The following is a 51,119-nucleotide window of genomic DNA, read 5'->3' as shown; positions in this document are numbered from 1 at the left end:
GAAAGACGACTGCTCCGCGCGATTGGTCTGATCGGAAGCGGACGGCCCCGCGTCGTTCCCGCGCGACTGCCCGGGGACCAACGGCCCTGTTAGAGCCTTGCCGCTACTGACGCCTCCGGCGGGAAGGTCGGCGTGCTTGCGAAAGCCGATCCCCTGAACGCGGCGAGTCTTCTGCTCGCCGCCTTTTTGGTGGGCTACCGCCTGGAACGCGGTTCCAGGCTACTTGAGCCCGAGACCCTCGCTCCTGACAGTGAACCCACGCCACCCCCTTGATCCGGACGCCGAATGACCGCTCTTCACGGCCTCCGGTCGTTGGACCTCGGGAGCTCCCGCTCCAACCGCTCCCGCCGCAGCAAGCTCGCAAGGCCTTGCGCCCTTCCCAAGCGACGGAACCGAGGGGGAGGGTAACACACCCGGATATGCGGGCGCGTTCAGAGCGTCTCAAACGCAAGCGACGTTGTTTTTGCTAGCGAAATCCGGGCGTCGTTGGATGATTGAGAAAAACCGCGTGTCTCCCTCTCCCAGAGGGAGAGGGCTTGAGGTTCGGAGAGCGCAGCGATCCGCCAACCGAAAGGGTGAGGGGCTACTGCGCGAGCCGGTGAGGGCATAACCCCTCACCCTTTCGCGCAAGGACGACGGCTTCGCCGCCGTGCGCTCAAGCCCTCTCCCTCTGGGAGAGGGAATTCCCATGGCCCTGTCGATCCCGCCCCTGCCCGCGCGTCTCTCTGGCAACGCGACCTTCCGCGTTGCTCGAACCTCGGAGACCGCCATGACCCGCCTAACCCTGCTGTCCGCCCCCGTCGCCTTCGTCGTCGCCCTGCTGGGCACGGCCACGCCGGCGTCGGCCGAACAGTTCGCCCTGTTCGTCTATGAGACGCCCGCCGACTTCGCCGCCCGCAATGATCCGGCGAAGGCCGAGGCCTATTGGGGCGGGTTCGCCGCCCTGGGCGAAGAGATGCGCGCGGCGGGCATCGTGCGGGGCGGCGGTCCGCTGGGCGAACCGGCGCTGGGCAGCACCGTGTCGGTGCGTGATGGGCGCACGATTTCGGCCGCCGTCGAGGGTGGCGCGGAGGCGCTGAGCGGATGGTTCGTCATCGACGTGGCCGACCGCGCCGAGGCCGAGGCCTGGGCCGCGCACGTGCCGGCGGCCTCCACCGCACGCATCGAAGTCCGGCCGGTGCTCGACATTCCGATGTCGAACATGATGGCGCGCTGACCGGAGCGACCCGGCGGACAGGCCGTCCGCCGGGTCAGCCGTCGCGAAGCGCCTTCAGCACCGCCGGGATGATCCCCGGCAGATCCTCCGCGATCAGACCTGGCCCGAACCGCTCGGCGGCGTCTGCATGCATCCAGACGGCGGCGCTGGCGGCCTCGAAGGTCGGCATGCCCTGGGCGGCGAGACCGCCGATAAGGCCCGCAAGCACATCACCGCTGCCCGCCGTCGCCAGCCAGGGCGAGCCGTTCGGGTTGATCCGGGTGCGGCCGTCCGGGGCTGCGATGATCGTCTCGGCGCCCTTGAGCACGATGTGGGCGCCGGCCAGACGGGCGGCCGTGGCGGCGGCGGCCTCCCGTCCCTTCGCCAGTAGACCGGGGAAGACGCGCTCGAACTCGCCCTCGTGCGGCGTGAGCACGTCGTCGCGGTCGAGGCTGGCGAACAGGTCGACGCCCCTCCCCTTGAAAATCGTCAGGGCGTCGGCGTCCACGACCAGCGCCGCGCCAGTGCGCGCGAGCGCGGCGAGGTTCTGCACCGTCGCCTCGTTCAAACCGGCCGCCGGGCCGATGACGACGGCGTCCATCGCCTCGGCCAAGCCTTCCAGGCTCTCCGGCGAGGTGAAGACCTCAACCATGACGGCCTCCATCGCCCCGGCGACGATCGAAGCGGCGGCGGGCGGGCACAGCACCTTGACCAGCCCCGCCCCGACCCGCAGACCCGCGCGCGCCGCCAGCCGGGCCGCGCCGGTGTTCAGCGGGCCGCCCGACACCACGCCCAGACGTCCGCGCGAATGCTTGTGGCTGGCCGCGTCCGGCCACGGCAGGCGATCGCGCCACAGGGACGGGTCGTTGGTCTCGGCCATCAGGTCCTCCGCGCCCGGAACGTCTGAAATCGTGATCCGCCCCTTGCCATATTGTGCGATGCGGTGTCCTTTGCTTTCCCGAGCGTGCGCACCGGCGATGGGCCGGACCCGCGCGGCCTCGGGGCGCCCATGAAGAAGATCGAAGCCGTCATCAAGCCGTTCAAGCTGGACGACGTCAAAGAGGCGCTCCAGGACATCGGCGTGCAGGGCATGACGGTGCTTGAGGCCAAGGGATACGGCCGCCAGAAGGGCCATTCCGAGCTGTATCGCGGCGCGGAATACGTCATCGACTTCCTGCCCAAGATCAAGATCGAGGTGGTGGTCGCCGACGACCTGGCCCCCGCCGTGGTCGAGGCCATCCAGACCGCCGCCCGCACCGGCAAGATCGGCGACGGAAAGATCTTCGTCTCGACCGTCGACGATGTCATCCGCATCCGCACCGGCGAGACCGGCGCGCAGGCGGTGTAACCGAGTTCAGTCAGCCTTCCTCCCCAGAAGAAACGCGAAAAGGATCATCACTCATGAGCGCCAAGAAAATCCTGCAGGAGATCAAGGACAAGGACGTGAAATACGTCGACGTCCGGTTCACCGACACGCGGGGCAAGCTGCAGCACGTCACCTTCGACGTGGACCTGGTCGACGAGGACTTCCTGGAAGAAGGCACCATGTTCGACGGCTCGTCCATCGCCGGCTGGAAGGCGATCAATGAGTCCGACATGTTGCTGAAGCCGGACCTGACCACGGCCTACATCGACCCCTTCTATCAGCAGACGACGCTGTTCCTGTTCTGCGACGTGATGAACCCGGACACGGGCGAGCCCTACAACCGCGACAGCCGGTCGATGGCCAAGAAGGCGCTGGCCTATGTCCAGTCCTCGGGCGTGGGCGACGCGGTCTATTTCGGGCCGGAAGCGGAGTTCTTCATCTTCGACGACGTGCGCTGGAACACCGCCCCGCACGACACCGGCTATTCCTATGACTCGACCGAGCTGCCGGCCAACACGGGCGCGGAATACACCGAGGGCAACATGGGCCACCGCCCGGGGCCCAAGGGCGGCTATTTCCCGGTCAACCCGGTCGACTCGGGTCAGGACCTGCGCGGCGAGATGCTGGGCGTCATGCGCGACCTGGGCCTGCAGCCCGAAAAGCACCACCACGAGGTGGCGCCGGCGCAGCACGAGCTGGGGCTGAAGTTCTCGGACCTGCTGACCATGGCCGACCGGCTGCAGCTCTATAAGTACGTCATCCACAATGTGGCGGCGGCCTACGGCAAGACAGCGACCTTCATGGCCAAGCCGATGTTCGCCGACAACGGCTCGGGCATGCACGTCCACCAGTCGATCTGGCGCGACGGCAAGCCCCTGTTCGCGGGCGACAAGTACGCGGGCCTGTCGGACTATTGCCTGTGGTACATCGGCGGGATCATCAAGCACGCCAAGGCCATCAACGCCTTCGCCAACTCTACCACCAACTCCTACAAGCGTCTGGTGCCGGGCTATGAGGCGCCGGTGAAGCTGGCCTATTCGTCGCGCAACCGCTCGGCCTCGATCCGGATTCCGTGGGTGTCGTCGCCCAAGGCCAAGCGCATCGAGGCGCGCTTCCCCGATCCGATGGGCAACCCCTATCTGACGTTCGTGGCCCTGCTGATGGCGGGTCTGGACGGCATCGAGAACCGCATCGATCCGGGCGCTCCGGCCGACAAGAACCTGTACGACCTGCCGCCCGAAGAGCGCGGCAACATCCCCGAGGTCTGCGGCAGCCTGAAGGAGGCGCTGGAGGCCCTGGACAAGGACCGCGCCTTCCTCAAGAAGGGCGGCGTCATGGATGACGACTTCATCGACAGCTACATCGAGCTGAAGATGGAAGAGGTAATGCGCCTGCAGCTGCACCCGCACCCGGTCGAGTTCGACATGTACTACAGCTGCTGATCCGGCGACGGATCGCGATGGAGGGGCCGGGCGGCGACGCCCGGCCCTTTCCTTTTGGGCAGGGCTCCGGCAGCTAAGGCGGATGGACGCCGACCGTTTCCGATCCCTGGCCGAGACCGCGCCGGCCGACCTGCGTCAGAAGCTGGTGACCCTGCCGGGGATCATCGCCGAGTGGGTGAGACCACACGGCGGTCTGGCCGGGCGCAAGATCATGGATTTCGGCTGCGGGCTGGGGGAACTGGCGGCGGGGCTGGCGTTCGCCGAGCCGTCGGCACGGGTGATCGGGGTCGAGGTCACGGATCAGCCGTCGGGGCTGCCGGGCGTTCTGGAGCGGGTCGGGCTGGCGCCGCCGCCGAACCTGTCGTTCCGCGAGGTGGCGCTGGGCGAGGTCGGGGACGAGGACGGGTTTGACCTGATCGTCAGCTGGTCGGTGTTCGAGCACATTCAGAGAAACCAGTTCGACGCGGTGATGGCGCGGCTGAAGACGCGGCTGAAGCCGGGCGGCTTGCTGTTCATGCAGGTGTCGCCGCTGTTCTTCAGCCCGGAGGGGTCGCATTTCTGGGCGCTGGGGTACACGGACTGGCAGCACCTGACCCGAGAGCTGAGCGAGGTGCGCGAGGATCTGGACGCCTCGGCGCTGAACGCGCGGCAGCGGGAACTGCACTGGAAGCTGTTCCTGCGGCTGAACCGGTTCACGGCGCCGGATTTCGAGCGGCGGCTGACGGCGGCGGGATACAGCGTGCTGCGCCGCCAGATCGATCGGACGGATCGGGAGCCGCCGGCGGAGCTGCTGACCGCTTACGATCGTGAGGCCTTGCAGACCGAGCAGATCGTGCTGCTGCTGCGGCGCGATTAGGCGGGCAGGCCCTCGGCCTCGTCCTCGCGCTTGCGGCGCAATTCGATGAGGCGGACGCACCAGATGGAGATCTCGTAGAGGATCACCAGGGGCACGGCGAGCATCAGCTGGCTGATGGGGTCGGGCGGCGTCACGATGGCGGCAAGCACCACGACGGCGACGATGGCGTAGCGGCGGCCCTCGCTCATCAGCTTGGAGGAGATAAGACCGGCCATGCCCAACAGGGTCATGACCACCGGCAGCTGGAAGCAGAGGCCGAAGGCGAGGACCAGGGCGGTGACCAGGTTCAGATACTCCGACACCTTGGGCAGGAGGGCGACGGCGACGCTCTCGGAGCTGATCTGCTGGCTCAGGGAGAAGAACATCACGAACGGCAGCATGACGTAGTAGACGAGCGCCGCCCCCAGCACGAACAACAGGGGCGAGGCGATCAGGAAGGGCAGGAAGGCCCCCTTCTCGTTGCGATAGAGGCCGGGCGCCACGAAGCGCCAGAGCTGGAACGCCAGCACGGGGAAGGCCAGAAAGACGGCGCCGAGCCCGGCGAGCTTCATCTTGGTGAAGAGGATTTCCAGCGGCGCCGTATAGATCAGCTGGGCCCCCTCACCCGTCACCGCGGGCGTGGGGACAAGGCCCGCCGTCGCCTGGATCAGCAGAATGGGCGAGACGTTGTGGCCATCACCGGCGGCGTGGAGCGCATTGGCCGCCACGAACGGCTTGACCAGGAAGACGTAGATCGGCCCGGCGAAGAAGAAGCAGACGATAAAGGCGACGGCGAACGCCGCCACGCACCAGATCAGTCGGCCGCGCAGCTCGATCAGGTGATCCATCAGAGGCGCGCGCGACGCCTCGATCTCGGCCTCGTCGCGGTCGATCGTCACGAGACGGCCCTGGGCTTGCGGGGCGCGCGGGGACGTGGCGCGGCGACGGGTTCAGCCTTGGCCGTGGCTCTGCTTCCCGCAGGCGACTTGGTCGCGACCTTGGCGGAGGTCTTTGCGGCGGGAGGCGTGGACTCAGCCTTCGCCGTGCGGGGCTTCCGGGGCTTGGGTGCGGCTGCGGCGGGCGTCGCCTCCGTCGCGGCCGCCGACGGCATCGCCGCGACCGGCGCGGCGTAGTCGGCGGGCAGCGGCGTCATGGCGGACTCGGGGAACTCGGGGCTGTTCAGCGTCACGGGCGGCGGCGGCGCGATCGCGGGCTTGTCGAGCTCGGACTTGATGTCCTTGAAGGCGGCGTCCGCCTCAGCGCCGAGACGGACCAGGCCCTGGCCGGCGACAGTCTGGCCGCTGCGGAGCGCCTCGACCTCTTTCCTCAGTTCGTCGAGCTCGGACTGGCGGGCCATTTCGTCGAAGCTGGAGCGGAATTCATTGGCCATGCGCCGCATCTGCGCGACCCATTTGCCCAGCTGGCGCAGCATGGCGGGCAGGCGTTCGGGGCCGACGACGATCAGGGCGACGACGGCGATGATGAGGTATTCGAGACCCCCGATCCCGGGGCCGAGGCCGCCCATGCGTCAGGCTCTTTCCGCCCTGGGGCTCAGCGCTTCAGCTCGTCCTTTTCCGCCTCGGTGCGGGGCAGGCTGGAGACGCCCTCGGCCGGGCCGTCCTTGCCGTCGTCCTTGAGGCCGTCGCGGAAGGCGCGGATGCCCTTGGCGGCGTCGCCCATCAGGCCGGACAGCTTGCCCCGCCCGCCGAACAGCAACGCCACCACGACGATGACGATGGCCCAGTGCCAGATGCTCATTGCGCCCACGGCGAACTCTCCTCGAACAGGCCGGATCGGCCCGCATCAAACCTGACGACCCTATAGTCCACCGGATGGCGACGCGCCAAGGGAAGCTGTAAGCCCGCGCAAATGAGTCACGTCATCATCCACACCGACGGCGCCTGTCGCGGCAATCCGGGGCCCGGAGGCTGGGGGGCGATCCTGCAGTCGGGCGGCAAGGCCAAGGAACTGCATGGCGGCGAGCGGCTGACGACGAACAACCGCATGGAGCTGACGGCGGCGATCATGGCGCTGGAGGCGCTGAACCGGCCCTGCCGCGTCGATCTGCACACCGACAGCAAATATGTGATGGACGGCATCACCGGCTGGATTCACGGCTGGAAGGCGCGGGGCTGGAAGACGGCGGACAAGAAGCCGGTCAAGAACGACGACCTGTGGAAGCGGCTCGACGCCGCCCGGGCGCGGCATGACGTCAAGTGGCACTGGGTCAAGGGTCACGCCGGCCATGAACTGAACGAGCGAGCCGATGCCCTGGCCAACCTGGGGGTCGATGAGGTGCTGGCGAGCGATTGAGTGACGGGCGGAGGGATTGCCAACCCGTCCGGCATGAGGTCTGGTCGAACGGTGATTGATGGCAACGCTGTTCCCCCTCCGCCGCCTGAAACAGAGGGCAAGACCCAGCGGGTCTCCATCGAGGGAACCCTCGCTTCGCTGTCAGCGATCTCGGCCCTGATCGTGGCCGCGGCCTCCATGTTCACGGCGGTGCAGGCCCTCGACGTCTCTCGAACCGCCGCGCGCCAGAAGATCTTCGAGAGCCAGCTCGCGGTCTGTATGCAGTTCAGCGAACTGACCGCTCAGGCTGCGGATGAAGGGGCGAAGACATCCGGGCTTATCGAAGGTCAGCTGGACGACGCGGCCTGGGAAGAGCTGAACACCCGCTGGGAAGCTGGCGCGGTCCTGTCGACGGCGATCTATCGCCAGTACCTGCAGATGACGATGATCTTCCCCGACGAGGTCAGCGACCTCGCCTATGTCGCGACCGAGAAACGAACGGAAATCGCGAACCGCCAGGTTGACGCCATGGAGGCGGAGGCGCTGACGCCGGAAATCCGGGCGGACCTGGAACGCCTGTCCAACGAGGAGGCCGACGCCCTGAACGCTGCAGCTGCCGCCTGCCGGGACCATGTCTCGGCGACGGCCGGCATCTGACGACGACGATCAGGTCGCGCGCTTCACCCGGAGCGACGGCCCGTTCAGGCTCTCGACGATCACGCTGTCTCCAGCCTCTGCGGCAACGCCGTCCATCTCGGCGGCCCATTCCGCGCCCGAGACGAACACGCGACCCCGCCCATCCACGAAGGTCTCGACAACGCGCGCACGCTGACCGATCAGCCGAGCCTCGCGATCGTTGACGTCGGGCTTGTCGTCAGGGTTCACGCGCTGGATCAGGCGGCGCGAAAACAGGGTCGCCACGACCGTCAGGATGGCGAACAGCCCCACCTCGCCAGCGAAGCCCAGATCGAGGCCGAGCGCCGTTAGGACAGCGACGACGCCGGCCGCAACCGCCGGCCACAAGAGCCACTCGGTGGACAGGGCCGCCTCTACCGCCAGCAGCAGCACCCCGATAGCGAGCCAGATCCAGAAGGGCTGGCTGGCGTAGATGTCGAGAACCGCGTCCATCGTCCGTCCTCCTCAGGTCGTGGGGACCGCGCTGCCGCGCGGACGCGGCGCGGGCGGCGGTGGAGCAGGCCGCGAGGGCGGCGACTGCTGGTCCCTGGCCAGACCGACCAGTTCGCCGATGCCGGCGATGGTGCCGACCAGGCCGCCCATCTCGGCAGGCACGATCACGGTCTTCTGGGTGGGGTTGCGGGCCAGTTCGGCGAAGGCGTCCACGTAGCGCTGGGCCACGAAGTAGTTGATGGCGTTGACGTCGCCGCGGGCGATGGCTTCGGAGACCATGGCGGTGGCCTTGGCCTCGGCCTCGGCTTCGCGCTCGCGGGCCTCGGCGTCGCGGAAAGCGGCCTCGCGGCGGCCTTCGGCCTCAAGGATGGCGGCCTGCTTGGCCCCCTCGGCGCGGGCGATGGCGGCCTGCTTCTCGCCGTCGGCCTCGGTGATGACGGCGCGACGCTCGCGCTCGGCCTTCATCTGACGGGCCATGGCGTTGGTGATGTCGGCCGGCGGCGTCAGGTCCTTGATCTCGATGCGGTTGACCTTGACACCCCACGGCTCGGTGGCCGCGTCGATGGTGTTGAGCAGCCGCGAGTTGATGGCGTCGCGCTGGAACAGCACCTCGTCCAGATCCATAGAGCCGACCACGGTGCGCAGATTGGTCGAGCACAGCTGGGTGATGGCGTATTCCAGGTTCTCGACCCGGTAGGCGGCGTTGGCGGCGTCCATCACCTGGATGAAGACGATGGCGTCGACCTTCACCATGGCGTTGTCCTTGGTGATGACCTCTTGCTGAGGCACATCGAGGACCTGCTCCATCATGTTCATGCGTCGGCCGATGCGCTCGACGAAGGGCGTCAGCAGGCTGATGCCGGGCTTGAGCGTGCGGGTGTACTTGCCGAACCGTTCGACGGTCATCTCTTTGCCCTGGGGCACGATCTTGACCAGGCTGAACAGGAACACGATGGCGAAGATCACCAGCGCGAGCACGAAATAGGTCATGGAATTCCTCCTGCCTGACAACGGTAGCGGGAGCGGGGGGTCCGCGCCACAGAAACCGGACACGGGCAGCCGATCCTCGAAACGAAAACGGCCGTCCCGGGTCGGGACGGCCGTCGGGCCCAGGGACCGCGTCAGTCAGTCGCAGACTACTCGCTGACGACGAGGTCCGAACCGTCGAGTTCGCAGAAGTCCACCTCGGCGATCTGGATGGAGTCGCCATCCTCAAAATCGGCACGGATGTCATAGACGCATTCGTCCAGACCATCGTCGATCGAGATGTTGAACGTCTCGCCCGGGGCCAGAACGTCGTCGCCGAAGATGTCTTCTTCCCACTCATCCGTCGACGGCAGGGAGATGTAGAGGTGAGTGAGCGTGTACTCGGTGTCGTTCGTCAGCGTGAAGTTGATCGGATCGGTCTGGGCTCCGGCCGACGACGCCAGCATGGCCATGCCGAGAACGGATGCAGTAATGAACTGTTTAATCAAGGTCTTTCCCCCATGCCCGATGCAGGATTGCGGTGGGCAAGCGTGCGTCGTTAGGCCAGATTCGGCCGGTCTCCAAGCTGACCAAAGCTGACCGCGCGCTGGATGACGCGGCGGGTCTCGGACCACCGCACCCGCCTGAGGGCCTCGTCGGCCGGAACGAACGCGGCTTCGGCAGCATCATCGCCAGCGATCGGCTCCCCACTCACCCATTCGGCGACGAAATCGATCAGGACGTAGTGACGTCCCGCGTCAGGAAAGATGCCATCGACCACATCGATCAGGCCGAGCAGGCGTGCCTCGACGCCCGTCTCCTCGCGTAGCTCCCTGATGGCGGCGGCACGCACAGTCTCGCCGGGCTCGACACGTCCGCCGGGCAGGCTCCATTCCCCAAGGCGCGGCGGGGCAGCCCGGCGGATCAGCAGTACCTCGTCTGCCCGAAGACAGACGACGCCTACAGCAGGAACAGGCGCGGGCAGCGATTCGCTCATTGCATGCAGACTAGTCGCTTTGGACTGGCGCGGATGGCGAGGCTTTGAGAAAAACGGTGATGGCCTCCCCTCCCCCCTCCGCCATCGCAGAACTGCAAGCCGCGCTCGGTCCCTTCGGCTGGACCGAAGACCCGGTCGAGATCGCGCCGTGGCTGACGGAATGGCGCAACAAATGGCAGGGGCATACGCCGCTGATGCTGAAGCCGGGCTCGACGGCCGAGGTGGCGCAGGCCGTGTCGATCTGCGCCCGGCATGGCGTCGCCATCGTGCCTCAAGGTGGGGACACCGGGCTGGTCGGGGGGCAGATTCCCTATGGCGAGGTGCTGCTTTCGACGCGGCGGCTGCGCGTCGTGCGGGACGTGACGCCGCTGGACGACGCCATGACGGTCGAGGCGGGCGTGACCTTGCTGGAGGCGCAGCAGGCGGCGGCGGCGGCGGGACGGTTCTTTCCGCTCAGCCTGGCGGCCGAGGGGACGGCGACGATCGGAGGCGTGATCTCGACCAACGCAGGCGGCACGGCGGTGCTGCGCTATGGCATGATGCGCGACCTCGTTTTGGGCATCGAGGCGGTCATGCCAGACGGACAGGTGTTCAACGGCCTCAAGCGGCTGAGGAAGGACAACACCGGCTATGACCTGAAGCAGCTGCTCATCGGGGCGGAGGGGACGCTGGGCGTCGTCACGGCGGCGACGTTAAAGCTGTTCCCGATCATGCGAAGCCGGGCGACGGCGGTCGTGGGGCTGGAGACGGCTCACGCCGCGATCCAGCTGCTGGCCAACGCCAAGGCCGAGACCGGCGGAGGCGTCGAGGCGTTCGAGTTGATGAAGCGGATCGGCGTGGAGTTCGCCATCCGCCATGTGCCGGGCGTGCGCGAGCCGCTGGAGACGGCGCAGCCCTGGTATGTCCTGATCGAGCTGACGTCAGGCGAGCCCGGCGCGGCGGAGGCCGGGATGGAGCGCATCCTGGCCTCGGCGTTCGAGGACGGGCTGATCACGGACGCCGCCATCGCCCAGAACGAGACGCAGGCGCGGGATTTCTGGAAGCTGCGCGAGGAGCAGTCGGCGGCGCAGAAGCCCGAGGGCGGCGGCTGGAAGCACGACGTGTCGGTGCCCGTCAGTCGCATCGCCGACTTCCTGGATGAGGCCACGGCGGCGGTGGAACGGTTCGAGCCCGGCGCGCGGGTCAGCGCCTTCGGCCACGTCGGCGACGGCAATATGCACTACGACATCCTGTGCCCGCCGAGTGGGGACCTGAAGGCGTTCCTGGGTCGCTGGGAGGCGGGATCGCAGGTCGTACACGACATCGTGGCGAAGTACGATGGGTCGATCTCGGCCGAACACGGGCTGGGTCGGCTGAAGACCGAGGAGGCGCGACGCTACAAGTCTGCGCTGGAGATCGAGACGATGCGGGCGATCCGGGGGGCGATCGATCCGAAGCGGATCATGAACCCGGCGGTGCTGTTCTAGATCGTCGCGCCCGGGTTCAAACCGTCGTCGAAGCGGCCTAGAGGACGCTCCGGAACGCGAAGGAGCCTCCCGCCTTGCTGATCGTCCTGTCTCCGGCCAAGCGGCTGGACTTTTCCGAGCCGCCGGTCGCGGTCGAGGCCACCCTGCCCCGCCTGACCGATGACACGGCCAGTCTGGCGAAGACGGCCAAGCGCCAGACCAAGGCCGATCTGCGCCGCCTGATGGGCATCTCGGACGATCTGGCGCGGCTGAATCGGGAGCGGTTTCAGGCCTTCGATCCGGAGGCGACCGACGGGACGCCCGCCGCCTTCGCCTTCGCGGGCGATGTCTATCAGGGGCTGGATGCGCGGACGCTGGATGCGGATGCGCTGAAGTTCGCGCAGGACCGGGTGCGAATCCTGTCGGGGCTGTATGGCGTGCTGCGGCCGCTGGATCGCATCCAGCCCTATCGGCTGGAGATGGGAACGCGGCTGAAGACGCGGCGGGGATCGAGCCTCTATGACTTCTGGGGCGACCGGCTGTCCAAGCAGCTGAACGCCGACGCCGAGGGACATGCCGATCCGACGCTGGTGAACCTGGCCAGCCAGGAATACTTCGGCGCGGTCGATGCCAGGGCGCTGAAGATCCCCGTGGTCACCTGCCACTTCCGCGAGGCGAAGGACGGCGAGAGCCGGATCATTTCGTTCTTCGCCAAGAAGGCGCGAGGTACGATGGCCCGCTTCGTGATCAAGCAACGGATCGACCGGGCCGAGGACCTGAAGGCGTTCGATCGCGACGGCTATGGCTTCGACAAGGCGGCGTCGACCGAGACGGACTGGATATTCATCCGGTCGGGAAATTCCTGAGCGCCTGTCGCCTTCGCAACCTCGAACGGCTAGGGTCGCATGAACCCTGACCCCGGCGCTTTGTTTGGCGTCGGCAAGAAACGAAGCGGACGACAGACCCATGTTCCAGTGGCCCGGCAAGAAGGACGGCGGCGAGACCGAGCGGCCCGTCTATCGTGATCCCAATGACCTGAAGGGCCAGGTGGCGGTCATCTCGGGCTCGACGTCAGGCATCGGCCTCGCTTTGGCGCGGGCGGTGGCGGCGCGGGGCGGCGACGTGGTGCTGAACGGTCTGGGCGATCCCTCGGAGATCGAGCGGACCCGCGCGGAGCTGGAGGCCAGTTGCGGCGTAAGGGTGCGCTATCATGCAGCGAACATGCTGAAGGGCGACGAAGTGGCCGACATGGTCGCCTACGCCAAGCACCAGCTGGGGCGGCTGGACATCCTAGTGAACAACGCCGGCGTCCAGCACGTCGAGGCGGTTGAGCGGTTCCCGTCCGAGAAGTGGGAGCAGATCATCGCCATCAACCTGTCCTCGACCTTCTACGCCACGCGAGCGGCGATCCCGATCATGAAGGCGCAGGGGCGCGGCCGGATCGTCAACATCGCCTCGGCGCACGGCCTGGTCGCCAGCCCGTTCAAGTCGGCCTATGTCGCGGCCAAGCATGGGGTAATCGGCTTCACCAAGACGGTCGCTCTGGAGGTCGCGCGCGACGGCATCACCTGCAACGCCATCTGCCCCGGCTATGTCGAGACGCCGCTCGTTCAGGCCCAGATCGCCGACCAGGCCAAGGCGCGCGGCATCTCCAAGGAAAAGGTCATCACCGACGTGATCCTGGAGGCCCAGCCGACGAAGCAATTCGTGACCACGGACCAGCTGGCGGGGATCTTCCTCTATCTGGTGTCGGACCTGGGGGCCTCGGCCAACGGGGCCAGCTTCTCCATCGACGGCGGCTGGACCGCGCAGTAGCGACGAAGGCGAGCCGCCATGGCGCTGTTCAAGCGAAAGCCGAGAGCAGAGGCCGGGGCGGCTCCGGAGACGCCGACCGGACGCAGACCCATCTGCCTGGCGCTGCAAGGCGGCGGGGCGCATGGGGCGTTTCAGTGGGGGGTGCTGGATCGGCTGCTGGAGGCCGATGCGCTCGACATCCGGGCGGTGACGGCGTCGTCGGCGGGGGCGATGAACGGGGCGGCGCTGGTGTCGGGGCTGGCCAAGGGTGGGCCGGAAGGCGGCCGGGCGGCGCTGGACAAGCTGTGGCGCGAGACCAATCAGTCGGGCGGCAAGAACGTGTTCGGCGACTCATCGATCTGGTCCAATGCGCTGACGCCCGGCTGGCTGAAGGACACGGCGTTCTGGCGGGCCGGTGAGACGCTGGCGCTGTCGATGTCGCCGTATGAATTCAATCCGTTCAACCTCAATCCTCTCAAGCGCGTTCTGGACGCCGCGATCGATTTCGAGGCGGTGCGGACCTCCGAGATCAAGCTGTTCGTGGCGGCGACGGCGGTTCGCCACGCCAAGTCGCGAGTGTTCCGGTCCGAGGAAATCACCGATCAGGTGCTGCTCGCCTCGGCCTGCCTGCCGCACCTGTTCCAGGCGGTGGAGATCGAGGGCGAACCCTATTGGGACGGCGGCTATCTGGCCAATCCGCCGCTGTGGCCGCTGTTCTACGAGGATACGCCCGACGACATCCTGCTGATCACGCTCAACGCCTTCGAACGGGCCGAGGCGCCCCGGGCGGCGGGCGACATCGTCGACCGGCTGAACGAGGTGGTCTTCAACGCGCCGCTGGTGGCCGAGCTGCGCGCCGTCGCCTTCGTGCAGGAGCTGATCCAGGAGGGCCGGCTGATGCCGTCAGAGCGCGACCGCTACCGCAACATCCTGATGCACGCCATCGAGGCCGACGGCTGGCTGGGCGACCTGTCGCTGGGGTCCAAGTTCAACACCGAATGGACCTTCCTGAACGACCTGAAGGCGCGCGGGCGGGCAGCGGCGGACGAGTGGCTGGGGAGCTGCGCGGACAGCGTCGGTCGGACGTCGAGCGTGGATTTGCAGGCGCGATTTGGGTGAGGTCGCGGCGATCGGCCCCGTTAACTTTCCACAGCGCGACTCGGCCCAGCCTCAGTAACCGTTTGGGCGTTCTGACTTTGCATGTTCCCCTTGCCGTCTGAGGAATCACGCATGGCCGTTCTGAAGAAGGATATCTCCGCCTTTGAGCGGATGCGGGCTGACCTGGAGGAGAAGCACGCCAACGAGTGGGTCGTCTTCCATGACGGCGTTTTGGCGGGCGTGTTCACCGCCTTCGAAGACGCGGCGACGATGGCGATCGAGACGTTCGACGACGGGCCATACTTGATCCGGCAGGTCGGCGCGGAACAGGTTTCCCTGCCGGGCGGGATGATCTTCACCCCGGCTCACTATCTCGGCTAAGGCCGGCTTCAAGCGCGGCACAAATGGAGAGACAGCAGCGGACCTTTTGGTCAGGCTGGGGCCCACTTTTCTGGTCGAGATCGGACTCAAATCGAAGGGGGCACCCGGAGCCGCGCCCGACTTGCCGCACAAGAAGCTGCGGGCCCTGATCGATACGGGGGCTGGCGGCGAATGCATCGATGACGAGCTGGCCCGCAAGCTCGGGCTGCCCATCACCGACGAGGGCGAGATCAGCGGAGTGGGCGGGAAGCATCGCGCCTACATCTACACGGCGCGCCTCTGGGTTCCCGACCTGGGGCGGCTGCTGTTCCAGCCCTTCACCGGGGTCAAGTTGCTGGAGGCCGAGTCCTGGCACTCGATCATCCTCGGGCGCAGCTTCCTGCGGCAGCACCGGCTCACCTACGACGGCAAGACCGGTGAGGTGCAGATCGATTGATGTCCGCCGCTCTGGCTGCCTCGACAATTGCTTGGGGGAGCTATGGAGACCGTGGGTCGGACGCCAAGTTAGCTGTTGTTGCGCCGGACCATTTCGGACCAGAACTCGATTTCGCGAATGTTCAGTGGCCAACGCTCCGCGGCCCAACCCCTCTCTTCCCGATTGAAGTAGTCGAGAAGATCCGCGCCGTAGTGGATGATGTCCGACTGGTAGACCGAGAAGACCGGATTTCCGGCCTCACTAGGGCTTGCGGGAATGTATCGGTGGCCAAGAATGGGGATCAGCGTCGGCGCCCGGTGAACGACGCCTTTTAGGACTTCGGCTCGTTCTACGGCTCCATTCGGTCGATCTCCCCACTCTGACCACCAGAGCCCATTCTGCTCTACGTCGAACAGCAGACCTTCGAACGGCCAAGCCAACTGGGCACGAACCATCTGGTCGTCATTCCAGTCGGTGCCGCCGACCGGACGGCGATCAAGCAGCAGTTCGATCAGGTCGGGCGGAAACGACAACTCGAAGCGGGATTGAGCTCGTTCGAGCTCGGCCGCTGAATACCCTGCCGTCCAAGTGAGCGAAGCCATAATCCGAGCCTTCCGTTCCAGCGACTGTCCACGTTCGCAAGCGCCAGACGCCGTGACTACCCCACAAACCCCGCCGCGCGCCTCAGCCGGTCATTGATCGCCTCGCCCAGCCCCTCTTCCGGCACCGCCGCGACCACGATCCCGACCGGCTCCTCCCGATCCGCCTCGCGCAGCATGCGGAACAGATTCGCCGCCGCCTCGCGCAGATCGCCGGTCGGGCTGAGGCTCCAGCGCGTCTCACCCACACCTGGCCCGAAGCCCAGCAGGATTTCGCCGTCTCGGGCGGTCTCGGCGTTCAGGCGCAGGGGGGCGCGGGGGGCGTAGTGGCGGGTCAGGCGGCCGGGGGAGCGGTGGCCCTCAAGGCTCTCGGTCAGGGGGCCGACGACGGCCTCGATCTCGGCGCGGGTGACCGAGCCGGGGCGGAGCAGGGAGACCCCGCCGCCCAGCACCGAGACGACGGTGCTCTCCAGCCCCACGGCGCAGGGGCCGCCATCCAGGCTGGCGGAGGCGAAGGTTCCGGTCTCCTCCATCGCGTCCGCGTATGTCGTCGGGCTGGGGCGGCCTGAGCGATTGGCGGAGGGGGCGACGACGGGGCCGCCGAAGGCCGCGAGCACCGCGCGGGCGCGGGCGTGGCCGGGCACGCGGACGGCGACGCTGTCCAGACCCGCGCGGGCGAGGTCCGACACGCCCGCGCGATGGGGCGCGACGATCGTCAGGGGGCCGGGCCAGAAGGCCTCGGCCAGGCGTCGGGCGGCGTCGTCGAACACCGCGATGCGCTCGGCGGCGACGGCGTCCTCGACGTGGGCAATCAGGGGGTTGAAGCGGGGTCTGCCCTTGGCCTCGAAGATCCTGGCCACGGCCTGGGCATTGGCGGCGTCGGCGGCGAGGCCATAGACGGTCTCGGTCGGAAGGATCAGCAGGTCGCCCGAACGCAGGGCGGCAACGGCGGCGCTCAGCTCGCCGGACGGGTCGCCAGGACGACGTCCACCCTCACCTGCCGTGCCAGTATGCCGTTCCAAGGTCCGCGCGTCCCGATGCCAAAGGCCGCCCGATCCAGCGAGAAGCCGCCCGTCATCTGCGCCGTCCGCCCGTCGCTGCGCAAGGTCACGGGGAAGCTGACGGGTCGGGTCACGCCCTTCATGGTGATGTCGGCCTGGGCCTGGAACCGCTGGGCGCCAGTTGGCTCCAGCGATCGGAGCCGAAACACGATCCGCGGATGGCGGGCAGTGTCGAGGAAGGACGGGCCCAGCGCGGTGCGGGTCAGGGCCCCGTCGTCCATGCGCAGGGATGCGGCCTCGACCGCGATGGAGACCTCTGTCTCTTCCGGCGCTTGCGGGTCGAAGCGGATGTCGCCGGTCCAGCGCTCGAAACGCCCGGACCGCTGACCCAGCGGCGAGCCGACGCGCATGGCGATAGAGGATTCGGACGGCACGACGGCCCAGGGCTGGACGTCCGCTCGCGCCGCGAGCCCGAGCGTCAGGCCGACGCCGATCAGGATCGCTGCGACGGCCCGGAACATCACGGACGCCGGGGGATCAGCGGGATCATCCGGTGCAGCACATTGTCCCGGTCGACGAAATGATGCTTGAGCGCGCCGAGCACATGCAGCGCCAGGAGGACGTAGAGCACCTTCACCCCCGCCTCGTGCGCGTCCATGAACTGGCCGGCCAGCTCGCGGCTCTGCGGCAGGGGCAGCAGCGGCCAGTTAAACAGGCCGAAAAAGTCGATGTCGCGCCCGGCCGCGCTGGACGCCGCCCAGCCGCCCAGCGGCAGGCCGATCAGAAGGACGTAGAAGCCGACGTGGGTCGCCCGCGCGCCGATCCTCTGCCAGCCCGGCGTGCCCGGCGGCAGCGGAAGCGCCGGGTTCATCAGACGCCAGCCGATTCGGGCCAGGGTCACGACCAGGATCGTCAGGCCGAGCGCCTTGTGCGCGCTGATGAAGGTGCGAGTGCCCTCATTGGCCTCGTGCGCCGTGATCAGAAGGACCTGGGCCAGCACGGCCGCCGCGATGCCCCAGTGGAACAGGAGCGAGACCGTGGAATAGCGGTTGCGCGGTTCGGCCATGATGCACCCCGTGTCGAAAGCGACCGCGACAGCTTGGCCCAGAAGCCGTGCCGGGCCAAGCCTTGCCTGCCGTCACGGCATGGCGGCAGAAAGGGGCAACGACACCCAAGGACCGTCCATGACCTATCGCGCGCCCGTCCGTGACATCGCCTTCTCCCTCACCGCCGTCGCCGGGATCGACGCGCTCGTCGCCACCGGGGCCTTCCCCGACTACGACGCCGACGTCATGGGCGCGGTGCTGGAGGCTGCCGGGTCGTTTTCCGAAGAGGTGCTGGCGCCGCTGAACCGGCCGGGCGATCTGGCCGGCGCGACCTATGCCAACGGCGCGGTGACGGCCGCGCCGGGATTCGCCGACGCCTATCGCCAGTTCGCCGAGGGCGGCTGGACGGGGCTGGCGGCGCCGGCGCACTCAGGCGGTCAGGGCCTGCCCAAGGCGCTGGAACTGGCGGCATACGAGACGGTGCATTCGGCGAACATGGCGTTCGGCCTGTGTCCCATGCTTTCGCTGGCGGCCATCGAGGCGCTGGAGGCGCACGGGACGGAGCATCAGAAGGCCGCCTATCTGCCACGTCTGGTGTCGGGCGAATGGACCGGAGCCATGTGCCTGACCGAGCCGCAGGCCGGATCGGACCTCGGCGCGCTGACGGCCATCGCCGTGCCGAACGGCGACGGGACCTACAGCCTGACGGGGCAGAAGATCTACATCACCTGGGGCGATCACGACGCCACGGACAACATCGTCCACATGGTGCTGGCCCGGCTGCCCGACGCCCCGCCGGGGCCCAAGGGCATCAGCCTGTTCCTGGCCAACAAGTATGAGGTGAAGGCGGACGGCTCGCTGGGCGACCGCAACAGCTTCCGGCCCGTCGGCATCGAGCACAAGCTGGGCATCCACGCCTCTCCGACCTGCGTCATGGCCTATGAGGGGGCCCGGGCCGAGCTGGTCGGGCGGCCGAACGAAGGCCTGTCGCACATGTTCGTGATGATGAACGCGGCGAGACTGGCCGTTGGCGTCGAAGGCGTGGGCATCGCCGAGCGGGCCTATCAGCACGCCCTGGCCTATGCGCTGGAGCGGCGTCAGGGGCGCTCGGTGTGGACCGGCGAGGCGGGCGCGCCGATCTTCGACCATCCGGACGTGCGCCGGACCCTGTCGGTCATGAAGGCGAAGATCGAGGCGGCGCGGGCCATCTGCCTGTCCTGCGGCGTCGCGGCGGATCTGGCGAAGCATGCCGGGACCGAGGAGGAGCGCCGGCTGTGGAAGGGGCGCGAGGACCTGCTGACCCCCATCGCCAAGGCCTGGTCGACCGACATCGGCGTCGAGGTGGCCTCGCAGGGCGTGCAGATTCACGGCGGCATGGGCTTCGTTGAGGAGACCGGCGCGGCCCAGTTCTATCGCGACGCCCGCATCGCCCCGATCTACGAGGGCACCAATGGCATCCAGGCGATGGACCTGGTGGGGCGCAAGCTGAGCCAGGACGGCGGGGCGTCGGCGCGGGCCATCATCGCCGAGATGGCGGCGACGCTGAAGGAGCTGACGGCGCTGTATTCCGGCAAGCCGGTGGAGCGGTTCTCCGCCGCGATCGAGGCGGCGCAGGACGCGACGCTGTGGCTGCTGGACCGGAAGGCCGATGCGGACGCGGCGGCCGACGTGCTTGCGGCGGCGGACCCCTATCTGCGGCTGATGGGCGATGTGATCGGCGGCTGGATGCTGGCCAAGGGGGCGCTGGCGGCCAAGGCGAAGCTGGCGGCGGGGGATGGTGACCCGGCGTGGCTGGAAGGCAAGATCGCGCTGTACGAGGTCTATGCGGCGAACGTGCTGGGTCACGCCTCGAGCCGGCTGGCGGCCGTGGGCCAGGGTGGGGCGCTGCTGCAACGAATGACGAAGGAAGCGCTGGGGGCGGCGTGAGCTTTCCCTCTCCCAGAGGGAGAGGGCTTGAGCGCCCGAGAGCCGTCAGGCGATCGGCCTTGCGCGAAAGGGTGAGGGGTTAGGGTGCCAGCCGGTGAGGGCTGATCCCCTCACCCTTTCGGCTTGCGGATCGCTGCGCTCTCCGAGCCTCAAGCCCTCTCCCTATGGGAGAGGGTCAAGGCTTTGAATCGCCTCCCGGATGAACGCCGCGTGCGTCACTACGCCGATGTCGAGCTGATCCTCCCCGATGCGCACCTCCTGGCTGAGCAGGCCGGCGATGAAGGCGGTGTCGGGCTCGGTCGTGCCGGGGCGCTTCCTTGCGCTAGGCGTCCAGAACACCGGGCCGCCGGAGTTGCCGGGAAAGACGGTGAAGTCGAGCAGGAAGGTCGGGAAGGCCTCGACCGGCGACAGGGGATAGCTGGCGATCCGGCCGACGCGCAGGATGGGAAACCCAGCCCGGTTCGCCGACAGGCCGCGTGGAAAGCCGAGCGACAGCAACTCGTCGCCCGGCCCGACCTGCCAGGCATAGAAGGCGTTCTCGTCCGCCAGCCAGCCTAGCGGGATCGCGGCGCGGGCGAAGGCTTCCGGAGCCTGGATTTCCATGACGGCCACGTCACGGTCGGGATGGCGCGTCCACAGCGGCTCGCCGGCGTCGTCGCGGATGGTCAGGGGCTCGGGGTCGAAGCGCCAGCTTCCGTCCGGCAGCGCCGTGCGCCAGCCAATGCGGGCCTCCGGGTCCTCCATGCGCTCCAGGACGTGAGCGGCGGTGACCAGCACGATGCGCGGGCTGCCGTCTGGGCGCTCGGCCTGGATCAGGAAGCCGGTGCCAACTGTGCGGGTGTCGGGACCGGACGGCTGGTCGAGCTGCACCGTCGCCTCGATCAGGCCGACGGTCAGGTCCCAGACCGGAGGCGGGACCGGAGGCGGGGCGTCGGCGGGCGGAACCTGGATCATGCGAGCTCGGGCAGACGAAGCGTTTGACGACCCCTATCCGGTCGCACACCTTGCCCATTCAGCCTAGAGGGATGCTTGGCATGAACCGCCGCGAATTCGTCGCTTCCACCGCCGCCTCGGCGTGCGCGGCCGCCGCCTCCCCCGCCCTCGCCCGCCCTGGAGCCCAGATGTCGCCTGTCCCGCCCGTCGCCAAGAAGATCCCGGTCACCCTCGAGCAGCTGGGGCGCACCCGGACCGACGACTATCAGTGGATGAAGGACGACAACTGGCAGGCCGTCCTGCGCGACCCGACCTTGATCAAGGCGGACGTCAAGGAGCACCTGGAGGCCGAGAACGCCTATCGCGAGGCCATGATGGCCGCGACCCTGCCGCTGCAGGAGCAGATGTTCCAGGAGATGCGGGGCCGGATCAAGGAAGACGACAGCTCCGTGCCCAGAGCCGATGGGCCGTGGGAGTATTTCGTCGAGTACCGGACCGGTGATCAGCATCCGCGCTACATGCGGGTCGAGCGGCAGGGAACGTTCGTCGTCGACGGCGAGACCGTGACGAAGAATTTCATCGCCGCCCCGACGCCGCAGCTGCTTCTGGACGCCAACGTCCTGGCCGAGGGCAAGGCCTATTCCGAGGTCTCGGCCGCCGAGCACAGCCCGGATCACACCCTGTTCGCCTATGCCGAGGACGCCCAGGGGTCGGAAGTCCATCAGATCTACGTCCGCGATTTGCGCACCGGCGAACTGCTGCCCGATCCGATCCAGTCGGCGAACGGCAACTTCGCCTTTTCGCCGGACAGCCATTGGATCTTCTGGACCAACAGGAACGAGAACGGCCGGCCGGACAAGATCTTCCGCCGGCCGTCGCGCGGCGGCGAGACCACCCTCGTCTACGAGGAAGAAGACGAGGGCATGTTCCTCGGCATCGAGCGCAGCTCGGACGACCGGTTCATCCTGATCGGAATCCAGAACCAGGAGACGTCGGAGGTCCGCTACATCCCCGGCGACGCCCCGACCTCGGAGCCGCGCGTGCTGGCCGAACGGATCGTGGCCCAGCGCTATGACGCGGATCACTGGGGCGACCGCTGGGTGATCCGAACGAACGCCGACGACGCCATCGACTTCAAGATCGTGGAGGCCCCGACCGCCTCGCCGGGACGCGACGGCTGGACCGACCTGGTGCCGCACACGCCGGGCCGCTTCATCGAGGGCGTGGCCCTGGTGAAGGACTTCCTCGCCCGTCAGGAGCGCGCCGACGCCAATACGAAGATCGTCATCCGCGACCGCGCCGGCGCCGAGCACGAGATCGCGGTCGACGAGCCCGCATATGCCCTGTCACTGGCGGGGGCGTCGGAGTTCGAGACGACGACCATGCGCTATGGCTACAATTCGCCGTCCACGCCGACCTCGACCTACGACTACGATCTGGCGACGCGCGAGCGGGTGCTAAGAAAGGTGCAGGAGGTGCCTTCGGGGCATGATCCGGCCGACTATGTGGTGGAGCGGCTGAACGCCCCGGCCGAGGACGGTCAGCTGGTGCCGGTGACAGTGCTCCGTCGACGGACCACGCCGGTCGACGGATCGGCGCCGCTGCTGCTCTATGGCTACGGCTCCTACGGCATCCCGATGGCGGCCAGCTTCTCGACCGGGCGGCTGTCGCTGGTGGATCGGGGCTGGATCTACGCCATCGCCCATATCCGGGGCGGGTCGGACAAGGGCTGGGGCTGGTTCCTGGACGGGAGGAAGTTCAAGAAGAAGAACACCTTCACCGACTTCACGGCCGCCGCCGATCACCTGATCGCGCGCGACTACGCCCGTGCCGGGAACATCGTGGCGCAAGGGGGGTCGGCAGGGGGCCTGCTGATGGGGGCGGTGACCAACATGCGGCCGGAGCTCTGGGCCGGAGTGATCGGCCAGGTGCCGTTCGTGGACGTGATCAACACCATGTCGGACGTCTCCCTGCCCCTGACGCCGCCCGAGTGGCCCGAGTGGGGCAATCCGCTCGAGGACCCCGAGGCCTACGACTACATGATGAGCTACAGCCCCTATGATCAGGTCTCGGCCAAGGCCTATCCGGCGATCCTGGCGACCGGGGGGCTGTCCGATCCGCGCGTGACCTACTGGGAGCCGCAGAAGTGGGTGGCCAAGCTGAGGCCCGCCACGACCTCGGGCAATCCGGTTCTGCTCAAGATCAACATGGAGGCGGGCCATGGCGGCGCGTCCGGCCGGTTCGACTACCTGAAGGAAGTCGCACACGACTACGCCTTCGCGGTCTGGGCCATAGAACGGGGCTGGGAACGGGAGTGATCCGCGACGCCGCTGCTTCCGATCTGCCCGCCATCACGGCGCTGTATGGGCGCGAGGTGCTGGGTGGGACGGCCACGTTCGAACTGGACCCCCCGTCGCCAGCGGAGATGACGGCGCGGTTCGAGGCGGTGGCCGCCAAGGGCCTGCCGTGGCTGGTGGCGGACCTCGACGGCGCATTCGCGGGCTATGCCTACGCCTCGCCGTTTCGACCGCGTCCGGCCTATCGCTATGGCGTGGAGGTCTCGATCTATGTCGAGGAGGCGGCGCGGGGCCAAGGGGTCGCACGCGCCTTGCTGACGGCGCTGATCGAGCGGGTTCGCACGATGGGTCTGCGCCACCTGATCGCGGCGATCAGCGACAGTGCGACGAGCGCCGCGTCGATCGCCCTGCATGAGAGGATGGGTTTCAAGGCGGCCGGACGCTATGCCCAGGTCGGCTGGAAGTTCGATCGCTGGCTGGACGTCCATCTGATGCAGCTCGACCTCGATCCGGCCGGCGGGCCGCCGGCGTCGCCGGGTCTTCAGCTGGGCGGCGGACTGGCCTGAGGTTCAGTGCGGGGCAATGTCGGCAGGCGGCGTGGTGAGCCACGGGGCCAGGCGGAAACGGCGGGGAGGCTGACCCACCGTCCGGTGCAGGATGAACTGCTGGGCGAAGGCGACGACGGCCTTGATGGTCTGGGCGTCGAAGGGCTTGCACACCGCGCCAAGCGCGCCGGCGAAACCTTCCGGAATCTGCTCCGGATTGGCGGTCAGGAAGACCACCGCCGTTCCATGGTCAGCGACCAAGCGCTGGGCGATCTGGGGCCCTGTCATCCCGTCCAGCAGATTGACGTCGACGAGAGCCAGGGCGGGACGCTCGCGCTCAGCCACGGCGAAGGCCCCGGCCCGGTCCATGGCGCTGCCTACCACGTCGCAGCCGAGGTCGTTCAGGACGAGCTCGAGCTCCATCGCCAGAATGGCCTGATCCTCGACGATCATCACACGAAGATCGGACAGTTCCTGAACCAACAAAGCGCATCCCCCGGCCCGATCAACGTTACTGTGTCGGTTACCGAACACAGGCAACGCGCGCTTGGTGATTTGGTTCGCGCGCCGTAAGTGAAAAGCCTGTCATCTAGCGGCGTGGGGGCCGAATGACCGCGGACGCGGACTTGCGCATCGCCGAACTCGAACGTCGCCTGATCGGTGGCTATGAGCTGTTGCAGGCGCTCGTCGGCATCCGGCTGCGAAGCGTCGCGGACCCGGAGAGCCGCCGCCATCTGACCTGGCTGAGCGATGTGGTCGCCGCCATGGGGCTGATGACGCGACGGTCGACCGCGGGCGGGCCGGTAGATTTCTCGGCCTATCTGGATGATGCCGCAGGGTTCTGGCGCCGGGCCTGCGAGGACCGGGCGATCCGGATCGACATTCGGGCGGGAGCCGCCGACCTGCCCGAAGGCCATGCCCTGCCGCTGGCCATCATCCTGCACGAGCTGATGTCCAACGCCGTGCGTCACGGTTTTCCGGACGGGCGGCGCGGGTCGATCGCGGTGGCCTATTCGCGGGCCAGCGACGGCGTCAGCCTGGTCGTTCGCGATTCCGGCGTCGGCGCGGCGGACCTGGCCAAGGGGGATGGACTGGCGCTGGTCGAGGGGTTGGTCGACCATCTGGGAGGCGCGATGAGCGTCGAGACCGCGCCGGGGTCGGGTGTCGGCGTTCGCATCCGTCTGCCGATCCGCAGCGACAAACCGCACTGAGCCGACTGCGGAGCCCCCTCGCGGCCCGTGCTCATCGATGTCGGGGAGTGAGGCGGTGGCTGGGGAACTAGGACTCGAACCTAGAATGACGGTACCAAAAACCGGAGTGTTACCATTACACCATTCCCCAGCAGGACCGGCGTAGCCCGGACCTGTCGGGCCGGGAGGGCGGTCAGATACGCCATGCCCCGTAGCGATGCAACACCCGCTTTCGGGACAATTTCCGCCGCCGCCAGAACGGCGCTTGCGGCCCCGGAACCCCGTCGCTATAAGCCCGCCTCCAAGTCGGAGTGTGGCTCAGTCTGGTAGAGCACTGCGTTCGGGACGCAGGGGTCGCAGGTTCGAATCCTGCCACTCCGACCATCTTTCCCGAGATCGAAAAGCGGACCCCGCCTCAGTCATAGAGACCGGGGCGGTAGCGATCCTCAAGCTGTTCGACCCACGGGCCATTGCGGTCGTCATCGAGCCGGTGAAGCGTCAGACCGCCGCCCAAAAGCCGTCCTTCGATGTAGAGCAGTCGCGCCAGCGGCTGGCTGCCGTTGTCGTAGAGAACGATGTCGCCCTGGTCGTTACCGTAGTAGCGGATGGTGTCGAACCGGCGCGGACAATTGGTGCGCGCCACGCCCCGCATACCGAAAATCCCGCCCCTGTCGCGCAGGGTGAGGACGCAGTCGGACGCGTCCTGGCTGCCGTCGTCCAGCTGCCACTCCCCGAAGACCTCGGCCGTCTCGCGGACGGGGTTGGCGCGGTTCGCAAGCGCGATAGCTTCGGCCGACGGCGCGGGACGGGAGGCGTTGGCGATGGCACCCGCCAGCGCGCCAACGGCGGCGTTGGCGTCGAAGCTCATCGAGGAACTGCGCGACCGGGTTGTGGTCGTGGTCCTGTTGCCTTCCCGCTCCACCGTCGTGGTCGTTGTCGTGTTGGTACTGGATTGGGCCAGCGCGGGGCCGGCAAGAGCGATTGCGCCCAGCGCGATCGCAGCGGCAAAACGAGCGAACATCAACTCCTCCAAAGCAATACCCTCGACGGTAGCGTTGCGATGGGCAGCGATCAATGTTCCGCGGCGATGCGCCCCAGTCGCGCTCCGACCTGCTCGATCAGGCGGTCGCCGAGCAGCCGCCGACGGGCCAGCAGCTCGGGCGAACCCACGTCGTAGTCGGCCATCAGGCGGCGGACGAAAGACCCATCGCGCACCTCGCCCAGCACATCGTCCATCGCGTCACGCGAGGCCTCGCCGATCACGCGCGGGCCGGTCAGGTAGGCGCCGTATTCGGCGGTGTTCGAGATCTTGGCGAAGGCTCCGGCGACGCCGCGCTCGAACATCAGGTCGGTGACCAGCTTGACCTCGTAGAAGCATTCGAACCAGGCGACCTCGGGCGGATAGCCGGCCTCGACCAGCTTCATGAAGGCCGCGTCGATCAGCTCCGCCACGCCGCCGCACAGGACCACCTGCTCGCCGAACAGGTCGCTCTCGCACTCGGCGGCGAAGGTGGTTTCCAGGATGCCCTTGCGGCCGCAGCCGAGCGCGGCGGCGTAGGACAGGCCCAGCGCATGGGCGGCGCCGGTCGCGTCCTGATGCACGCCGAACAGGCAGAAGACCCCCTCCCCGGCCTCATACAGGTCGCGGATGCGGGGGCCGATCCCCTTGGGCGAGGCGAGGATGACGTCGAGGTCGGGGCGGGGCTGGACCAGGCCGAAGCGGACCGACAGGCCGTGGGCGAAGATCAGCGCAGCACCCGGCCGGATCTTCGGCTCGATCTCGCGGGTCCAGAGGTCACGGTGGGCCTCGTCCGAGACCATGACGGCGACCACGTCGGCCTGCGCTGTCGCCTCGCCGGCGGTCAGGGCGACGAAGCCGTCGGCCTGGGCCTTCGCGCGGGTCGGCGAGCCGGGCTTCAGGCCGACGACGATGTCCGTCACGCCGGAATCCCGCAGGTTCAGGGCATGGGTGCGGCCCTGGCTGCCGTAACCGATGACGGCGACGCGCCTGCCCCGAATGATCGACAGGTCGCAGTCCTTCTCCTTGAAGACAGGCAGGGGGGCGGGCGTTAGGGTCTGGCTCATGACCGCCCTTCTAGCGCCATCGGACGTCGTCGGCTTCTGGAAAGGGGCCGGGCCCAACCGCTGGTACAAAAAGTCGGACGCCTTCGACGCCGAGGTGCGCGAGGCGTTGGGCGAGGCGCATTTCGCTGCGGCCCGGCGCGAGCTGGACGGCTGGATGGCGACGGCGGAGGGGGCGCTGGCCCTGCTGATCCTGCTGGATCAGGTTCCGAGGAACATCTTCCGGGGCTCGGCCCACCAGTTCGCGACAGATCCACTGGCGCTGCTCTTCTGCAAGGGCGGGATCGCGGCCGGTTATCCGGCGGCGTTCGAGCCCGAGCTGCGGCAGTTCCTGCTGATGCCGTTGATGCACTCCGAACGCCTGGCCGATCAGGACGCCCTGCTGCCCCTGGTCGCCGACATGCCTGAGACGCTGAAATTCGCCCACATCCACAGGGACATCATCGTGCGGTTCGGGCGGTTCCCGCATCGGAATGCGCCGCTGGGGCGAGAGACGACGGTCGAGGAGCAGGCTTTCCTGGATAGCGGCGGGTTCGGCGGCTGAGCCTTTCTGTGGGCAACCGAATCACGCCGCTGCCATTGTCGCGAATCACCGGCACACTGACGGAATGAACGCCATGGCCGCCCTCGCCGATCTTAAGGACCGCACCGGAGCGCAAGCCGGCGCGCCCGCCGATCATCCCGAGTGGCAGTATCTGAACCTGCTGCGCGACATCCTGGAGACCGGCGCAAGGCGGGACGACCGGACCGGCACGGGGACGCTGGGCGTGTTCGGTCGCCAGATGCGGTTCGACCTGTCCAAGGGCTTTCCGCTGCTGACGACCAAAAAGCTGCATCTGCGCTCCATCATCGTGGAGCTGCTGTGGTTCCTGCGCGGCGAGACCAACATCCGCTGGCTCAAGGAGAACGGCGTCAGCATCTGGGACGAATGGGCCGACGTCGAGGGCGAGCTGGGGCCGGTCTACGGCAAGCAGTGGCGGTCATGGGCCGCGCCGAACGGCCAGTCGATCGATCAGATCGAGCGCCTGATCGAGGGGCTGAAGACCAATCCGAACAGCCGCCGCCACATCGTCTCGGCCTGGAACCCGGCCGACATCGAGGACATGGCGCTGCCGCCTTGTCATTGCCTGTTCCAGTTCTTCGTCGCGGACGGCAAGCTGAGCTGCCAGCTGTATCAGCGATCGGCGGACGTTTTCCTGGGCGTGCCGTTCAACATCGCGTCGTATGCGCTACTGACGCACATGGTGGCCGAGGTGACGGGGTATGAGCCGGGAGAGTTCATCCACACCTTCGGCGACGCCCACCTGTATCTGAACCATGTCGAGCAGGCGGAACTCCAGCTGACCCGCCAGCCCCTGCCGCTGCCGACCATGACGATCGCGCCGCGCACCGATCTGTTCGCCTTCGAGCGCGAGGACTTCGTGCTGGACGGGTATCAGGCATGGCCCCATATAAAAGCAGTCGTCTCGATCTAGGGAGAACGCCATGGCCGCAGGCAAGCATGTTGTTCCTCGTCCCCACGGCGAGTGGGCCGTCCGTAACAGTGGGGCGGCCAAGGCGACGCGCGTGTTCGATACGCAGGCGGAGGCCATCAAGTTCGGGCGCAGCGCGGCGCGCAAGGAAGGCGTCGAGTTCTACGTTCACCGGAAGGACGGGACGATCCGCGAGCGTGACAGCTATCGCAGCGACCCGTTCCCGCCGAAGGGCTGAGGCCGATCGGCCTTGGCCTTCGAGACTAACGTATTCATCAACTGTCCCTTTGACCGGGACTACCTTTCGCTGCTTCGTCCCATCGTCTTCTGCGTCTACCGGCTGGGCTTTCAACCGCGGATCGCCTCGGAGCGACTGGATGGAGGCGAGCCTCGCATCGAGAAAATCATCGAACTGATTGAGGGGTCGAAGTACGCCATCCACGACCTCTCACGAATCAAGGCTCGGAAAGCGGGCGAGCTCTTTCGCCTCAACATGCCGCTGGAACTGGGGCTCGACATCGGTTGCAAGCGATTCAAGGGCGATGACGCTGGACCTTGGCGCGCCAAAAAGTGCCTCATCCTTGAAACGGAGCGATACCGCTATCAGGCCGCGCTCTCGGACCTGTCCAACTCTGACATCGCGGCCCACGGCGACGACCCGCTGGAGGCGTTCACGGCTGTCCGGGATTGGCTCGAACAGGAGGCTCGACTGAACGCCGACGGCCCCGCGCGTTTGTGGGACCAGTTCACGGACTTCATGGCCGACAACGACGAGGCGCTGTTGGCACGCGGCTTCTCGCGGCGGAACATCGACGATCTGCCGCTTTCGAGTCTCATGCGAAGCATGGAAGCCTGGGTGGAGACGCATCGCTGATGACCCTCCCCCACATCGCCATCGTCGTCGCGCGGGGGAAGAATGGCGTGATCGGCCGGGACGGCGATCTGCCGTGGCGGCTGCGCTCAGACCTACAGCGGTTCAAGGCGATCACTCTGGGCAAGCCCTGCATCATGGGGCGAAAGACCTGGGAGAGCCTGCCGCTCAAGCCCCTGCCCGGCCGGCTGAACCTGGTGCTGTCCAGGGACGAGTCGTTCGAGCCGAAGGGGGCAGTGCCGGTCACCCGGTTCGATGAAGCCATTGAGATCGCGCGCGAGCAGGCGGTCGAGGATGGCGCGGATGAGGTCTGCGTCATCGGGGGCGTGGCCCTGTTCGAGCTGGCCCTGCCGCGCGCCAAACGGCTCTACCTCACCGAGGTCGAGGCGGAGCCGGAGGGCGACGCCTGGTTTCCGGCCTTCGACGAAAGCCTGTTTGTCGAGACGGCCAACGAACGACATGATGCGGGCGAGAAGGATGAGCACGCCTTCGTCTTCCGCATTCTGGACCGCCGCTGAGAGCAGGAGCCCTCCCCCATGCTGACCTCCACCACCAATGACATCACCGGCCATCGCGTCGTGCGCCATATCGGTGTTGTCCGAGGCGTGACCGTGCGGTCGCGCAACGTCGTGTCCGACGCCATCGGCGGGGTCCAGTCGATGCTGGGCGGACGCGTGGGGGCCTATGTAAAATTGGCCGAAGTGGGCCGGCAGGAGGCGTTCGATCTGCTGCTCGAGCACGCTCGGGCGGCCGGGGGCAACGCAGTGCTGGCGATCCGCTACGAGTCCAATGAGATCATGCCTGGCGTCACCGAAGTGCTGGCCTACGGAACCGCTGTGGTGGTCGAAGGGGCCTGAGGCATCGTCTCGGGAGGCATCGCATCGGTGCCGCACAGCCGGTCCCAGAAGCGGAAGTAGAGCCCGAAGTTCGTCTTCATATGTGTGTGATGGCGGCTGTGGTGGGTCGCGGTGATCAGCTGTGACCCGATGCGGCCGCGCACCCAACGCTGGGGCCACATCTCCCAGCCGCAGTGGTTCATGACGGCGGTGGCGGTCATGACGGCCAGCAGCACCGCCAGCATCCAGATGTTCAGCGGGATCACAAAGGCCAGAAGCGGCAGGAGCCAGGCCGTGAGAGCCGCCTCGGCCGGGTCGAAGGCGAAACTGGCGAAGGGGCTGGGGTCGCGGGCGCGGTGATGGGCGGCGTGGGCCCAGCTGAATAGCCGCCGGTCATGCAGCAGGCGGTGCGTCCAGTAGTAGTGGGTGTCCTGGATGATCAGCAGCGCAAAGAAGCTGACCGGCAGCCACCACAGGGGCCACGCCGTCGGATCGACGTAGATCATCGTGCCGCCCGCCTTCCACGCCTCCAGGGCGATGGCCGTGGGGAAGGCGTAGATCGGCGTCGACAGCAGCGAAAACCTGATCTCGTGCAGCATCAGCCGACGCGACGGCCGCTCGCGGTTCAGCCGGGTGCCGACGCCGGACGCCCTGCCCCAGACGGCCCACCAGACGGCCCCCGCGATCAGCAGATAACGCGCCCCGATGATGAGGCTGAGCCAAAGCGTGGAAACCAGGACGCCCGCGACGGTCATGGAGTCAGACTAGGTCGCTTCCCGGGCGCTGGCGAGCGTCAGGTCTGCGACCAAAGGTCGAGCCGGGCGGCGATCGCGGCGGCGAAGCCGTCAAAGCGGGCCGAGATGTCGCCCTCCGCGATCGGCGCGCCGGCATCGGCGGCTTGGCGAACCGAGGCATCAAGCGGAAGGTCGCCCAGATGGGGGACGCCGAGACGGCCAGCCTCGGCCTTCGCCCCTCCCCGGCCGAAGACATCGCCCGACATGTTCTCGATCAGGCCAAGCGTGGGGACATTCACACGCTGGAACAGGGTGTGGGCGCGACGGGCGTCGGCCAGCGCCACCTCCTGCGGCGTCGAGACGATGACCGCGCCGTCCAGCGGCGTCTTCTGGATCAGGGTCAGCTGCACGTCGCCTGTGCCGGGCGGGAGGTCGACGACGAGAATGTCGAGCGGCAACTCGGCCGTACCCCATCGGGTCTGGGTCAACATCTGGGTCAGGGCCTGGGACGCCATGGGGCCGCGCCAGACCATGGCGTCCTCGGCCCTGGTCAGGAGGCCCACCGACATGGCCTTCAGGCCGTGGGCGGTGTGCGGCTCCATCAGGCCGTCGCGGTAGTCGGGCTTGCCGGACAGGCCCAGCATGGTCGGCAGGCTGGGGCCGTGGACGTCGGCGTCGAGGATGCCGGTGGAGAGGCCCGCGCGGGCGAAGGCGGCGGCGAGGTTGACCGACACCGTGGACTTGCCCACCCCGCCCTTGCCGCTGGCCACGGCCAGCACGCGGCGGACGTGGGCGGGGCGATCGGTCGGGACCGGGGCGCGGGGGCGGGTCTGGTCGACGGCCTCCTTGGTCAGAGACGCCTTGCGGGCGGGGGGGGCTGCCTCGGCGGTCAGGATGACGGACACGCGCTCCATGCCCGGCATGGCCTTCAGCGCGGCCTCGGCGGCGTCGCGGACGGGGGCGTAGGCGGAGACGGCGGCGGCGGGAACCTCAATGACGAAACCCGCGCGGTCGGTGGCCACTGTCAGGCCCTTGGCGACACCGGCCTCGATCAGCCCCTGGCCCGTGGCGGGATCGGGGATGGCGTTCAGGACGGCTTCGACGGCGGCGCGGTCGATCAAGGTGGGCTCCGGCGGGGTTGCGAGGCGTGGTTGCGGGTTCGGGACGCGCGTTCTATCCGCAGACCCAGCCGCAAGCGAGCGTTCCGTGCCCCGCACCGCCCCCATCACCCTGATCGCCGGACCGACCGCCTCGGGCAAGTCGCGGCGCGCGCTGGAGATGGCCGAGGCGACGGGCGCGGCCATCCTCAATGCCGACAGCCAGCAGCTTTATGCCGACCTGCGCATCCTGTCGGCGCGGCCGTCGGCGGAGGACGAGGCACGGGTTCCACATCACCTGTATGGCGTCGCCGACGCGGCCGAGGCCTGGTCGGTCGGGCGCTGGACGCGGGCGGTGATGCCGCTGCTGGCCGAGCTGAAGGCGATGGGGCGACCGGCGTTGTTGGTCGGCGGGACGGGGCTGTATTTCTCAGCTCTGACAAAGGGGTTGGCAGACATTCCGGAGGTGCCGCCCGAGGCGCGCGAGGAGGCGCTGGCGCTCTACGACACCGAGGGGGAGACGGCCTTCCGGCTGCGTCTGGCGACCTTCGACCCGCCCGCCGAGGCCGCCATTGAGAGCGGCGACCGCCAGCGCCTGACCCGCGCCTATGCCGTGGCGCGGGCGACGGGACGATCCCTGTCGGACTGGCGCGCCGCGACCCGGCCTCTGCTGGCGCCGGGAAGCTATGACCGGCTGGTGATCGAGCCGGAGCGGGCCGCGCTCTATGCCGCCTGCGACGCGCGGGTGGACGCCATGATCGTAGCGGGCGCGCTGGAGGAGGTGCGGGCTCTGATGGCGCGAGGGCTGGACCCTGCCCTTCCCGCCATGAAGGCCGTTGGGGTGCGCGAGCTGGCGGCCTACCTGGCGGGCGAGACGACCCTGGCGGACGCCACGGCGGCGATGAAGCAGGCCACGCGGAACTATGCCAAGCGGCAGCTGACGTGGTTCAGGAACCAGTGCGGGGATTGGCCTCGCAGCTGAGACCTGGCTGGCATTGGCAACGATCCTGGTGAGTCGTTACCCCGACCAGCGCGTCCAGATGACGTCGTAGCGGCGGTTCTGATGTTCGGTGGCGAGGCGGTTCTGGGCGTTGGTCGCCTGGGTGCGGTCGGGCTCGGACCAGCACAGGGCACCGGGGCTGGAGCCGGTGGGACCCCACCGGGCGGTCACATGGGCCCGGAACGCCAGCTGGTAGTCCATCGAGCGCTCATAGTCGCCGCCGAACACCGCCGAGTGAAACACCCGGTTGTTCGTCAGGTCCTGGAGGATGCAGTAGAGCTGGTCCGGCGTCTGGGCCAAGCCGGGCGGAGGGACGGGAGCGGCGTCCAAAGGGCCTGCAGCGATCAGGCACAGAGCCACAAGGCCGTATCGCATTTTCGATCGCCTCATGATCAATCGCCCAGAGTTCCTGACAAACCGCGTCCTTGTCGGCGAATGCAACCTTGTTCGAATATCAGAGGCATGCAAGCCTTTCCGCGCTTTCAGCGATTTAGGGTGCGTCCAATGAGGCTCATGAGCGCGATCTTGGCGGGCGGCATCGTCACTGCGGCGTCGGCAGAGGCCGCTCAGGCTCAGGACGAAGCCATCTGGGTCTCGTGCGCCGTTCCGGCCGGCGAGCAATATCAGGGGCCTCACCTCGCAGGCACCTTTCGGATCGGCGACAATACTTTCAGACAGCTCGACCCATCAACGGTATCGCTGCGTGAAGACTACTGCGTTTCCACCGACGTCGTGATTTCGGAGTGTCGTTTATCCGAGGACGAGTTCGTGATGGTGCGCCGCGTCGTACACCCCAACTTGGCCGGCCAGGTCTACGAAGACCGCATAGATCGACGAACGGGACGAGCCTCCTCATATGACATCTGGCAAGGTGTCCGGCGCGGGCCTCTTGTGACGGTGTGCCGAGGCGTTGCCGATCCCCGGCCATCGAACCAGTTCTGACGGCGGCATCATCATGCGAACCCTGACGACCAGAGCTCTGATTTCTATCCAGGCGGTAATCGGCTGTGTTGCTCTGGCTGGGGCCGCTCAGGCTCAGAACGCAGCCATCTGGATACAGTGCGAGCGTGTTCCGGCTTCGGCGACTGGCCGCTTCACGGGTGCCTTCGAGGGCGTCTGGCAGATCGGTGAAGGCTTGATGCGGCGCTACGATCCGTCGACGCGCATGCTGGAGACCAACGGCTGTGACGGTGGGGCCCGATGCACGCTGACGGCAGACGAGTTCACCCATGACTACAGTCCGGGTCTGTACCGGCTGCAGGGGCGGATCGACCGCCGGACCGGGCAGGCCCAGATGAGCCTGAACCATTTCGACAGTCCCGAGGTGTCCGGCAGCAACGACAGCATCTGCCGCGGGACGACCGATCCCCGTCCGGCGGCCCGGTTCTGATCGGTGATCGCTAGCGCAGCATCCAGCTCAGCAGCAGGAGCACGAACAATCCCGCGCTGACCGCCTGCCAGAAACGCACCGGCTCGCGCTCCATCAGGGACAGGTCGCGGCGGGGTGGGACGGCGGCGGCGCTGCCGGCTTCGAGGACGTGGATCAGTTCCTCGACGCTGTCGAAGCGGTCGGCGGGGTCGACCGACAGGGCGCGCAGGATCGCGGCCTCCAGCCAGGCGGGCATGTCGGGGCGGTGCTGGGTCGGGCGGGTCGGGCGGTCGAAACGGATGCGGCTGAACTCCGTCTCCTGGCCGGAGGGATAGTCGCCGGTGAAGAGGCGGTAGAGGGTGACGCCCAGGGCGTACTGGTCGGTCAGGGCGTCGCCGAGGTTGCCCGCGAACATCTCCGGCGCCTTGTAGCCGGGCGTGCCGGGGGCCTCGGCTTCGGCGAACTCCTCCACGCGCGGCAGGCGGGCGACGCCGAGATCGATCAGTTTCAGGCCGCCGTCCGCTTCCAGGATGACGTTGTCCGGCTTGATGTCGCGGTGGGCGACGCCGAGGCGATGCAACGCCGCCACGCCCTTTGACAGGCGGATCGCGATGTCGAGACCCGGCGCGATATCAAACGGTTCATCAGCGATCTTCGCATGAAGCGTGCGGCCGACGTAGAGCGGCTGGGCGATGTAGAGGCCGCTCTGGCGGCCGGGTTCGAGGCTCAGGGTCTTGCCGACGAAGGGGCTGTCGATACGGCGGCCGATGAAGCTCTCGCGCAGAAAAGCCCCGCGCGCGCCGCGCTCGGACGTCAGAGCGGGCTTGGGGAACTTGAGCACGAGGCGGTCGCCGCCCTCCCCGTCCCGGGCGGCGAAGACGCGGGTGTATCTGCCGTCGGACAGCAGGCGTTCCAGCACGAATCCGTCGATGCGGTCGCCGACGCTCGGGACCGGCAGGATCGGCAGGCCGGCGGCCTCGGCCCAGATGGCGTCCTGATCGACCGCGCCCGGCCGGATGACGTCGATGACGATGGCGGTGGCGTTGTCGCGGGTCTCCGCCTCCCCCGCCGCCGCGACGATGGCCTGGGCGTCGGCCTCGGGCGAGGCGCGGCGAGCGAGCAGGCGGCTCAGCTCGGCTTCGGGCACGACGCCGTGGACGCCGTCGGTGGTCAGAAGCAGCCGGTCGTGCGCCTTCAGCGTCACCGCGCGGGTGTCGAGCCTCAGGTCCGGTTCGATGCCAACCGCGCGATACAGGACGTGGCTGAGGCCGGGCTGGGCCAGGACGTGGTCCTCGGTCAGCGACGTCAGCACCCCGTCGCGGAAGTGCCAGGCGCGGCTGTCGCCGACGTGAAGCACCGTCGCTTCTCGTCCGCGCAGGACCAGCGCGGTGAAGGTGGTCGCCGCCCCCGCCATGTTCGGATCGGACCGACCCTTGGCATGGAGCCAGCGATTGTAGCCGGACAGGGCCGCGACGCCCGCCGCAGCCACGCCCTTCAGCGGATTCTGGTCGACGTAGGCGTCGATGAAAGTCCGACACGCGAGCTCCGAGGCGATGCGCCCGGCCTTGGACCCGCTGACCCCGTCGGCGACCAGGGCCACCATGCCGTGCAGCGCCTGTTCGGACGGCGGGCCGATGTGGACAGCGCCGAAATCCTGATTGTCCGCCCGCGGCCCCTGCGCCGTGGCGAACCCCGCCGCGATCTGAAGCCGTGCGTCCGCGCCCATCGTGGATCCCCCTGCGTGCAAGGAGACGTCGTTTCGTAACTTGGAAGCAAGAGCCTTGGCACCTATATTGGTCCCGCCGGGGCTTCGGTCCCGGCTATGGCGATAAACGCGCTTGTAATAAGCGGACCGGACCCGGGTGCGATTCCCGGCGGCTCCACCAATCTCTTCCGCGTTATCGGCGGAACTCTGCGGGGCCGACTAGCATCGACGGACGTGTAAAGAGGTTGCTTTCGCCCGTCCTGGCCCACCGTATCGGGCCTTTAAACTACCTGCGAACGATAACTTCGCTGAAGAAGTCCGCCTCGCCGCGTAATGCGGTTCGGTTGATTTCGAACACTTAAGCCCTGGGGGTTCAGATCCCCAGGCGGGGCCCGCCGGCGCCTGGCAACAGAAGCCGGCACTTTCCCTCATTCCCATCTTTCGCCCGCCGCGCGTGGCCGCTATCAGTCGCCTCCAGTGAGGGTTCCATGGCCGACGACGCCCAGCCGATCGACGAGATGCAGTACGAGAAGCTCGCGCAGGACGCCCTGCGCGGAGTGATCCGCGCCGCGCTCGAACGCGCCGCCAGCCCGCAAGGCATTCCGGGTGCCCACCATTTCTATATCACCTTCAAGACCCGGGCCCCTGGCGTATCGGTGCCGCCCGACGTGGTGGCCAAGTATCCCGACGAGATGACAGTCGTCCTCCAGCACCAGTACTGGGACCTGGCGGTCGAGCACGACCTGTTTTCGGTGATGCTTAAGTTCGGCGGCATGCCCAAGGTGCTGACCGTGCCCTACGTCGCCGTCACGCGGTTCTACGATCCGAGCGTGCAGTTCCTGCTGCAGTTTGAGGCCCCCGAGATCGCGCCCCAGACCGTGGCGGAACTGCCCGCGCCGCCGAAGCGGACCGAGCCCGCGCCGTCGGGCGAAGAGGGCCCCAAGGTCGTCTCACTGGACCAGTTCCGCAAGAAGTAGGCTTCACGGCCACACAGGGCGCGCTAACCTCCGGTCACCGGTTTCGGAGACGCCCGTGGTCAGAGCCCTCGTCATCGTTCTCGTCTGGTTGGCGGCAGGGTCCGCGCACGCCCAGAGCCGTTTCGACGGCTGGGCCTCGGCCATCATCGCCGCGGACTGGCGCACCAGCGCGGGCGAACCGATCCAGGCTTTCGACAACGCGCGACGTGACCTGACGTCCGGGTTCCTGGCCGCGGGGTTCAGCCGCGCGGACATGGTCGATGTGACGCTGAGGCCCGACGCGCAGCCGGTCACAACCGCCCAGGAGGCCATCTACCGGATCGCCGAGGCGACGGCGCGGGCGCCGAGCGGATGCCTGATCTACATCACCTCGCACGGCGTGCCGCGGGAGATCGTCTTCGGCCCCGACGTCCGGCTGACGCCACCGACCCTGGCTGGCCTTCTGAGGAACTGGTGCGGCGAGAGACCGACAGTGCTGGTGCTATCGGCCTGTTTCTCGGGCTCCTTCATCGACGGGCTGGCGGGTCCCAACCGGATGATCCTGACGGCGGCGCGGCATGATCGCGCGTCATTCGGGTGCAGCGAGGATGCGGTCTATCCCTATTTCGACGGCTGCGTGATCGAGGCGTTGCCCACGGCGACGGACTTCATCGCGCTGGGCAACGCCGTGCGGTCCTGCGTCAAGGATCGGGAGGAGGCGGAGGGGTTGAGCCCGGCGTCGGAGCCGCAGGTTTTCATCGGGGCCAACATGCAACTGCTGGTGCCGACGCTACAGTTCAGCCGCCCGTCATCCTGACACCAAGGTGGCAGCAGCCTCGCGCCATCATCGACGCCCATCGACAAGGAGAGCACGATGCTGACCGGAGCCTGCCACTGCGGCGCGATCCGCTATGAAACCGCCGATGAGGCGATCCATCACGCCCTGTGTCACTGCATTGATTGCCGAAAGGCCGCCGGAGCGCCCGCCGTCGCCTGGGCTTTGGCTCCCGCTGATCAGGTCAGGATCACAGGCGAGCCGGTCTGGTACGCCTCGTCCGAGCATGGGCGGCGGGGGTTCTGCGGGGTTTGCGGGACGGGGCTGTTCTACACCAACGAGGTCATCTTCCCGGGCCAGATCGACGTGCAGAGCGCCACTCTGGACAGTCCCGACGCCATACCTCTGCAGGGCCAGATCCAGACGGCGGAACGCATCGGCTGGATGGGTCATCTGGATCGTTTGCCGGCGTTCGAACGCTATCCGGGTCCGTCCGAGGCGCCCTGACGCGGGAAGGCGCGGATGGTGATGCGTTCGCGCTCGCCCTCGCGCCGCTCGACGAGAAGCCGCGCCACCTGGGCGTCGTCGTGAAACAGATAGCCCTTGATGGCGTCCAGCAGGGCCTTGGCCAGGTTGTCGAGGTCCATCCAGGGCGGCTCGCCGACATGCTCCATGACGATCTCGACCACGAAGTCGCCATAGGACGGCCGCGCCCCGCGCCACTCCTTGCGGAAGAATTCGTAGATCAGCGGCTTGTAGTATTTCGCCTGCGTCGTCAGGCCGTCGATCATGACGACGACGGAGGCCCCCTCCTCCCGCGCGCGGACCTTGCCGGAGACGATCCAGTCTGAGGTCACGCGCGTCCGCCTTGCCCGGTCATGGCTCCGTGCTACACGCCTGCGCATCTTCCCGCCACGCCTTCGCGAGTCCTGACGACCATGACCGACGTCCGCACCGAGACCGACACCTTCGGCCCCATCGAGGTCGCCGCCGACCGCTACTGGGGCGCACAGGCGCAGCGCTCACTGGGCAACTTCAAGATCGGCTGGGAGAAGCAGCCCCTGCCGATCGTGCGGGCGCTGGGCATCGTCAAACGCGCGGCGGCCGAGACCAACATGGCGCTGGGCCGGCTGGACCCCGCCATCGGCAAGGCCATCGTCCAGGCGGCCGATGAGGTCATCGAAGGCAAGCTGAACGACCACTTCCCCTTGGTCGTCTGGCAGACGGGCTCGGGCACCCAGTCGAACATGAACGCCAATGAGGTGATCTCGAACCGGGCGATCGAGCTGCTGGGCGGCGAGATGGGATCGAAGCAGCCGGTCCACCCCAACGACCACGTCAACATGAGCCAGTCGTCCAACGACACCTATCCGACCGCCATGCACGTGGCCTGCGCCGAGGAAGTCGTGCACCGCCTGCTGCCGGCGCTGGCCAAGCTTCGGAACGCGCTGAACGACAAGGCCGAGGCGTGGAAGGGCATCATCAAGATCGGCCGCACCCACACCCAGGACGCCACGCCCCTGACGCTGGGCCAGGAGTTCTCCGGCTACGTTCAGCAGGTGACCAAGGGCATTGAACGTATTGAACAAACCCTGCCCGACCTGATGCAGCTGGCCCAGGGCGGAACCGCGGTCGGGACGGGCCTGAACGCGCCGATCGGCTTCGCCGAGGGCGTGGCCGAGAAGATCGCCCAGATCACCGGCCTGAACTTCACCACGGCGCCGAACAAGTTCGAGGCGCTGGCCGCCCACGACGCCATGGTCATGAGCCACGGGGCGATCAACACGGTGGCCGCGTCGCTGTTCAAGATCGCCAACGACATCCGTTTCCTGGGCTCGGGGCCCCGCTCGGGCCTGGGCGAGCTGGCCCTGCCGGAGAACGAGCCCGGGTCGTCGATCATGCCGGGCAAGGTCAATCCGACCCAGTGCGAGGCCTTGACCCAGGTCTGCGTCCAGGTGTTCGGCAACCACGCGGCGATCACCTTCGCCGGATCGCAGGGGCATTTCGAGCTGAACGTCTTCAACCCGGTGATGGCCTACAACTTCCTGCAGTCGGTGCGCCTGATGGCCGACGCGGCGGTCAGCTTCACCGACAACTGCGTCGTGGGCATCGAGCCGCGGATCGACAACATCCAGCGCGGCCTGAACAACTCCCTGATGCTGGTGACCGCGTTGAACGGCAAGCTGGGCTACGACGCCTGCGCCAAGATCGCCAAGACGGCGCACAAGAACGGCACGACCCTGCGCCAGGAAGCCGTCGGCGGCGGCTATCTGACCGACGCGGAATTCGACGAGGCGGTGCGCCCGGAGAAGATGATCTCCCCGGGGTGACGGATCAGGACCGGAAGAAGGCCAGCAGGTCGGCGTGGATGACCTCCGCATGGGTCGTGCACATGCCGTGGGGCAGGCCGGGATAGGTCTTCAGCGTTCCATGCTTGACCAGGCCGATCGCCAGGCGGGCGGAGTTGTCGATGGGGACGATCTGGTCGTCCTCGCCGTGCAGAATCAGGATCGGCACATCGATCGCCTTCAGGTCCTCGGTGAAGTCCGTCTCCGAGAACGCCTTGATGCAGTCGTAGTGGGACTTGGCCGACCCGGCCATGCCCTGACGCCACCAGTTGTCGATCGTCGCCTGGATGACCGTCGCGCCCGGACGGTTGAAGCCGTAGAACGGACCCGAGGCCACCTCGCGATAGAACGCCGCGCGGTTGGCGGCCAGAGCCGTGCGAAACCCGTCGAACACCTCGAGCGGCAGGCCGTTCGGATAGGCCTCGGTCCTGAGCATGATCGGAGGCACGGCGCCGATGATCACGGCCTTGGCGACCCGGCCGGCCCCGTGGCGGGCGACATAGCGGGTGACCTCGCCGCCGCCGGTTGAATGGCCGACATGGATAGCGTCGCGCAGGTCGAGCCGGGCCGCCAGATCGGCGACGTCGGCGGCGTAGGTGTCCATCTCATTGCCGTCGAAGGTCTCGCCCGACCGGCCGTGGCCGCGACGGTCATGGGCGATGACGCGATAGCCCTGGGCCAGGAAGAACAGCATCTGGGCGTCCCAGTCGTCGCCGCTCAGGGGCCAGCCGTGGTGGAACACGACTGGCTGGCCGGAGCCCCAGTCGCGGTAGAACATCTGGGTGCCGTCTCTCAGGGTCGCATAGGGCATGGCCGCCTCCTGCTCCGCTGTGACGCCCGGTGCCGAGGATCGGAACCATCGCGCGGCGGAAAAGACAGACTACCAGCGCCGCGCCACGCTTCAGTGACAGCCGCCGAGAGACGTCAGGGCTTGTCGCGGATCGTTGCGCCGACGGGGGCGAGCGCCAACTTGGCGAGCTCCAGGTCCTTCAGGGCGAAGGGGATGCCGATGATGGAGATGAACTCCGCCACCGCGATCAGCAGGTGCGACAGGGCGATGTACCAGCCGGCGAAGACGAACCAGATGACGTTCAGACCGATGCCGAAACAGCCGATCCCCTGCCCCTCGGCCTCGCCGGCCCACACGACCTCGCGACCGAACGGCCAGAAGGAGTAGCTGGCGATCCGCCATGCGGCTTTGGTCCAGGGCAGGCCGACGATGGTGATGGCCAGGATCGCGCCACCCAGAAGCCACAGCAGGCCACTGATCCAGCCGCCGAAGATGAACCACAGGATGTTGAGGATCAGGCGGATCAAGGCTTTCGTCTCCCCGTCGGCCGAACGCCGACCGTCTCAAGATAAGAGAAAGCCCCGCCGTTCGCAGCGGGGCTTTCCGTGAATTCGCAGTAAGCCGATGGCTAGTGCTTCTCGGTCCAGCGCGACTTGGCCTCGTCGGCGGTCAGGGTCAGGCGCACCTTGTCGTCATCGACATAGTCGACCCAGCTGACCGGGATCATGTGGTGCTTGAAGCCGGCGGCGAGATCGAGCTTGGCCAGTTCGATCTGGTCGCCGAGCACATGATCGACGCGGCCGACATGATGTCCGTCCGAGCCGATGACTTCCTGGTGTTCCTGGATGAGGGTGGGGTCTACCATGAGGCGTCTCCTGTGCGTTCGGGGAGACAGGGAAACGCCGGGACCGACCGGCGGTTGCGAGGTCGAGATGGGCGAGATCATCAACCTGAACCGCGCGCGCAAGGCTCGTGACAAAGCCGAGGCCAGGGCGACAGCCGCCGCCAACCGCGCCGCCCACGGGCGTACCAAGGGCGAAAAAACGGCCGCCGACGCAGAGCGCGCGCGCATCCAGCAGCTGCTGGACCAGTCCAAGCGCGAGGACTGACATGGCCGGCTCGTCCGATCCGCGCCGCCACAGCCTGATCGCCCTGATCGCCCTGCGGCGCGCCAAGGCCATCCGGGAGCGCGAGCAGCGCGAGGCCGCGAAGACCGGGTCCGAGCCGAAGCCGAAGAAGAAAAGCTGGTTCGGCTAGTCCGCCCGAGGGGCGCGCGTCAGGAGCACCTGCCCTGCCAGCACGAGCGCCAGGCCGACCGCCGCCGCCCAGCCAAAGCGGGCGTCCTCGAACACGGCCGAGACCAGCATGGCGATGGGCGGAGTGAGGGCCGAGATGTAGCTGGCCAGAGCATAGCCCCGCGCCTTGGCCACGGCGAAATAGGTGACGAAGGCGATGACCGAGCCGAACACCGCCAGATACAGCAGCGAGATGACATAGCCGGGGCTGGGGTCGATGGTGAAGTGCGCGCCGGTGGCCAGGCCGAACAGGGCCAGCATGGCCGTGCCGTAGGCCATGGCCCAGGCGGTCTGGGGCAGGATGGCCGAGCCCGCCTGCTGGCCGCGCCAGGAGAAATAGTTGCCGACGGCGGAGCTGAGCACCGCGAGCAGCGCCAGGCCGATACCGATCAGGGCCTGCCGATCCAGCCCGTCGCCCAGGGCTTCTCCGCCCGAGAGAACGGCGACACCGACGATGCCGAGCGTCGCCCCGATCCAGGCCGCGCGATGCGCCTTCTGGCCGACGACGAGGCGAAACAGCACCAGGTTCAGAAAGGCCAGGCTGGCGAAAACGACGGCGACGATGGCCGAGGTGACGTTCTCCTCCGCCGCGTAGGTGAAGGAGTAGCTGACCGCGAAGACAAACGCCCCCTGCCCCACCGCCGCGAGGTGTTGAGCGCGGGTCAGGGCCAAGGACCGGCTCGTTACGGCGCATCCGGCGAAGATCAGAAGCGCCGCGAGGCCGAACCGCCAGGTCAGGGATGCGGCGGGATCGACGCTGCCCAGTTGCCAGGTGATGGCGTACCAGGTCGTGCCCCAGATGACGGCGCAGACGATCACGCCCGCGACGGCGAGCGTCCCTGCGGACGGTCTTACGAATGACGGAAGCGACACGGAACGACCACGGGGAGGAGAACAGACGACCCCGCTTGCGCCGATCCTTGGCACGTTGCAATCGCGCCAACCCTGGTTGCCGACAAAAATCAGGCGCGGAGTTTCAGAGCCGCCTTATCCGCCTCGGGCACGGCGGCGTAGATCGTCGGCGGCCGGATTCCCAGCCGCGCCCGCGCCGTCTCCAACGGTTCGGCGAACAGGGCCTCGTAATCGAGCGCCGGCAGCCATTGGGCGGCGCGGCCATTCTGCCACGCCTGCCAGACCGCGCGCCGCGCGGGGATGGAGCGGTTCTCGCGCCGGATCTCGCGGGCCGCGCCCCAGCCGATGAAGGCGAAGCCGAGATTGCGCGTCTGGCCATAGGAGAAGCTGACCACGCAGGCCTCGCCGAGGGCATCGGTGCCGTAGCCGGTCAGGACGTGCCAGATGTCGTGGATGTCGCGCAGGCGGCGGGAGTACCAAACAACCGGGTGGGGCGCGTCGATCTCGGGCGCCACCTCGCGCGCGGTCTCGGCCAGGCCGTCAGCGGTGAAGCCTCGCGCCTCGCGGAACGCCCGGTACTCGCCGCCAACGGTGCCCGGCTCGAACCGGGAGAGCCAGGCGTGGTCGTCCAGCCGTTGCGCCAGCTCCTGGCGCAGAAAGGCCTGACGTCCGCCCTCGACGGTGCGGAGCATGCGGTTGTAGCCTCGCGCGCCGGAGTCTCCCGTCAGGGCGCGCATGATCTCGAACACCTGGGCGGTGTCTTCCTTGTCGCGGATCAGGCGGTTGAAGGCCTTCAGCGCCGTGAGCGGCCGCAGCCGCTGGGGCGCGATCGGCTGGAAATCGTCGGGATAGACGGCGGCGTCCATCGTCATCGGTTACATCCGGCTGAGAGGCCGATAGTCTATCGCAACCCACGTCCACGCCAAGCGGTCATCGGAGTTCGATCTTGCTCAAGAAGCGCTCTGTCGTCCTGGCCGGCCACGCCACCTCGGTCGCGCTCGAGCCCGAGTTCTGGGCGGTGCTGGACCGGGTGGCGGCCGAGCGCGGTCTCAGCCAGGCGGGTCTGCTGGCCTGGATCGACGAGACGCGGGGGCGGCGGTCTCTGGCCTCGGCGTGTCGGCTGCTGGCGCTGTCGCATGCGGCGCAGCCCATGCCGCGCAGCCATCACTGACGCCCACGAAAAACGGCCCCGGATCGCTCCGGGGCCGTAGGTGTGCTTTTCGGAAGCGAAGACCTATCCGGCCCGCGCCTCCAGACTGGTGATCTCCTCCTTGAGCCGGAGCTTTTGTCGCTTCAGCTCCCTGACCTGCAACTCATCCACGGAGGGTCGGCCGAACTCGCGCTGAATGGTCTCATCCAGCATGCGGTGACGGTTTCCCAATTCGCGGATACGAGCTTCTATGGTCATGGCTTGCGCCTCCATGTCTAAGGGACGAGGGTAGTGAGCGCCCGGATTGACGACTTGGGGAATCACGTTTCGGTGACGCAAGACGTTGTTATCCAAACATCCGGACCCAGACTTTCCTCATCAGCAGCCTCCCCTCGAAAATGGACCAAGTTGTGAACGGAGCCGCACCGTCCCCGCGACGCCTTGTCGTCGGCATTTCCGGCGCGTCGGGCGTGGTTTACGGTGCTCGCGTGCTGGATGCGCTGAACGAACTGGGGGTCGAGAGCCACCTAGTCATCACTCGTGCCGCGCTGCTCACTTTGTCGCAGGAGACTGAACTCTCTCCGGATGATCTCACGGCAAAGGCCAGCGTGGTTCACCGGCTCAATGACGTCGGGGCGACGATCGCCTCGGGTTCGTTCCGGACGCTGGGGATGATCGTGGCCCCCTGCTCCGTGCGGACCATGAGCGAGATCGCCACCGGCGTGACCTCCACCCTGCTGACCCGCGCCGCCGACGTCGTGCTGAAGGAGCGCCGACCTCTGGTGCTGATGGTGCGCGAGACGCCGTTCCACCTGGGACACCTGCGCACCATGACGGCTCTGGCCGAGATGGGCGCGACCATCGCCCCGCCCCTGCCGGCCTTCTACGCGCGGCCGGGGTCGATCGCGGAGATGGTGGACCAGTCGGTCGGGCGGGCGCTGGACCTGTTCGGACTGGATTGGCGCTCCGTGCGGCGTTGGGAGGGGCTGAAGGGTCCGGCGGTCGCGGAATGAGCGGCTTCTGGGACTGGGCGCTGGCCGCCTATCGCCGGCCGGGCGTGTCAGAGGCCTGTCTGACGCTACAGGATACCCACGGCCAGAACGTGCCGCTGCTGCTATGGGCGGCGTGGACGGCGGCGACGGGGCGGGCGCTGGACGAGGAAGCCATTGAAGCCGCCTGCGACGCGGCGCGGGCCTGGGACGGCGCGGTGGTGGGGCCTTTGAGAGCCATTCGGCGCACCTTGAAGGGTCCGATTCCGGACATCGGAGACGCGGGCCGGGAGGCTCTGCGAGATCAGATCAAGGCCGTCGAACTGGCCGCCGAACGCGCTCTGATGGCTCATCTGGAGGCGCTGGTTCCTGAGAGCGGTGGCCCGCCGACGGCGACACTGGACGCCCTCGTGGCCGTCGCCCGCGTCTGGACCCGCGTCGTGCCGCGCCCCTCCCTGGCCGCCCTCGCCGAACGCCTTCCGGCGTGAGAGCGGCTGGAGTATAAGCCCGCCTTCGCAGGGCCCACAATGAACGACGACACGCCTTTTCTGACCGAGGAAGAGCTGGAACTGCGCGCGCAGGTCAAGCTGCTGCGCCAGGAGCACGCCGACCTGGACGCCTCGATCGAGGCCCTGTCGCACATGCCGATCCCGGATCAACTGCTGATCGCGCGGCTCAAGCGGAAGAAGCTGAACCTGCGCGACGAGATCGTGAAGCTCGAAAGCCGCATCCTGCCCGATATCATCGCCTGACGGCGCCCAGCGCTTCGCGCGTCGCATCCGCCTCGGCCAGCAGAGCCTTGCGCTTCTCCGGCCCGAAGTTCTCCAGCGTTCGATAGGGCATGGCCAGCCGGACATTGTCCCGTAGCCGCGCGCGGTTCCGCTCCAGAAAGCCCCAGTAGAGGCGATTGAAGGGACAGGCCCCCTCCCCCGCCTTGGCCTTTACGTCGTAGCGACAGCCGGCGCAGTAGTCGCTCATCCGGTCGATGTAGGCGCCTGACGCCGCATAGGGCTTGGAGCCCACGATGCCGCCGTCGGCGAAGGTCGCCATGCCCCGGGTGTTGGGCATCTCCACCCACTCATAGGCGTCGGCGTAGACGACCAGATACCAGTCATCGACCTCGTCGGGATGCACGCCCAACAGCATGGCGAGGTTGCCGGTCACCATCAGCCGCTGGATGTGGTGGGCGTAGGCGTTGCGCTTCGTCGTGGCGACCGTGTCGGCGACGCAGGCCATGTCGGTCTTGCCGGACCAGAAGAACCACGGCAGGGTCCGGTCGGCGTCGAGGAAGTTGCGCTCCCGATACTCCGGCATCTTGAGCCAGTAGATGCCTCGCACGAACTCTCGCCAACCTAGGATCTGGCGGATGAAGCCCTCGACCGCGTTCAGCGGCGCGCGCCCGGCGCGGTATTCGGCCTCGGCCCGGCGACAGACGTCCAATGGGTCGAGCAGGCCCAGGTTGATCGAGGTCGAGATCAGGCTGTGCCACATCCACGGCTCGCCGTTCGCCATGGCGTCCTGCCAGTCGCCGAAGCCCGGCAGGACGTTGGCCAGGAAATCCGCCAGCACCTCTTCCGCCTGCTCCGCCGTAGTGGGCCAACCGAACCCGTCCAGATCGCCGAAGTGGTCGGGAAACAGCCGCGCCACGTCGGAGATGGCGTCCTGCGCGACCGCGTCGGGCGTGATGCGCAGACGACCCGGCGGCCGCGTGCCCTTCGCCAGCTTCTTGCGGTTCTCGGCGTCGTAGTTCCACTGACCCCCGACCGGCTGGCCGTCGTCCAACAGGATGCCGGTGTCCTTGCGCATCTCGCGATAGAAGAACTCCATCCGCAGCTGGCTCTTGCCCGAGGCCCAACGCCGGAAGCGGTCGTGCGAACAGATGAAGCGCGTGTCCTGCCGGATATCGACCGGAACGCCAGCCACCCCGGCGAAGGCGGCCAGAGCCTCGGCCAGCCGCCACTCGCCGCACTCGGTGATCGCCACGGCCGCGAACGGCTGGTCGTCCAGGGCGCGGTGCAGCTCGCCCACGATGGAATGGGTATTGGCCGGATCGTCGATGCGGACGTAGCGCACGGTCACGCCGCGCCCCTCCAGCCGCAAGGCGAAGCTGCGCATGGCGGCGAAAATCAGGGCGATCTTCTGCTTGTGGTGGCGGACATAGGTCGCCTCGTCGCGCACCTCGGCCATCAGGACCACGTCGCGCGCCGGGTCCAGATCGTCGAGCGCGGACAGGCTGTCGGAAAGCTGGTCGCCCAGAACCAGTCTCAGCGTGCCGCCGGTCGTGCTAGGCTGGGGCATGGCATCCTTTCTGATCTCGACCGACGACCTGGCGGCCCAACTGAACGCGCCGAACCTGAAGATCGTCGACGCCAGCTGGCACCTCGACGGGCGCGACGCCCGCGTCGAGTTCGAGCAGGCGCGGATCCCGGGCGCGGTCTTCTTCGATCTCGACGCTGTCTCTGACCACACGACAGACCTGCCGCACATGCTGCCGGACGCCGCAGCCTTCGCGCAGGCCGCAGGCGCGCTGGGCATCGCCGCGAGCGACCGGATCGTCGTCTACGACAGTCAGGGCCTGTTCTCCGCTGCCCGGGTCTGGTGGACCTTCCGTCTGATGGGGGCCGAGGACGTCCGCGTGCTGAACGGCGGCCTGCCGAAATGGCGCGCCGAAGGGCGGCCGCTGGCCTCGGGGCCGGCAGAGCCGCCGACGCCCGCCGTCTTCACGCCCGGCCGGCGTCGCGGCGCGGTGGCCGATATGCCGACCGTGCTCGCCGCCCTGACCGGCGACGCCCAGATCCTCGACGCCCGTCCCGCTGCACGCTTCTCCGGAGAGGCCGCCGAGCCCCGTCCGGGTCTGCGCTCGGGACACATGCCGGGAGCCCTGAACGTTCCGTTCAAGTCGGTGCTGGACGACGATGGCCGCCTGCTGCCCGCTGACGCTCTGCGCGATCGCTTCAGCCAGGCCGGCGTGACCTTCGACCGGCCCATCGTCACCAGCTGCGGCTCGGGCGTGACGGCGGCCGTCCTGACGCTGGCCCTCGCCGAGCTGGGTCAGGACAGCGCCCTCTACGACGGCGCCTGGGCCGAGTGGGGCAGCCGCGCGGACACCCCCGTCGTCACCGGCCCCTGAAGGATCAGGCGACGGTCGCCACGGTCGGCTGAGGCGCGGCCGGAGGAACTGGCTCGTCCTTCTCTCCGCGCGAGACGACGGTGGCCAGCACCAGGTCACCCGTGACGTTCAACACCGTGCGGCACATGTCCAGGAACCGGTCGACGCCGAGGATCAGGCCGATCCCCTCCGGCGGAATGCCCACCATGACCAGGATCATGGCGATGACGGGCAGCGAGCCCGCCGGCACGCCGGCCGTGCCGACGCCGCCCAGGATGCAGACCAGCATCACCACGACCTGCTGGGTGATCGACAGCTCGATGCCGAAGAATTGGGCGAGGAACAGGACCGTCACCCCCTCGAACAAGGCCGTGCCGTTCTGGTTGGCGGTCGCGCCGACCGTCAGGACGAAGCGGGAGATCTTGCGGGGAAGCTTCAGCTCCTCCTCGGCCGCTTTCAGTGACACCGGCAGGGTCGCGTTGGACGAGGCGGTGGTGAAGGCGACGAGCATGGGCCGCTGCACGCCCTTGAAGAACCACAGCGGGTTCTTGCCCGCGCCGATCAGCACGACCAGCGGATAGACCAGGAACATGTGGATCGCCATGGCCCCCACGGCCACGCCGACGAAGGCCGCGAGCCGCACCAGCAGATCCCAGCCGAACAGGGCCGCGAGGTTGAACATCAGGCAGGCGATGGCGAGGGGGGCCAGCTTGATGACCATGTTGATCAGCTTCATCGTCACCTCGAGGATGCCCTCGATGGTCACCTTCAGCTGATCGACGTTCGGCCCCTTGGCCATAACCAGGCCGATGCCGAACAGCAGGGCGAAGATCATGATCGGCAGGATCTGGTTCTCGGCCGCCGCCGTGAAGACGTTGGAGGGGATCAGGTCGAGGAAGAACTGGCCGAACTGCACGCTCTCGGGCGCATTCTCGACGATGCCCGCCGCGCCCTCTGCGCCCTCCGCCAGCAGGCGCTGGGCCAGCGCCGGATCGACCCCGTCCCCGGGGCGGAAATAGTTCACCAGCCCCAGGCCGATGACAACCGCGATCGCCGACACGACGACGGTCAGGGCCAGGGTCTTGAAGCCGGCGCGGCCCAGCGACTTGAGATCGCCCATCTCGGCCACGCCGACGACCAGCGCGGAAAACAGCAGCGGGATGACCAGCATGAACAGCAGCCGCAGGAAGATCTGTCCCGCCGGTCCCGTCACGTTTTCGGTCAGCCACTGGACCCAGGCCGTCTCCGGCCCGACGAACTGGTTGACGTAGAGCCCCGCCCCCAGCCCGACCACGAAGCCCAGCAGCATCAGCCAGTGAAGCGGGATCCCGCCGCGTGTCGTCGTATCCATTCGTCCCCCGAAGGCGCCACCCGCGACTGGCGGGTCGGCTCGTTGTGGTCAGCGGACCGGCAGGCCATAGATCAGGCCGCCCGGTCGAGCGTTCCATTGTGCATTCAGACCGCGCGCGAGGTCGAGAGGCGATTGCGCCCCCAGATTTCGCTCGAAGATCTCGCCGTAGTTCCCGACGGCACCCACCGCATCGGCCGCCCAGGTGGCGGGCAGGCCCAGCCGCCGTCCGAACTCGCCTTCGACACCCAGCAGGCGGCGAACACGCGGGTCGCGGGCCCCTTCGGCCTGTTCGTCGACGTTGGCGCGGGTGACGCCGTATTCCTCGGCCAGGATCAGGGCGTTCAGGGTCCAGCGGACGACGGCCGTCCATTGCTCGTCGCCGCGCCGCGTGACCGGGCCGAGTGGTTCCTTGGAGATGACCTCGGGCAGCAGGACGTGCCGGGCCGGATCGGAAAGGGTCGTGCGCGCCGCCGCCAGGGCGGAGATGTCGGCGGAGAAGGCGTCGCAGTCCTCTCGGCCATAGGCCTGACGGGCGGCCTCCTCGCTCGGCAGGACGACGGCTTCGTATTCGATGCCCCGACTGCGGAAATAGTCCTCGGCGTTGAGCGCGCTGGTCGAGCCCGACTGGACGCAGACGCGCGCACCGTTGAGCTCCGCCGCGCTGGCCAGGTCCAGCGACCGGCGCACCAGGAAGCCCTGGCCGTCGTAGTAGTTGATCCCGGCGAAGCTCAGCTGACCGCCCGTGTCGCGCTCCATCGTCCACGAGGTGTTCCGCCACAGAACGTCGATGCGACCGTCCTGCAAGGCCTGGAAACGGTTCTCCGCCGTCAGGGGCACGAAGCGCACAGCCTCCGGATCGCCGAAGATGGCGGCCGCCAGACCCCGGCAGAAGTCGGCGTCGAAGCCGCGCCACTGCCCGCGGTTGTCAGTGTAGGCGAAACCCACGAGCCCCTCATGCACACCGCAGTTCAGTCGCCCGCGCCGCTGGATGGCCTGAAGAGTCAGACTTTCGACGGCAGCGGTCGACGTCGTCGTCGGGCTTGAACCTGTCGGTTCGGCGGGAGCGTCCGGTTCGGCGTCGCGCCCGCAGGCGGCCAGCGTCAGGACGGCGGCCAGCGACGCGGCCCACAGCGAAACCCGACCTGCACTCACACCCATGATCCGTCCCGCGTCACGGTTGGCGACGACTCGCGTCGTCGGCTCGCGCCCCGGCCGCTATAGAGGCCTTTGGACGACGGATCGCAACCCATGGAGCGCCGAATGGACCGCCTTTCCGACCGGACCCGCCTGATCGCCTCCGCCACGCGGCGGGGCGGCGGGCGTCGGCCTGTCAGCCCTCCGATCGAGCGGGCCTCGACGCTGCTGTCCGACCGGGTCGCCGACATGCGCGACGCCAGCCTGGGTCCGGTCTACGGCATCGAGGGCACCGCCCCGCAGGCGGCGTTGC

The 51,119-nt window shown here is 67.9% G+C and carries 67 protein-coding genes, 2 tRNA genes and 1 other RNA gene (1 of these 70 cut by a window edge); 39 read left to right on the top strand and 31 right to left on the bottom strand.

Annotated features, from left to right (window positions below; all coding sequences use genetic code 11):
* Window positions 1-769: 769 nt before the first annotated feature.
* On the top strand, window positions 770-1,216 hold the full coding sequence (locus Q333_RS0104780) for a YciI family protein (RefSeq protein ID WP_162175575.1): 447 nt from the start codon (window positions 770-772) through the stop codon (window positions 1,214-1,216).
* Window positions 1,217-1,250: 34 nt separating this feature from the next.
* On the opposite strand, the gene Q333_RS0104775 is transcribed toward Q333_RS0104780, so the two are convergent.
* Entirely contained in the window at window positions 1,251-2,075 is an 825-nt protein-coding gene (locus Q333_RS0104775; protein WP_035293709.1) for an NAD(P)H-hydrate dehydratase, read from the bottom strand.
* Window positions 2,076-2,204: 129 nt separating this feature from the next.
* Here Q333_RS0104775 and Q333_RS0104770 point away from each other — a divergent pair, with 129 nt between their 5' ends.
* The 3 genes from Q333_RS0104770 (at window position 2,205) to Q333_RS0104760 (ending at window position 4,859) form a co-directional block, all read left to right on the top strand.
* The gene (locus Q333_RS0104770; RefSeq protein WP_029415603.1) at window positions 2,205-2,543 is read left to right on the top strand and encodes a P-II family nitrogen regulator; all 339 of its coding nucleotides are present in this window, start codon (window positions 2,205-2,207) and stop codon (window positions 2,541-2,543) included.
* A gap of 53 nt (window positions 2,544-2,596) precedes the next feature.
* Window positions 2,597-4,003, top strand: a complete 1,407-nt coding sequence (gene glnA / locus Q333_RS0104765; protein ID WP_029415599.1) for a type I glutamate--ammonia ligase — start codon at window positions 2,597-2,599, stop codon at window positions 4,001-4,003.
* An 82-nt stretch (window positions 4,004-4,085) separates the two neighbouring features.
* Window positions 4,086-4,859, top strand: a complete 774-nt coding sequence (locus tag Q333_RS0104760) for a class I SAM-dependent methyltransferase (protein ID WP_029415598.1) — start codon at window positions 4,086-4,088, stop codon at window positions 4,857-4,859.
* Here Q333_RS0104760 and tatC read toward each other — a convergent pair.
* From tatC to Q333_RS0104745, 3 genes are read right to left on the bottom strand one after another with little or no spacing between them, the layout of a single operon-like run.
* Window positions 4,856-5,686, bottom strand: a complete 831-nt coding sequence (gene tatC, locus Q333_RS0104755) for a twin-arginine translocase subunit TatC (protein ID WP_051651132.1) — start codon at window positions 5,684-5,686, stop codon at window positions 4,856-4,858. The two genes, Q333_RS0104760 and tatC, sit on opposite strands and share 4 nt — an antisense overlap.
* Before the next feature lie 47 nt (window positions 5,687-5,733).
* Entirely contained in the window at window positions 5,734-6,363 is a 630-nt protein-coding gene (tatB, locus tag Q333_RS0104750; protein ID WP_029415596.1) for a Sec-independent protein translocase protein TatB, read from the bottom strand.
* Between the two features lie 26 nt (window positions 6,364-6,389).
* On the bottom strand, window positions 6,390-6,605 hold the full coding sequence (locus Q333_RS0104745; protein WP_029415595.1) for a twin-arginine translocase TatA/TatE family subunit: 216 nt from the start codon (window positions 6,603-6,605) through the stop codon (window positions 6,390-6,392).
* Window positions 6,606-6,707: 102 nt separating this feature from the next.
* Here Q333_RS0104745 and rnhA point away from each other — a divergent pair, with 102 nt between their 5' ends.
* Window positions 6,708-7,151: a ribonuclease HI gene (gene rnhA / locus Q333_RS0104740; protein WP_029415594.1), complete on the top strand. Its 444-nt coding sequence runs from the start codon at window positions 6,708-6,710 to the stop codon at window positions 7,149-7,151.
* A 51-nt stretch (window positions 7,152-7,202) separates the two neighbouring features.
* Window positions 7,203-7,787 (top strand): hypothetical protein, encoded by a 585-nt coding sequence (locus tag Q333_RS0104735; protein ID WP_029415593.1) that lies wholly within the window; start codon window positions 7,203-7,205, stop codon window positions 7,785-7,787.
* Window positions 7,788-7,796: 9 nt separating this feature from the next.
* Here the strand turns inward: Q333_RS0104735 and Q333_RS0104730 are convergent, their stop codons facing one another.
* From Q333_RS0104730 to Q333_RS0104715, 4 genes are all read right to left on the bottom strand, one after another.
* Window positions 7,797-8,258 (bottom strand): NfeD family protein, encoded by a 462-nt coding sequence (locus Q333_RS0104730; protein WP_029415592.1) that lies wholly within the window; start codon window positions 8,256-8,258, stop codon window positions 7,797-7,799.
* A 12-nt stretch (window positions 8,259-8,270) separates the two neighbouring features.
* Window positions 8,271-9,248, bottom strand: a complete 978-nt coding sequence (locus Q333_RS0104725) for an SPFH domain-containing protein (protein WP_029415591.1) — start codon at window positions 9,246-9,248, stop codon at window positions 8,271-8,273.
* 146 nt (window positions 9,249-9,394) lie between these two features.
* Window positions 9,395-9,733 (bottom strand): hypothetical protein, encoded by a 339-nt coding sequence (locus tag Q333_RS0104720; protein ID WP_157072363.1) that lies wholly within the window; start codon window positions 9,731-9,733, stop codon window positions 9,395-9,397.
* Between the two features lie 50 nt (window positions 9,734-9,783).
* Window positions 9,784-10,221 carry an NUDIX hydrolase gene (locus tag Q333_RS0104715; protein ID WP_029415589.1) on the bottom strand — a complete coding sequence of 146 codons (438 nt, stop codon included), beginning with the start codon at window positions 10,219-10,221 and terminating at the stop codon, window positions 9,784-9,786.
* Window positions 10,222-10,280: 59 nt separating this feature from the next.
* Between Q333_RS0104715 and Q333_RS0104710 the strand changes: the two genes are divergently transcribed.
* The 6 genes from Q333_RS0104710 to Q333_RS0104685 all read left to right on the top strand — a co-directional run bounded on the left by Q333_RS0104710 (window position 10,281) and on the right by Q333_RS0104685 (window position 15,375).
* Complete coding sequence (locus Q333_RS0104710; protein WP_029415588.1) at window positions 10,281-11,687, top strand: FAD-binding oxidoreductase; 1,407 nt, start codon at window positions 10,281-10,283, stop codon at window positions 11,685-11,687.
* 74 nt (window positions 11,688-11,761) lie between these two features.
* Window positions 11,762-12,532 (top strand): peroxide stress protein YaaA, encoded by a 771-nt coding sequence (yaaA, locus tag Q333_RS0104705; protein ID WP_029415587.1) that lies wholly within the window; start codon window positions 11,762-11,764, stop codon window positions 12,530-12,532.
* 100 nt (window positions 12,533-12,632) lie between these two features.
* The gene (locus Q333_RS0104700; RefSeq protein WP_245591478.1) at window positions 12,633-13,481 is read left to right on the top strand and encodes a 3-hydroxybutyrate dehydrogenase; all 849 of its coding nucleotides are present in this window, start codon (window positions 12,633-12,635) and stop codon (window positions 13,479-13,481) included.
* Window positions 13,482-13,499: 18 nt separating this feature from the next.
* The gene (locus Q333_RS0104695; protein WP_029415585.1) at window positions 13,500-14,579 is read left to right on the top strand and encodes a patatin-like phospholipase family protein; all 1,080 of its coding nucleotides are present in this window, start codon (window positions 13,500-13,502) and stop codon (window positions 14,577-14,579) included.
* Between the two features lie 111 nt (window positions 14,580-14,690).
* The gene (locus Q333_RS0104690) at window positions 14,691-14,939 is read left to right on the top strand and encodes a hypothetical protein (protein ID WP_029415584.1); all 249 of its coding nucleotides are present in this window, start codon (window positions 14,691-14,693) and stop codon (window positions 14,937-14,939) included.
* 121 nt (window positions 14,940-15,060) lie between these two features.
* Entirely contained in the window at window positions 15,061-15,375 is a 315-nt protein-coding gene (locus Q333_RS0104685; protein WP_162175574.1) for a retroviral-like aspartic protease family protein, read from the top strand.
* 68 nt (window positions 15,376-15,443) lie between these two features.
* On the opposite strand, the gene Q333_RS0104680 is transcribed toward Q333_RS0104685, so the two are convergent.
* From Q333_RS0104680 to Q333_RS0104665, 4 genes are read right to left on the bottom strand one after another with little or no spacing between them, the layout of a single operon-like run.
* Complete coding sequence (locus Q333_RS0104680; RefSeq protein WP_029415582.1) at window positions 15,444-15,956, bottom strand: hypothetical protein; 513 nt, start codon at window positions 15,954-15,956, stop codon at window positions 15,444-15,446.
* A 56-nt stretch (window positions 15,957-16,012) separates the two neighbouring features.
* Window positions 16,013-16,912: an L-threonylcarbamoyladenylate synthase gene (locus Q333_RS0104675; RefSeq protein WP_029415581.1), complete on the bottom strand. Its 900-nt coding sequence runs from the start codon at window positions 16,910-16,912 to the stop codon at window positions 16,013-16,015.
* Window positions 16,909-17,475 carry a YceI family protein gene (locus tag Q333_RS0104670; protein ID WP_029415580.1) on the bottom strand — a complete coding sequence of 189 codons (567 nt, stop codon included), beginning with the start codon at window positions 17,473-17,475 and terminating at the stop codon, window positions 16,909-16,911. Before Q333_RS0104670 ends, Q333_RS0104675 begins: the two co-directional genes overlap by 4 nt.
* Window positions 17,475-18,020 carry a cytochrome b gene (locus Q333_RS0104665; protein WP_029415579.1) on the bottom strand — a complete coding sequence of 182 codons (546 nt, stop codon included), beginning with the start codon at window positions 18,018-18,020 and terminating at the stop codon, window positions 17,475-17,477. Before Q333_RS0104665 ends, Q333_RS0104670 begins: the two co-directional genes overlap by 1 nt.
* Before the next feature lie 118 nt (window positions 18,021-18,138).
* Between Q333_RS0104665 and Q333_RS0104660 the strand changes: the two genes are divergently transcribed.
* The gene (locus Q333_RS0104660; protein ID WP_029415578.1) at window positions 18,139-19,926 is read left to right on the top strand and encodes an acyl-CoA dehydrogenase; all 1,788 of its coding nucleotides are present in this window, start codon (window positions 18,139-18,141) and stop codon (window positions 19,924-19,926) included.
* Window positions 19,927-20,088: 162 nt separating this feature from the next.
* Here the strand turns inward: Q333_RS0104660 and Q333_RS0104655 are convergent, their stop codons facing one another.
* Entirely contained in the window at window positions 20,089-20,880 is a 792-nt protein-coding gene (locus Q333_RS0104655) for a trypsin-like serine peptidase (protein WP_029415577.1), read from the bottom strand.
* Window positions 20,881-20,960: 80 nt separating this feature from the next.
* Between Q333_RS0104655 and Q333_RS0104650 the strand changes: the two genes are divergently transcribed.
* Both Q333_RS0104650 and Q333_RS0104645 read left to right on the top strand, forming a co-directional pair.
* Window positions 20,961-23,177, top strand: a complete 2,217-nt coding sequence (locus Q333_RS0104650) for a S9 family peptidase (protein ID WP_029415576.1) — start codon at window positions 20,961-20,963, stop codon at window positions 23,175-23,177.
* Window positions 23,174-23,722, top strand: a complete 549-nt coding sequence (locus tag Q333_RS0104645; RefSeq protein WP_029415575.1) for a GNAT family N-acetyltransferase — start codon at window positions 23,174-23,176, stop codon at window positions 23,720-23,722. Before Q333_RS0104650 ends, Q333_RS0104645 begins: the two co-directional genes overlap by 4 nt.
* 3 nt (window positions 23,723-23,725) lie before the next feature.
* Here the strand turns inward: Q333_RS0104645 and Q333_RS0104640 are convergent, their stop codons facing one another.
* Window positions 23,726-24,184, bottom strand: coding sequence for a response regulator (locus Q333_RS0104640; protein WP_051651115.1), 459 nt, complete (start codon window positions 24,182-24,184; stop codon window positions 23,726-23,728).
* A gap of 125 nt (window positions 24,185-24,309) precedes the next feature.
* Between Q333_RS0104640 and Q333_RS0104635 the strand changes: the two genes are divergently transcribed.
* Window positions 24,310-24,912, top strand: coding sequence for a sensor histidine kinase (locus Q333_RS0104635; RefSeq protein WP_029415573.1), 603 nt, complete (start codon window positions 24,310-24,312; stop codon window positions 24,910-24,912).
* Between the two features lie 56 nt (window positions 24,913-24,968).
* Here Q333_RS0104635 and Q333_RS0104630 read toward each other — a convergent pair.
* Window positions 24,969-25,042: transfer RNA gene (locus Q333_RS0104630), tRNA-Gln, on the bottom strand.
* Between the two features lie 156 nt (window positions 25,043-25,198).
* Here Q333_RS0104630 and Q333_RS0104625 point away from each other — a divergent pair.
* A tRNA-Pro gene (locus Q333_RS0104625) sits at window positions 25,199-25,275 on the top strand.
* Between the two features lie 31 nt (window positions 25,276-25,306).
* Here the strand turns inward: Q333_RS0104625 and Q333_RS0104620 are convergent.
* Together Q333_RS0104620 and ilvC are read right to left on the bottom strand one after the other, a co-directional pair.
* Window positions 25,307-25,966: a hypothetical protein gene (locus Q333_RS0104620; protein WP_157072361.1), complete on the bottom strand. Its 660-nt coding sequence runs from the start codon at window positions 25,964-25,966 to the stop codon at window positions 25,307-25,309.
* Window positions 25,963-26,976, bottom strand: coding sequence for a ketol-acid reductoisomerase (ilvC, locus tag Q333_RS0104615; RefSeq protein ID WP_029415571.1), 1,014 nt, complete (start codon window positions 26,974-26,976; stop codon window positions 25,963-25,965). Before ilvC ends, Q333_RS0104620 begins: the two co-directional genes overlap by 4 nt.
* Here ilvC and Q333_RS0104610 point away from each other — a divergent pair.
* The 6 genes from Q333_RS0104610 (at window position 26,975) to Q333_RS0104585 (ending at window position 30,173) form a co-directional block, all read left to right on the top strand.
* Complete coding sequence (locus tag Q333_RS0104610) at window positions 26,975-27,517, top strand: DUF924 family protein (RefSeq protein WP_029415570.1); 543 nt, start codon at window positions 26,975-26,977, stop codon at window positions 27,515-27,517. The genes ilvC and Q333_RS0104610 overlap by 2 nt on opposite strands.
* A 73-nt stretch (window positions 27,518-27,590) precedes the next feature.
* Window positions 27,591-28,448: a thymidylate synthase gene (locus Q333_RS0104605; protein ID WP_051651131.1), complete on the top strand. Its 858-nt coding sequence runs from the start codon at window positions 27,591-27,593 to the stop codon at window positions 28,446-28,448.
* Window positions 28,449-28,458: 10 nt separating this feature from the next.
* Window positions 28,459-28,683, top strand: a complete 225-nt coding sequence (locus Q333_RS0104600; RefSeq protein WP_029415568.1) for a DUF2188 domain-containing protein — start codon at window positions 28,459-28,461, stop codon at window positions 28,681-28,683.
* A gap of 12 nt (window positions 28,684-28,695) precedes the next feature.
* Window positions 28,696-29,319, top strand: coding sequence for a hypothetical protein (locus tag Q333_RS0104595; RefSeq protein WP_029415567.1), 624 nt, complete (start codon window positions 28,696-28,698; stop codon window positions 29,317-29,319).
* Window positions 29,319-29,834 (top strand): dihydrofolate reductase, encoded by a 516-nt coding sequence (locus Q333_RS0104590; RefSeq protein ID WP_029415566.1) that lies wholly within the window; start codon window positions 29,319-29,321, stop codon window positions 29,832-29,834. The genes Q333_RS0104595 and Q333_RS0104590 overlap by 1 nt, the downstream gene beginning before the upstream one ends.
* A gap of 18 nt (window positions 29,835-29,852) precedes the next feature.
* Complete coding sequence (locus Q333_RS0104585) at window positions 29,853-30,173, top strand: YbjQ family protein (protein ID WP_029415565.1); 321 nt, start codon at window positions 29,853-29,855, stop codon at window positions 30,171-30,173.
* On the opposite strand, the gene Q333_RS0104580 is transcribed toward Q333_RS0104585, so the two are convergent.
* Both Q333_RS0104580 and Q333_RS0104575 read right to left on the bottom strand, forming a co-directional pair.
* Window positions 30,140-30,907, bottom strand: coding sequence for a sterol desaturase family protein (locus Q333_RS0104580; protein WP_051651114.1), 768 nt, complete (start codon window positions 30,905-30,907; stop codon window positions 30,140-30,142). The two genes, Q333_RS0104585 and Q333_RS0104580, sit on opposite strands and share 34 nt — an antisense overlap.
* A 38-nt stretch (window positions 30,908-30,945) precedes the next feature.
* On the bottom strand, window positions 30,946-32,007 hold the full coding sequence (locus Q333_RS0104575; protein WP_029415563.1) for an Mrp/NBP35 family ATP-binding protein: 1,062 nt from the start codon (window positions 32,005-32,007) through the stop codon (window positions 30,946-30,948).
* A gap of 85 nt (window positions 32,008-32,092) precedes the next feature.
* Here Q333_RS0104575 and miaA point away from each other — a divergent pair, with 85 nt between their 5' ends.
* Window positions 32,093-32,965 carry a tRNA (adenosine(37)-N6)-dimethylallyltransferase MiaA gene (miaA, locus tag Q333_RS0104570; protein WP_029415562.1) on the top strand — a complete coding sequence of 291 codons (873 nt, stop codon included), beginning with the start codon at window positions 32,093-32,095 and terminating at the stop codon, window positions 32,963-32,965.
* A 36-nt stretch (window positions 32,966-33,001) separates the two neighbouring features.
* Here miaA and Q333_RS0104565 read toward each other — a convergent pair whose 3' ends face one another.
* Complete coding sequence (locus Q333_RS0104565; protein ID WP_157072360.1) at window positions 33,002-33,373, bottom strand: hypothetical protein; 372 nt, start codon at window positions 33,371-33,373, stop codon at window positions 33,002-33,004.
* Window positions 33,374-33,496: 123 nt separating this feature from the next.
* Here Q333_RS0104565 and Q333_RS0104560 point away from each other — a divergent pair, with 123 nt between their 5' ends.
* Together Q333_RS0104560 and Q333_RS17570 are read left to right on the top strand one after the other, a co-directional pair.
* Complete coding sequence (locus tag Q333_RS0104560) at window positions 33,497-33,925, top strand: hypothetical protein (protein ID WP_157072359.1); 429 nt, start codon at window positions 33,497-33,499, stop codon at window positions 33,923-33,925.
* Between the two features lie 13 nt (window positions 33,926-33,938).
* Window positions 33,939-34,373, top strand: a complete 435-nt coding sequence (locus Q333_RS17570) for a hypothetical protein (RefSeq protein WP_157072358.1) — start codon at window positions 33,939-33,941, stop codon at window positions 34,371-34,373.
* A 10-nt stretch (window positions 34,374-34,383) separates the two neighbouring features.
* Here Q333_RS17570 and Q333_RS0104550 read toward each other — a convergent pair whose 3' ends face one another.
* On the bottom strand, window positions 34,384-36,078 hold the full coding sequence (locus Q333_RS0104550) for a bifunctional protein-serine/threonine kinase/phosphatase (RefSeq protein ID WP_029415558.1): 1,695 nt from the start codon (window positions 36,076-36,078) through the stop codon (window positions 34,384-34,386).
* Window positions 36,079-36,114: 36 nt separating this feature from the next.
* Between Q333_RS0104550 and ssrA the strand changes: the two genes are divergently transcribed.
* From ssrA to Q333_RS0104535, 4 genes are all read left to right on the top strand, one after another.
* Window positions 36,115-36,480: a transfer-messenger RNA gene (gene ssrA, locus Q333_RS17260) on the top strand.
* 65 nt (window positions 36,481-36,545) lie between these two features.
* On the top strand, window positions 36,546-37,034 hold the full coding sequence (locus Q333_RS0104545) for an SspB family protein (RefSeq protein ID WP_029415557.1): 489 nt from the start codon (window positions 36,546-36,548) through the stop codon (window positions 37,032-37,034).
* 55 nt (window positions 37,035-37,089) lie between these two features.
* Window positions 37,090-37,830: a C13 family peptidase gene (locus Q333_RS0104540; RefSeq protein WP_029415556.1), complete on the top strand. Its 741-nt coding sequence runs from the start codon at window positions 37,090-37,092 to the stop codon at window positions 37,828-37,830.
* Window positions 37,831-37,887: 57 nt separating this feature from the next.
* Complete coding sequence (locus tag Q333_RS0104535) at window positions 37,888-38,295, top strand: GFA family protein (RefSeq protein WP_029415555.1); 408 nt, start codon at window positions 37,888-37,890, stop codon at window positions 38,293-38,295.
* Here Q333_RS0104535 and Q333_RS0104530 read toward each other — a convergent pair.
* Window positions 38,268-38,579, bottom strand: a complete 312-nt coding sequence (locus Q333_RS0104530; protein ID WP_245591482.1) for a RusA family crossover junction endodeoxyribonuclease — start codon at window positions 38,577-38,579, stop codon at window positions 38,268-38,270. The two genes, Q333_RS0104535 and Q333_RS0104530, sit on opposite strands and share 28 nt — an antisense overlap.
* 147 nt (window positions 38,580-38,726) lie before the next feature.
* On the opposite strand from Q333_RS0104530, the gene fumC reads away from it, so the two are divergent.
* On the top strand, window positions 38,727-40,118 hold the full coding sequence (fumC, locus tag Q333_RS0104525) for a class II fumarate hydratase (RefSeq protein WP_029415553.1): 1,392 nt from the start codon (window positions 38,727-38,729) through the stop codon (window positions 40,116-40,118).
* 4 nt (window positions 40,119-40,122) lie between these two features.
* Here fumC and Q333_RS0104520 read toward each other — a convergent pair whose 3' ends face one another.
* The 3 genes from Q333_RS0104520 to Q333_RS0104510 form a co-directional block, all read right to left on the bottom strand.
* Window positions 40,123-40,947 (bottom strand): alpha/beta fold hydrolase, encoded by an 825-nt coding sequence (locus Q333_RS0104520; RefSeq protein WP_029415552.1) that lies wholly within the window; start codon window positions 40,945-40,947, stop codon window positions 40,123-40,125.
* 113 nt (window positions 40,948-41,060) lie between these two features.
* Entirely contained in the window at window positions 41,061-41,453 is a 393-nt protein-coding gene (locus tag Q333_RS0104515; protein ID WP_029415551.1) for a YccF domain-containing protein, read from the bottom strand.
* Between the two features lie 101 nt (window positions 41,454-41,554).
* The gene (locus Q333_RS0104510) at window positions 41,555-41,791 is read right to left on the bottom strand and encodes a DUF2171 domain-containing protein (RefSeq protein ID WP_029415550.1); all 237 of its coding nucleotides are present in this window, start codon (window positions 41,789-41,791) and stop codon (window positions 41,555-41,557) included.
* A 67-nt stretch (window positions 41,792-41,858) separates the two neighbouring features.
* On the opposite strand from Q333_RS0104510, the gene Q333_RS17255 reads away from it, so the two are divergent.
* Window positions 41,859-42,035, top strand: a complete 177-nt coding sequence (locus Q333_RS17255) for a DUF4169 family protein (protein WP_084175736.1) — start codon at window positions 41,859-41,861, stop codon at window positions 42,033-42,035.
* 1 nt (window position 42,036) lies between these two features.
* The gene (locus Q333_RS17565) at window positions 42,037-42,183 is read left to right on the top strand and encodes a hypothetical protein (RefSeq protein ID WP_157072357.1); all 147 of its coding nucleotides are present in this window, start codon (window positions 42,037-42,039) and stop codon (window positions 42,181-42,183) included.
* Here the strand turns inward: Q333_RS17565 and Q333_RS0104495 are convergent.
* Window positions 42,180-43,094, bottom strand: coding sequence for a DMT family transporter (locus Q333_RS0104495; RefSeq protein ID WP_051651112.1), 915 nt, complete (start codon window positions 43,092-43,094; stop codon window positions 42,180-42,182). The genes Q333_RS17565 and Q333_RS0104495 overlap by 4 nt on opposite strands.
* Before the next feature lie 89 nt (window positions 43,095-43,183).
* Window positions 43,184-43,945, bottom strand: coding sequence for a Coq4 family protein (locus Q333_RS0104490; RefSeq protein WP_029415548.1), 762 nt, complete (start codon window positions 43,943-43,945; stop codon window positions 43,184-43,186).
* A gap of 74 nt (window positions 43,946-44,019) precedes the next feature.
* On the opposite strand from Q333_RS0104490, the gene Q333_RS0104485 reads away from it, so the two are divergent.
* Complete coding sequence (locus Q333_RS0104485; RefSeq protein ID WP_029415547.1) at window positions 44,020-44,244, top strand: ribbon-helix-helix domain-containing protein; 225 nt, start codon at window positions 44,020-44,022, stop codon at window positions 44,242-44,244.
* A 63-nt stretch (window positions 44,245-44,307) separates the two neighbouring features.
* Here the strand turns inward: Q333_RS0104485 and Q333_RS16320 are convergent, their stop codons facing one another.
* Window positions 44,308-44,481 (bottom strand): YdcH family protein, encoded by a 174-nt coding sequence (locus Q333_RS16320; protein WP_035293789.1) that lies wholly within the window; start codon window positions 44,479-44,481, stop codon window positions 44,308-44,310.
* Between the two features lie 140 nt (window positions 44,482-44,621).
* On the opposite strand from Q333_RS16320, the gene Q333_RS0104475 reads away from it, so the two are divergent.
* The 3 genes from Q333_RS0104475 to Q333_RS0104465 are packed head-to-tail and all read left to right on the top strand — an operon-like array spanning window position 44,622 to window position 45,964.
* Complete coding sequence (locus Q333_RS0104475) at window positions 44,622-45,236, top strand: UbiX family flavin prenyltransferase (protein WP_029415546.1); 615 nt, start codon at window positions 44,622-44,624, stop codon at window positions 45,234-45,236.
* A complete protein-coding gene (locus Q333_RS0104470) occupies window positions 45,233-45,700 on the top strand; it encodes a TIGR02444 family protein (protein ID WP_029415545.1) in 468 nt (155 codons plus the stop codon). Before Q333_RS0104475 ends, Q333_RS0104470 begins: the two co-directional genes overlap by 4 nt.
* Window positions 45,701-45,739: 39 nt before the next feature.
* Window positions 45,740-45,964 (top strand): YdcH family protein, encoded by a 225-nt coding sequence (locus Q333_RS0104465; protein WP_029415544.1) that lies wholly within the window; start codon window positions 45,740-45,742, stop codon window positions 45,962-45,964.
* Here the strand turns inward: Q333_RS0104465 and Q333_RS0104460 are convergent.
* Complete coding sequence (locus Q333_RS0104460) at window positions 45,954-47,510, bottom strand: cryptochrome/photolyase family protein (RefSeq protein WP_029415543.1); 1,557 nt, start codon at window positions 47,508-47,510, stop codon at window positions 45,954-45,956. The two genes, Q333_RS0104465 and Q333_RS0104460, sit on opposite strands and share 11 nt — an antisense overlap.
* Between Q333_RS0104460 and sseA the strand changes: the two genes are divergently transcribed.
* Entirely contained in the window at window positions 47,509-48,342 is an 834-nt protein-coding gene (gene sseA / locus Q333_RS0104455; RefSeq protein WP_029415542.1) for a 3-mercaptopyruvate sulfurtransferase, read from the top strand. The genes Q333_RS0104460 and sseA overlap by 2 nt on opposite strands.
* 4 nt (window positions 48,343-48,346) lie before the next feature.
* On the opposite strand, the gene Q333_RS0104450 is transcribed toward sseA, so the two are convergent.
* A complete protein-coding gene (locus tag Q333_RS0104450; RefSeq protein WP_035293702.1) occupies window positions 48,347-49,672 on the bottom strand; it encodes a dicarboxylate/amino acid:cation symporter in 1,326 nt (441 codons plus the stop codon).
* Between the two features lie 48 nt (window positions 49,673-49,720).
* Window positions 49,721-50,830, bottom strand: a complete 1,110-nt coding sequence (locus tag Q333_RS0104445; protein ID WP_029415540.1) for an amino acid ABC transporter substrate-binding protein — start codon at window positions 50,828-50,830, stop codon at window positions 49,721-49,723.
* Window positions 50,831-50,932: 102 nt separating this feature from the next.
* On the opposite strand from Q333_RS0104445, the gene metC reads away from it, so the two are divergent.
* Window positions 50,933-51,119, top strand: partial view of a cystathionine beta-lyase gene (gene metC / locus Q333_RS0104440; protein WP_029415539.1) — the beginning only. Its footprint extends 977 nt past the window's final position; only the first 187 of its 1,164 coding nucleotides appear in the window; it begins with the start codon at window positions 50,933-50,935; its stop codon lies off the right edge, out of view.

This window comes from Brevundimonas bacteroides DSM 4726, assembly GCF_000701445.1.
Taxonomy (GTDB): Bacteria; Pseudomonadota; Alphaproteobacteria; order Caulobacterales; family Caulobacteraceae; genus Brevundimonas; species Brevundimonas bacteroides.
This window is presented reverse-complemented; position numbering and strand designations above follow the sequence as displayed.

Excerpts from the sequence above, each read along its gene's own strand:
- Q333_RS0104695 (WP_029415585.1), top strand. The coding sequence starts at position 13,500 with ATGGCGCTGTTCAAGCGAAAGCCGAGAGCAGAGGCCGGGGCGGCTCCG.
- Q333_RS0104580 (WP_051651114.1), bottom strand. The coding sequence starts at position 30,907 with ATGACCGTCGCGGGCGTCCTGGTTTCCACGCTTTGGCTCAGCCTCATC.
- Q333_RS0104770 (WP_029415603.1), top strand. The coding sequence starts at position 2,205 with ATGAAGAAGATCGAAGCCGTCATCAAGCCGTTCAAGCTGGACGACGTC.
- Q333_RS0104445 (WP_029415540.1), bottom strand. The coding sequence starts at position 50,830 with ATGGGTGTGAGTGCAGGTCGGGTTTCGCTGTGGGCCGCGTCGCTGGCC.
- Q333_RS0104650 (WP_029415576.1), top strand. The coding sequence starts at position 20,961 with ATGAACCGCCGCGAATTCGTCGCTTCCACCGCCGCCTCGGCGTGCGCG.
- Q333_RS0104590 (WP_029415566.1), top strand. The coding sequence starts at position 29,319 with ATGACCCTCCCCCACATCGCCATCGTCGTCGCGCGGGGGAAGAATGGC.
- Q333_RS0104665 (WP_029415579.1), bottom strand. The coding sequence starts at position 18,020 with ATGGCCGAACCGCGCAACCGCTATTCCACGGTCTCGCTCCTGTTCCAC.
- Q333_RS0104670 (WP_029415580.1), bottom strand. The coding sequence starts at position 17,475 with ATGTTCCGGGCCGTCGCAGCGATCCTGATCGGCGTCGGCCTGACGCTC.
- Q333_RS0104730 (WP_029415592.1), bottom strand. The coding sequence starts at position 8,258 with ATGGACGCGGTTCTCGACATCTACGCCAGCCAGCCCTTCTGGATCTGG.
- Q333_RS0104660 (WP_029415578.1), top strand. The coding sequence starts at position 18,139 with ATGACCTATCGCGCGCCCGTCCGTGACATCGCCTTCTCCCTCACCGCC.
- Q333_RS0104490 (WP_029415548.1), bottom strand. The coding sequence starts at position 43,945 with ATGACGATGGACGCCGCCGTCTATCCCGACGATTTCCAGCCGATCGCG.
- Q333_RS0104655 (WP_029415577.1), bottom strand. The coding sequence starts at position 20,880 with ATGATCCAGGTTCCGCCCGCCGACGCCCCGCCTCCGGTCCCGCCTCCG.
- Q333_RS17565 (WP_157072357.1), top strand. The coding sequence starts at position 42,037 with ATGGCCGGCTCGTCCGATCCGCGCCGCCACAGCCTGATCGCCCTGATC.
- Q333_RS0104775 (WP_035293709.1), bottom strand. The coding sequence starts at position 2,075 with ATGGCCGAGACCAACGACCCGTCCCTGTGGCGCGATCGCCTGCCGTGG.
- Q333_RS0104635 (WP_029415573.1), top strand. The coding sequence starts at position 24,310 with ATGACCGCGGACGCGGACTTGCGCATCGCCGAACTCGAACGTCGCCTG.
- Q333_RS0104465 (WP_029415544.1), top strand. The coding sequence starts at position 45,740 with ATGAACGACGACACGCCTTTTCTGACCGAGGAAGAGCTGGAACTGCGC.
- Q333_RS0104545 (WP_029415557.1), top strand. The coding sequence starts at position 36,546 with ATGGCCGACGACGCCCAGCCGATCGACGAGATGCAGTACGAGAAGCTC.
- Q333_RS17255 (WP_084175736.1), top strand. The coding sequence starts at position 41,859 with ATGGGCGAGATCATCAACCTGAACCGCGCGCGCAAGGCTCGTGACAAA.
- Q333_RS16320 (WP_035293789.1), bottom strand. The coding sequence starts at position 44,481 with ATGACCATAGAAGCTCGTATCCGCGAATTGGGAAACCGTCACCGCATG.
- Q333_RS0104510 (WP_029415550.1), bottom strand. The coding sequence starts at position 41,791 with ATGGTAGACCCCACCCTCATCCAGGAACACCAGGAAGTCATCGGCTCG.
- tatC (WP_051651132.1), bottom strand. The coding sequence starts at position 5,686 with ATGGATCACCTGATCGAGCTGCGCGGCCGACTGATCTGGTGCGTGGCG.
- Q333_RS17570 (WP_157072358.1), top strand. The coding sequence starts at position 33,939 with ATGCGAACCCTGACGACCAGAGCTCTGATTTCTATCCAGGCGGTAATC.
- Q333_RS0104760 (WP_029415598.1), top strand. The coding sequence starts at position 4,086 with ATGGACGCCGACCGTTTCCGATCCCTGGCCGAGACCGCGCCGGCCGAC.
- Q333_RS0104450 (WP_035293702.1), bottom strand. The coding sequence starts at position 49,672 with ATGGATACGACGACACGCGGCGGGATCCCGCTTCACTGGCTGATGCTG.
- glnA (WP_029415599.1), top strand. The coding sequence starts at position 2,597 with ATGAGCGCCAAGAAAATCCTGCAGGAGATCAAGGACAAGGACGTGAAA.
- Q333_RS0104680 (WP_029415582.1), bottom strand. The coding sequence starts at position 15,956 with ATGGCTTCGCTCACTTGGACGGCAGGGTATTCAGCGGCCGAGCTCGAA.
- Q333_RS0104700 (WP_245591478.1), top strand. The coding sequence starts at position 12,633 with ATGTTCCAGTGGCCCGGCAAGAAGGACGGCGGCGAGACCGAGCGGCCC.
- Q333_RS0104520 (WP_029415552.1), bottom strand. The coding sequence starts at position 40,947 with ATGCCCTATGCGACCCTGAGAGACGGCACCCAGATGTTCTACCGCGAC.
- Q333_RS0104605 (WP_051651131.1), top strand. The coding sequence starts at position 27,591 with ATGGCCGCCCTCGCCGATCTTAAGGACCGCACCGGAGCGCAAGCCGGC.
- Q333_RS0104460 (WP_029415543.1), bottom strand. The coding sequence starts at position 47,510 with ATGCCCCAGCCTAGCACGACCGGCGGCACGCTGAGACTGGTTCTGGGC.
- Q333_RS0104530 (WP_245591482.1), bottom strand. The coding sequence starts at position 38,579 with ATGATCGACGGCCTGACGACGCAGGCGAAATACTACAAGCCGCTGATC.
- Q333_RS0104560 (WP_157072359.1), top strand. The coding sequence starts at position 33,497 with ATGAGCGCGATCTTGGCGGGCGGCATCGTCACTGCGGCGTCGGCAGAG.
- Q333_RS0104585 (WP_029415565.1), top strand. The coding sequence starts at position 29,853 with ATGCTGACCTCCACCACCAATGACATCACCGGCCATCGCGTCGTGCGC.
- Q333_RS0104550 (WP_029415558.1), bottom strand. The coding sequence starts at position 36,078 with ATGGGCGCGGACGCACGGCTTCAGATCGCGGCGGGGTTCGCCACGGCG.
- Q333_RS0104565 (WP_157072360.1), bottom strand. The coding sequence starts at position 33,373 with ATGAGGCGATCGAAAATGCGATACGGCCTTGTGGCTCTGTGCCTGATC.
- Q333_RS0104715 (WP_029415589.1), bottom strand. The coding sequence starts at position 10,221 with ATGAGCGAATCGCTGCCCGCGCCTGTTCCTGCTGTAGGCGTCGTCTGT.
- Q333_RS0104600 (WP_029415568.1), top strand. The coding sequence starts at position 28,459 with ATGGCCGCAGGCAAGCATGTTGTTCCTCGTCCCCACGGCGAGTGGGCC.
- sseA (WP_029415542.1), top strand. The coding sequence starts at position 47,509 with ATGGCATCCTTTCTGATCTCGACCGACGACCTGGCGGCCCAACTGAAC.
- Q333_RS0104690 (WP_029415584.1), top strand. The coding sequence starts at position 14,691 with ATGGCCGTTCTGAAGAAGGATATCTCCGCCTTTGAGCGGATGCGGGCT.
- rnhA (WP_029415594.1), top strand. The coding sequence starts at position 6,708 with ATGAGTCACGTCATCATCCACACCGACGGCGCCTGTCGCGGCAATCCG.
- Q333_RS0104470 (WP_029415545.1), top strand. The coding sequence starts at position 45,233 with ATGAGCGGCTTCTGGGACTGGGCGCTGGCCGCCTATCGCCGGCCGGGC.
- tatB (WP_029415596.1), bottom strand. The coding sequence starts at position 6,363 with ATGGGCGGCCTCGGCCCCGGGATCGGGGGTCTCGAATACCTCATCATC.
- Q333_RS0104535 (WP_029415555.1), top strand. The coding sequence starts at position 37,888 with ATGCTGACCGGAGCCTGCCACTGCGGCGCGATCCGCTATGAAACCGCC.
- Q333_RS0104725 (WP_029415591.1), bottom strand. The coding sequence starts at position 9,248 with ATGACCTATTTCGTGCTCGCGCTGGTGATCTTCGCCATCGTGTTCCTG.
- Q333_RS0104780 (WP_162175575.1), top strand. The coding sequence starts at position 770 with ATGACCCGCCTAACCCTGCTGTCCGCCCCCGTCGCCTTCGTCGTCGCC.
- Q333_RS0104475 (WP_029415546.1), top strand. The coding sequence starts at position 44,622 with ATGGACCAAGTTGTGAACGGAGCCGCACCGTCCCCGCGACGCCTTGTC.
- fumC (WP_029415553.1), top strand. The coding sequence starts at position 38,727 with ATGACCGACGTCCGCACCGAGACCGACACCTTCGGCCCCATCGAGGTC.
- ilvC (WP_029415571.1), bottom strand. The coding sequence starts at position 26,976 with ATGAGCCAGACCCTAACGCCCGCCCCCCTGCCTGTCTTCAAGGAGAAG.
- Q333_RS0104610 (WP_029415570.1), top strand. The coding sequence starts at position 26,975 with ATGACCGCCCTTCTAGCGCCATCGGACGTCGTCGGCTTCTGGAAAGGG.
- Q333_RS0104710 (WP_029415588.1), top strand. The coding sequence starts at position 10,281 with ATGGCCTCCCCTCCCCCCTCCGCCATCGCAGAACTGCAAGCCGCGCTC.